Source organism: Cupriavidus sp. SHE (assembly GCF_000812445.1).
Classification (GTDB): Bacteria; Pseudomonadota; Gammaproteobacteria; order Burkholderiales; family Burkholderiaceae; genus Cupriavidus; species Cupriavidus metallidurans.
Genome location: NZ_JWMB01000050.1, coordinates 1 through 57,378, shown reverse-complemented (window position 1 = coordinate 57,378; position 57,378 = coordinate 1). Strand labels below are relative to the sequence as shown.

The following is a 57,378-nucleotide window of genomic DNA, read 5'->3' as shown; positions in this document are numbered from 1 at the left end:
GCCTGCCTGGGCACGCTCGATCCGGCCAGGGTCGCCAAGGTGTCGCCCGATGGCGGCTGGGTGTCGGGCGACAAGCCGTCAAAGACGTTGACGCTTCATCGCTGCGTCTACGACAACAACCCGAACGCGCACGGCGTCGTGCATACGCATTCCACGCATCTGGTGGCGCTGACGCTGGCCGGTGTCTGGCACCCGGACGACGTGCTGCCCCCGATCACGCCGTATTACGTGATGAAGGTCGGCCATATCCCGCTGATTCCGTATCACCGCCCCGGCGACCCGGCCGTAGCCGCGCGCGTGGCCCAGCTGGCTAATGAGGTGCGCGGTGTGCTGCTGGCACGGCTGGGGCCGGTGGTGTGGGAGGACAGTGTGTCACGCGCGGCCTATGCGCTCGAAGAGCTCGAAGAAACGGCGAAGCTCTGGATGATGCTCGGCGAAAAACCTGCCCCGCTGGACGAGGCCGCGCTGACGGAACTGCTCGATACGTTCAAGGCGAGGTGGTGACACACGACTGATTTGTTTTTTCCCCTTTCCCGCACAGTGGGCGAGGGGCCGGGGAGAGAGCCAGCACATCCCCAGGGCAACTCCGCAAAACAAAGCCCCTGCCCTCTCCCAAACCCTCTCCCGCCATGTGGGAGAGGCAGCAAACCGGCTGCACTTTCCATACACGTGGAGACTTCCAATGACCGCTTCCAACCCCGCGGTGGGGACCCCTGTTGCCGACGCCCGGCTGGACGCCGACGGCACCATCGAAAAACGCGCCTACAACAAGGTGTTCTGGCGCATCATGCCGTTCCTGATGCTCTGCTACGTGATCGCGTATCTCGACCGCGTCAACGTCGGCTTTGCCAAGTTGCAGATGGCGCAGGACCTGCAGTTCTCGGAAACCGTGTTCGGCCTTGGCGCCGGCCTGTTCTTTATCGGCTATTTCCTGTTCGAGGTGCCCAGCAACCTGCTGATGCACCGCATCGGCGCGCGCATCTGGATCGCGCGGATCATGATCACCTGGGGCATCATCTCGGCCGCCTTCGTGTTCGTGCAGACGCCAACGCAGTTCTACGTCATGCGCTTCCTGCTGGGCTTGGCCGAAGCGGGCTTCTATCCGGGCGTGATCCTGTACCTGACGTACTGGTATCCCTCGCACCGCCGCGCCAAGATGATCGCGCTGTTCATGTCGGGCATTCCAGTGGCCGGCATGTTCGGCAACCCGCTGTCGGGCTGGATCATGGATGCGTTCCACAACACCCATGGCTGGACCGGCTGGCAATGGATGTTCTTCATCGAGGCCCTGCCCGCCTTCGCGATCGGCATCGCGACGATTTTCGTGCTGCGCGATGGCATCGACCGCGCCCCGTGGCTCAGCCCCGATGAAAAGCACGTGCTCAAACGCAACATCGAGGACGACGAGCGCGCCGCGTCGGCCGCGGCCGCCACAGGCGGCCAGCGCAACCTGCATTCGCTGGGCGCCGTGTTCAGCGACAGCCGTGTGTGGTGGATGTGCCTGATCTACTTCTGCTTCGTGACCGGCCAGTACGCGCTGACGTTCTGGATGCCGACGCTGGTCAAGGCCAGCGGCGTGACAGGCAACTTCAACATCGGCCTGCTGTCCGCCATCCCGTTCCTCTGCGCCATCGTCGTCATGAACATCCTGGGCCACAGCGCCGACGCGCGCCGCGAGCGCCGCTGGCACCTGATCGTGCCGGCACTGATGGGTGCCACGGGCTTTGCGATTGCGGCGTCGTTCACCCACAATACGACCGTGGCCATCGCAGCGCTGTCGCTGGCCGCCGCTGGCGTGCTGACTTGCGCCCCGCTGTTCTGGTCGCTGCCGACCGCGTTCCTGAGCGGCATCGCCGCCGCCTCGGGTATCGCCGTGGTGAACTCTGTGGGCAATCTGGCAGGCTTCGTATCGCCGTATATGGTCGGCGCGCTCAAGGACATGACGCAAAGCACGCAATTGCCGATGTACGTGCTGTCGGCGATCCTGGTCGTGGGCGCCCTGCTGGTCTGGCTGACCCCGGCGAAGCTCGTCAACCGCTGATATCGAATCTGAAGCTCAAGGAGACCTGACATGCCGCGCTTCGCCGCGAACCTTTCGATGATGTACACGGAGCACGACTTTCTGGACCGCTTTGCCGCCGCGGCAAAGGACGGGTTCCAGGCCGTCGAGTACCTGTTCCCGTACGACCATCCGGCCGCCGAGATCCGCAAGCGGCTCGACGACCACGGCCTGACCCAGGCCCTGTTCAACGCGCCGCCCGGTGACTGGGGCGCCGGCGAGCGTGGGATTGCCGCCCTGCCCGGCCGCGAGACCGAGTTCCGCACGGCGTTCGCGAAGGCCCTCGAATACGCTGCCGTGCTCGGCAACGACCGCGTGCACGTGATGGCAGGCATCGTGCCGGCCGACGCCGACGCCGACCACGCCCGCTGCCGCGCCGTCTATATCGAGAACCTGGCCTATGCCGCTGCCTCGGCCGCGTCGCACGGCATCACGGTGCTGATCGAGCCGATCAACACCCGCGACATGCCGGGCTATTTCCTGAACCGCCAGGACGAAGGCCAGACCATTTGCCGCCAGGTGGGCGCGGCCAATCTCAAGGTCCAGTTCGACTGCTATCACTGCCAGATCGTCGAGGGTGATATCGCGAAGAAGCTCGAACGCGACTTCGCGGGGATTGGCCATATCCAGATCGCCGGCGTACCCGAACGCCACGAACCCGATATCGGCGAACTGAACTACCCGTACCTCTTCGACGTCATCGACCGGCTCGGATACACGGGCTGGATCGGCTGCGAATACCGCCCGCGCGCCGGCACTTCGGAAGGTCTGGGCTGGATCAAGCCCTGGCTGAAGCGCTGATTCGGGCCTGTCACGGCCGCTCCCGCTCCGTACCGACCACGCCAATGACGAACACTCCGCAACCATGAACGTACTGATTACCGGCGGCGCCGGCTTCCTGGGCCTGCAACTGGCCCGTCTGCTGCTCAAACGCGGCACGCTGAACCTGGATGGCAAGGCCGTCACGATCGACCGGCTCACGCTGCTCGACGTGGTGGCGCCGCAGATCGACGATGCCCGCGTGCGCGCGGTGACGGGCGACCTGTCCGATCCCGCCGTGCTGGCGCAGGCCATCGACCGCGATACCGGCGCAATCTTCCATCTGGCCGCGGTAGTCAGCGGTCAGGCCGAGGCCGATTTCGACCTGGGAATGCGCGTGAACCTTGACGCCTCGCGCGCGCTGCTGGAGACGTGCCGCCAGTTGGCGCATGCGCCGCGCGTGGTGTTCACCAGTTCGGTCGCCGTCTATGGCGGCAAGTTGCCCCCGGTGGTGCAGGACGACACCGCGCTGAATCCGCAATCATCGTACGGCGTGCAGAAGGCCATCGGCGAATTGCTGCTGTCCGACTACAGCCGACGCGGTTTTGTCGATGGCCGCGTGCTGCGGCTGCCGACGATCAGCGTGCGACCCGGCAAGCCGAACGCCGCGGCGTCGTCGTTCGCCAGCGGCATCATCCGCGAACCGTTGTCGGGCGTGGCGGCAAATTGCCCCGTGGCACCGGAAACGCCGCTGTGGCTGCTCTCGCCGCGCGGCGCGATCCAGGCGCTGGTCAACGGCATCGAACTCGATGGCGCACGCTTCGGCAATCGTCGGGTGGTGAATCTGCCGGGACTGTCGGTCACGGCGGCACAGATGGTGGAAGCACTGCGGCGCGTGGCCGGTGACGCGGTGGCCGATCGCGTGACGTGGGAACGCGAAGAGCGCATCGAGAAGATCGTCGGCACGTGGCCGGCGGCGTGGGATGTGTCGCGCGCGCGCGAACTGGGTTTCGAGAGCGACGCGAGCTTTGACGACGTGATTCGGGCTTATGCGGAGGATGCGGCGGTCAAGCTCTGATCCGGTGAGGTCGCGGTTGACAGGATTGACAGGCTTGCCCTCTGCCGCGCGCGGCAGAGGGCAAGCACATCAAACATCATCCCAACTCACGCAGCAGGCTTCACAGTCTCCCACGCTTCGATCCGCTCCCGCACCGATGCCGGGATTGGCGCCGATTTCTGCGTCTTCGGATCGGCGCAGACATAGACCACCTCCCCGGTGATCAGATGCTCGTCGCCGCGATACATTTCCACGCGGAACACCATGCTCGACCGGCCCAGCCGCGCCATGCGGCCGCGAATATCGAGCATCTCGTCAAACCGTGCCGATGCGTGGTACTCCAGCGTGGACTTGACCACAAAGATGTCCACGCCGTGGGCGCGCAACAAGTCCTCCGGATAGCGCACGCCAATCGCGCGCCAGTACTCGGTCGAACAGATATCGCAGTAAGTCAGATAGTGGGCATTGAAGACGATCGATTGCGGATCGACCTCGGCCCAGCGCACGCGCAACGGCATGCTGAGATGAAAATCCTCTTTGGCCATGGGGGGCGAAGCTCCAGATGAACGGGCGCCCCGTGGGACGCCCGTGTTCTACGTACCTTACTGACCCTTGCCCAGGCCCAGTTTCTCGATGATCGCGCGTTCGCGCTTGACCGTATCGGCGGCAAACGCCTGATACTGGCTGCTGCTCATGTAGTTCGGCTCCATATCGAACTTGGCCAGCGATTCGCGGTAGTTCGGCATCTCCATGGCCTTCTTGAACGCGTCATGCAGCTTCTTCACGATCGCCGGGTCCGTGCCCTTGGGGACGACCAGACCGAACGGCGAAGCCTGGACGATGCCCATGCCCAGTTCCTTCAGCGTCGGAACGTTCGGGAAGCGCGGCGAGCGCTTCTCGCCCCAGGTGGACAGCAGGCGCAGCTTGCCGGATTCCACGTACTGGGCCCAGGCCGGGGTATCCGCCACCGACATTACGTGGCCACCCAGCAGCGCCTGCATCGATTCCGAGTTGCCCTTGTACGGAATATGCGAGAACTGCACGCCCTGGCGCATGGCCAGGTCTTCCATGGTCAGGTGGAGCGTGGTCATCGTGCCCGGCGAACCGTAGGTCAGCTTGCCCGGATTGGCCTTGGCGTAGGCGATGTAGTCCTGCATCGTCTTGATCGGCGAATCGGCCGGCACAACCAGGCCAAACGAGTAGCCCGCCAGGTTGATCACGTAGGTCAGATCCTTGACCGGATCCCAGTTGATCTTGGTGGTGTACGGCAGACGGAACACCGGCATGGACACCTGGGCCAGCGTGTAGCCATCGGGCTGGGTCGACTGCATCATCTGCGCGGGCAGCACGCCGCCGGCGCCGGGCTTGTTCTCGACGATCACGGGCTGGCCCAGGATCTTCGATGCATTCTCGGCCAGCACACGGAACGGGATGTCCGTCGAGCCGCCGGCGGTATAACCAACGACCAGACGGATCGGACGTTGCGGGAACTTGTCCGCCTGGGCGTGAGCCGGCATGGCGGCAAAGCCGGCCGCGAGAGTGGCGGCGAGCAGGCTGGCGCGAGCGATAAATTGGCGGCGTTGCATGTGTTGAGTCTCCTTCTGCTACAAGAATGCGCGATTGCGACTTGGTTTGAATCGTGAATCGGGGCTTCCCGCCCGTTTTTCTATGAACGGGTCAGATACTCGAAAGAGCCCAATGGCGCGAGGCCGGGGCCCTATATCCCGAACGCCCTTCGCAGAGCGGCCGTGGCATCCGCATGGGCGCCTGCCACCGCGCCGATAAAACGTCCGAGCTTGAAAAAATCGTGAATCATGGTGGGGTAGTCGGTCAGGCTGGCCACCACCCCCGCTGCTTTCAGCTTCGCGGCATAGGCCACGCCCTCGTCATGGAGCGGATCGTAGCCGGCCACCGCAATCCAGGCCGGGCAGCAGTCCCGCACGTCGGCACCTTCGCCGCCCCCGTCCAGCGGAGCAAACCGCCAGTCGTCACGGCTGGCGTCGAAATCCAGGTACTGCGAAAAGAACCACTGGATCATCTCGGCGGTCAGCAGATAACCCTCGGCCAGCGCACGATGCGATGGCGTATCCTGCCGCGCGCAGGTGCCCGGATAGATCAGCATCTGCAGCACCGGCGCCAATCCGTGGTCCCTGGCTTCTACTGCGCAAGCCGCCGCCAGCGTTCCACCAGCACTGTCGCCGCCCAGCGCGATACGCGTGGCGTCGGCGCCAATGCGCGCGGCTTCCTCGAACACCCAGTGCAGGACGTCGAAAGCATCGTTGGCGGCCACCGGAAATTTCCACTCCGGGCCCAGCCGGTAATCGACCGACAGCACCAGGCACTCCGCGCCATTGCAGAACATCCGGCACAGCGAATCATGGGAGTTGACGCTGCCCACCGTGAAACCACCGCCATGGAAGTACACCAGAAGCGGCAGCGGATCGGCCCAGCTTGCCTCGCGCGGTGAGTAAAGCCGCACCGGAATGGCATGGCCGTCGCGCGCGGTCACCTGAAAATCCTCCACGCCGTGCACTGGCGCGGGCGACAGGTCCAGAATCGGCGCGCTCTTCTCGTACGCGATCTTGGCGTCAACCGGGTCCATCGTATGGATGGCCGGCCGCTTTGCTCGCGCGATCAGGTCGAGCAACTGGGCGACCTGAGAATCCAACGGCTGCGCGGGCATGTACGGGTGTTCTATTTCTGAACGGTCGTTCGATTTCCATATCATGCCAGTGATTCCGTAGAGCAGCATTACGTATTCAAGCGTTTATCCTCGCACAGACACACCTTTTGCGCGATGATCGGCCACACAGCGAAACGCCGTTTCGCGGCGTATGCTTGAGAACGGGCGCCATGTCATGGCCGCCCCAAACCCGGAGACCAGGAGACACCATGACAGGGGAACACTTGCAGGTCGTGCACGGCGATATTACCCGTATGGAAGTGGATGCCATCGTCAACGCGGCCAATAGCGGCCTGCTGGGCGGTGGTGGCGTCGATGGCGCGATTCATGGCGCGGGTGGCCCGGCCATCATGGACGCGTGCCGCGCGATCCGTGATGCGCAAGGCGGCTGCCCGACCGGGGAAGCCGTGATCACCACCGGAGGCCGGCTGCCAGCACCCTATGTCATCCACGCCGTGGGGCCGGTCTGGCATGGTGGCGGCAAGGAAGAGGAGACGCAGCTGGCGAGCGCCTACCGCAACAGCATCCGTCTGGCGGGCGAGCACAATCTGCGCACGGTGGCATTTCCGAACATCAGTACCGGCATTTATGGCTTCCCGCGTGAGCGGGCCGTGGACATCGCCATTGCCGCGGTGCGCGAGGCACTGCCGAAGTCCCCGTCGATCGAGCAGGTCACCTTCGTCTGCTTCGATGACGAGAACTATCGGCTCTATCGGGAGCGCTTGAGCTAAGCCCGGCGACAGGACCGGGAAGCTACGGGACTAGGGCAACGCACTGCGGATCAGCAGGTTCACGCGCTCCGGCTGTTCGTGGATGATCCAGTGCGTGCCCTCCGGAATGCGCTCGAGCCGCATGTCCGGCACGAATTCCTCCAGCCCGTCGACCAGCGATTTCGGCAGCGCCCGGTCGCTCTCGCCCCAGATAACCAGCGTGGGCACCCGCACGATGTACGCAGATGGATCGAGGCGCGAGATGTCGGGCGCCGGTTCTCCCGGCAAGGGCGGGTGCATCGGCGATGCCCGGTAGTAATTGACACCGCCAGTCAGCGAATGCGAGCCGCCATCGCCCGGTTGTGACCACGCCGCGTGATACTTCGCGCGAGTCTCACCCACGAACCACGCCGGCACCGTGGAGGCATCGCCGGTCAGCATCTTTTCCAGCAATGCGAAGTCGTTGGCGGCCATGGCCTGTTCTGAACCCGGCTTGCGCAGCCAGTTCATATAGGCCGAGGCCTGCTGCTGTGCCGGGTCACTCGCCAACGCCCGCGCGAACACATAGGGATGCGGCGAGTTGATGATCACGAGCCGCTCGACCACTTCCGGGAACTGCGCCGCCAGGTTCCAGCAGAGCGCGCCGCCCCAGTCATGCGCGACGATGACGCACCGCTCATAGCCCAGCACGCGGATGAACTGCACCAGATCCTCGACCAGATGCTTGGGCTTGTACGCTGCCACATCGGCAGGCTTGCTGGACAGATTGAACCCGCGCAGGTCCGGCGCAACCGCAAAATGCGTCTGGCCGAACTCTGCGAGCTGGTTTTCCCACTCGTACCAGAACTCCGGAAAACCGTGCACGAACAGGATCAGCGGCCTGCCCTGCTCGCCCGCACTCGCGTAATGCAAGCGCGTGCCGTTGGGCAGGTTCGCAAACTGCCGGTGGTGGATCACGGCGGGTGCAGTCATCATGGTCTCCCTGGCGGTCTCGGCCATATCGGTTGTCCGGTTCGTCCTGTTCGTGTTCGTGTACGCAAGTTCCTGGCCAGCTCAGCCGCGCAGCGCGGCGATCAGGCCCGCCCGCACTTCGCTCTTGTCACCGAACGGATCGCCCGGATTGCGCTGGTTGACGATCTCCTCCATGCGCCGCTGGACGGAATCCAGCGATTGCGGGTGGGAGTAGATATAGAAGCCATCCTCGCGGATCGCATCGAACGTCATCTGCGCCACGTCGGCCGCACTGACCTTGCCCGAACTGACCGCCTTGTCGGACAGCGCCTGCGACACCAGCTGCGAGCGCGTGGGCGGTTGATCGTTGGCCATATTGGCCGGCCGGTTACGCTGCGACTGGCTGATGCCGGTGGGCACGTAGAACGGGCACAGCACCGAGCAATGCACCTGGTCCGTGACCAGGCTCAGATCCTGGTAGAGCGTCTCGGACAACGCGACCACCGCATGCTTGGAGACGTTGTACACGCCCATGGCCGGCGGATTCAGCAGGCCCGCCATCGACGCGGTATTGACGATATGCCCCTGATAGCCAGGGTCCTTGCGGGCCGCCTCCAGCATCAGCGGCGTGAAGATCCGCACGCCATTGACCACGCCGTAGAGATTCACGCCGAGCACCCAGTCCCAGTCCTTCTGCGTGTTTTCCCAGATCAGGCCGCCCGCGCCCACACCGGCGTTGTTGAACAGCAGGTTGACCTCGCCAAACGCCGTCATCGCGGCATCGGCCAGCGCCTGGACTTCCTCGGCCTTCGACACGTCCGTGCGCAACCCGATTACCTGGGCGCCCTGCGACTTGAATTCGGCCACGGTGCTGTCCAGCGAGTCCTCCTGGACGTCCGCCAGCACCAGCTTCATGCCCAGCGACGCACCGATTCGCGCGAACTCCTTGCCGAATCCTGAAGCACCGCCGGTAATCACTGCCACCTTGCTTTCGAACTGCTTCATGAAACGTCTCCCTCTACTTGTCGTTCGTAGTGTTCGTAGTTCTTGTCTGGATGGGCTGTGCCTATGCCTATGCCGCTTGTACCTGGTAATGCTGCCGCGGGAAATGCACGTTGACGGCGCCCGCGCGCGGGTCTTGCCTGCGGATCGTGACCACATCGGCGGAAAGCGTCATGAGCACTCCGGCCACAGGATCCTTCGCGTAGTCAGTTGGCGTAACGGTCACCGCATCACCGGCGGCGAATCCGCTATCCGGCTGGATCGTCGTGTCATGCGCCAACGGATCATTGTGAAGTGCCTCGGCCAGCGCATCCTCGCCCGGTATCACGCGCACCTTGCCGTGTCCGTAGGACTGCATGCGCGCATACCACTCCTTGACCAGCGGATAGGCATCGAGGATCGCGGCCAGTGCCGTGGCGCGGCGGATGAACCAGATGTTGTGGTACAGCGAGAAATCTGCCACTGACAGCATCGGGCCAGCCACATGGAGCACGCCGGCCGCGAACTGTTCCTGCAGCCGCGCGAAGGTCTCGTGCAGCATCGCGTCGGCTTCAGGCAGTGGCATACGTAGCGCATTGGTATCGCCACGCATGGCCTTTCGATCGGCGACGAAGGCCTTGATCTGGTCCGGCGTCAGATGCGCGAGCATGGCCTGCATGCCAGCAGGCTGCATGGTGTAGGTGACCGACGCCGTAAACAACGCGCTGTCGAACCAGGCACCCATGACGCGGGACGCCGCCGCCTGGTCGGGCGGATACAGCGGCGGCAGCGGCGCCATCCGGTCCAGAACCTCGCAGATCAGCGCCGTATCGCAATAGATGTCGGCGCCGATCTGCATGACCGGCGTGCGCCGGTACCCGCCGGTCAGCGCGACCAGATCTGGTTTTGGCAGGATCGGTGGAATTTCCACCGCGCACCAGGACAGATCCTTCGCGCCGAGCAGCAGGCGGATCTTTTCCGAGAAAGGCGACGTGGCGTACTGATGAAGAATGATGTCGGGCATCCGCGCCTCCCGTTGGAATCAGTCGAGCAGGTCCGGCTGCTCCTTCACGATGCGCGCATAGAGCGGCTGGAACTGGAACCACCCCGCCTGCGACGTACCGACGATCGAGTACGCCTGACGTGCGGCGGCGTCGCTGATCGCCTTCGGCACGTCACCGGTACGCGCAGCCGCGGCCTCCGCCAGCAACTGCACCTGGCACGACCGCTCCATCGTGATGAACCACCACGCGGCTTCGTCGACGGTCTTGCCGACGGTCAGGAGGCCGTGGTTCTGGAGGATCGCTGCCTTGTTGTCGCCTAGCGCGTTGGCAATACGCTGACCTTCGTCGAGCTCCACCACCACGCCACCGAAATCGTCATACAGCGCGTGGTCGTTGTAGAAGGCGCAGACGTCCTGAGTCAGCGGATCGAGCTTGCGCCCGAGCGTCGACCACGCACGGCCAAAGGTACTGTGCGAGTGCGCGGCGGCCACGGCATCCGAGCGGGTCTGATGCACGCGCGAGTGGATCGCGAATGCGGCGGCGTTGACCGGATAGTCGCCCTCCACCACGTTGCCGTGGTGGTCGCAGCGGATCAGGTTCGACACCTTGACCTGGCTGAAATGCACGCCGAACGGATTGACCCAGAAGGTATCGCCAAACTCAGGATCGCGCGCGGTGATATGGCCGGCCACGCCTTCGTCGAAACCGAACTTGGAGAACAACCGGAATGCTGCCGCCAGCCGCTGCTTGCGATGCAGGCGCTCCTCGGCCGGTGTGGCGAACTGGGGCGGGCGCGGCAGGTTGCGATAGCGGGCCTTGACCTCTTCCGAGAGACCGGCGCCGATCTCATCCTTGGCTTGCGGGGCATTCATGGTTGTCTCCTGTGCTTTCTTTGTCTATTTGCGGGGGTGTACTGCGTCGAAGGCGGCCTTATGCCAGCTTCACGAGCTGCTTGCCGAAGTTCTTGCCCTTGAGCAGCCCGATGAATGCCTCGGGAGCGCTGGCCAGACCTTCGGCAATGCTCTCGCGGAACTTGATCTTGCCCTGCGCGACGTGGGTACCCAGTTCCCGCAGTGCCTGCGGCCAGAGTTCCATATGCTCGGACACGATAAAGCCCTCGATCTTCGCGCGCGCCACCAGAATCGCGCGCGGATTGCGAATCGGCATGTCCTGGCCGTCGTAGCCAGCGATCAGACCGCAAACCGCGATGCGCGCGAACGGGTTCAGGCGGGACAGCACGACGTCGAGGATGTCTCCACCAACGTTCTCGAAGTAGCCGTCGATGCCCTTCGGCGTGACCGCCTTGACCATCGCGTACAGTTCCTTCGCGTCCTTGGCGGCCTTGTAGTCCACGCAGGCATCGAAGCCAAGCTCGTTGACCACGTAGTCGCACTTTTCCTTGCCGCCGGCCACGCCTACCACGTAGCAGCCGACCAGCTTGGCAAGCTGCCCCACCACGCTACCCACCGCGCCAGACGCCGCGCTGACAACGACCGTCTCGCCGGCCTTCGGCGCGATGATCTTGTTCAGGCCATACCAGGCCGTCACGCCCGGCATCCCCACCGAACCCAGATAGGCGGACAGCGGAATGTGCGTGGTGTCGACCTTCTGCATCATGCCGCCGTCGCTCACGCCAAGCTCCTGCCAGCCAAACATGCCGATGACCTTGTCACCGACGCTCCACTTGGGATTCTTGCTGGCGATGACTTCGCCGACGGTACCGCCGATCATCACTTCATTGAGCGGCTGCGGGTCGGCGTACGACTTGCTATCGCTCATGCGCCCGCGCATGTACGGGTCGAGCGACAGGAAATGATTGCGCACCAGCACCTGGCCATCGGCCAGTTCGGGCACCGGCAATTCCTCGATGCGGAAATTGTCGGGGGTGACCGCTGCTTCCGGGCGCGAAGCCAGGACGATACGCTTGTACGTTTGCTTCGACATGATCGGTTCCTTCGCTCGTTTGAGGTTAGAGAGGTATTGCGCTGGCGCGACGGGATCAGCCGTCCGCGCCCGAATCGGCCGCGCCGGATTCCCGCTTGGGTGGCACGCGCTTGATGTACTTGAATGTCCCGGATGCCTTGGCGACGATCTTGCCTTCCGCGTCGACAATCTCGCCCTCGCAGAACACCATGGTCGAGGTGCGATGCACGGCCAGGCCGCGCGCGAACACCTTGCCGCGCCCGGGGGCCATGAAGCTCGTCTTCATTTCGATCGTGACCACGCCACGGCCTTCGGCATCCAACGAACGTCCGGCGATGGCCATCGCCACGTCGAGCAGGGTCATGGTCACACCACCGTGGGCCATGTCCCAGCTGTTCTGGTGGCGCTTCTGCAGGTCGAGTTCGATCTCGCTGCGGCCGTTCTCCATGAAATTGCAGAGTACGCCGAGATCAGCGAGGAATGGGATGGTGAGTTGGCGTTGCGTCATATCCTTGGGGGCAGTGAAAAACAGATTGCGCAATTATGCTCTTTGTCTGCTTCCCTTTCCCGCATGCTGGAAAGGGAAGCAGCCGCGCGTGATCAGACTGCGCTGACGCCCCCATCTACCGCCAGGATCTGGCCGGTGATGTGCTTGCCGGCATCCGAGGCAAACAACAGTGCCGCGCCCTTCAGATCGTCGCCATCGCCCAGGCGATGCAGCGGAACCCCTTCGCACATTTTGTCCACGCCCATGCGGTCCAGCGACCCCTGCGTCATCTTCGACGGGAAGAAGCCCGGAGCCAGCGCGTTGACGGTGATGTTGTGCTCGCCCCACTCGCCTGCCAGCGTGCGCGTGAAGTTGACCACGGCGCCCTTCGACGTGTTGTAGGCAATGGTCTCCATCGAACCCGGCGGGTTCCCGGCCAGGCCCGCGATCGACGCGACGTTGATGATCCTGCCACTGCGACGCGGAATCATCGACAGCTTGCCAATCCGCTGCGTCAGCAGGAACAGGCCGCGGATGTTCAGGTTCATCACCTTGTCCCAGGCCTCGACCGGATGATCCTCGGCCGGCGCGCCCCAGGTAGCCCCGGCGTTGTTGACGAGGATATCGACGTGTCCGAGCTTCGCCAGCGCCTCGTCGGCCAGCCGGGCAATTTCGGCATCGCGCGAGCCATCCGCGGCGATCCATTCCGCCGCAATACCACGCGACTTCAGGTGTTCCTGCGCGGCCTGCAGTTCATCGGCCTTGCGGGCCGACAGCACCACGCGGGCGCCCTGTTCACCAAGTGCTTCGGCAATCTGCAGCCCCAGGCCGCGCGATCCGCCAGTTATCAGCGCTGTACGGCCCTTGAGGTCGAACAATTGCTGGATGGTCCTCATGTTGTCTCCCGTTTTATCCTTCTTCGCCGCTATAAAAACGAAGCAAAGCGGCTCTGGCTAGACGCCAGAATTGCCTCTTAGCGGCTTGCGTTCAGAACCAGGCGTCCTGCATGTCGAGCGTCGTACGATCGAGCGATGCAAGCAGGTCGAGTTGCGGGTACACCTTCGGCAACTCGAAGTTGAAGAAGAACGCTGCCGCAGCCAGCTTGCCGCGATAGAAATCGGCATCCTCGCCCTTGGCGTTCGACAGCGCAGCATGCGCTACCAGCACCTGCTCAAGCCAGATCCACGCCATGACGACATGGCCAAATGCCTCCAGGTATACCGATGCGTTAGCCAGCGTGACATTCGAATCTCCGGCTGCCCACAGCGTGCGCGTGACCTCGGCCAGGCGCGCGGTGCCAGCGCCAAGCGCGCGGGCCTGCTCGCCCAGCGTCTTGTCACCCGTGGCCTGCGCCCGCCGGCAAGTGTCCTGCACGCGCTTGCCGAGCAACTGGAATGCGGCGCCGTCCTGCATCACCACCTTGCGGCCCAGCAGGTCCAGACCCTGAATACCGTGCGTGCCTTCGTGGATCGGATTGAGGCGATTGTCGCGATAGAACTGTTCGACGTTGTACTCACGCGTGTAGCCGTACCCGCCATGCACCTGGATGGCCAGGCTATTGGCTTCCAGGCACCACTGCGACGGCCAGCTTTTGGCGATCGGCGTGAGGATATCCAGCAGCAGCGACAGTTCGCGTTGCCGCTCGCCCTCGCCGGCCGCCTTGGCGGCATGCTCGTCGTCGACCAGCCGCGCGCAGTACAGGTTCAGCGCCAGACCGCCTTCGACGTAGCTCTTTTGCGCCAGCAGCATCCGACGGACGTCGGCATGTTCGACCAGCTTGACCTGCGGGCTCGCCGGATCCTTGCCCTGCGGGCCCACCGGGCGGCCCTGCGGACGATTGCGCGCGTAGTCCAGCGCGTGGAGGTAACCGGTATAGCCAAGTGCCACGGCGCCGAGGCCGACGCCAATGCGCGCCTCGTTCATCATGTGGAACATGCAGGCCAGGCCCTTGTGCGCTTCGCCGACCAGATAGCCGATCGCGCCGGCCTTGCCATTCGGGCGGTACTTCATGCCTTCGCCGAAGTTCAGCAGGCAGTTGGTGGTGCCACGGTAGCCCATCTTGTGGTTCAGGCCCGCCAGCACGACGTCGTTATGCTCGCCCAGCGAGCCATCCTCATTGACGAGGTACTTCGGCACGATGAACAACGAGATACCCTTCACACCCGGGATCAGCTTGCCATCCGGGCCCGGGATCTTGGCCAGCACGAGGTGGACGATATTGTCCGAGAGCTCGTGCTCGCCCGCCGAGATCCACATCTTGTTGCCGCGCAGCCGGTACTGCTGGCCCAACGGCGATTCGCCTTCGTAGTCGGCGCGGGTGGTGATGTCCGAGAGCGACGAGCCCGCCTGCGGTTCCGACAGGCACATCGTGCCAAAGAAGCGACCTTCCAGTTCGGGGCGTACGAACGTATCGATCTGTGCCGGGGTGCCGTGCGTGAGCAGCAGGTTCGAGTTACCGATCGTCAGGAACGGGTACGAGCTCGTGCCAACGTTGGCGGCCTTGAAGTAGGCGAACGCGGCCTTCTCCAGCGTGACGGGCAACTGCATGCCGCCGTACTCATAGTCCTGGCCGGCGGCCATCAGGCCCGCTTCGCAGAAGGCCTTCAGCGCGGTCTTGACTTCGGGAATGATCGTGACCGTCTCGCCATCGAAATGCGGCTCCTGGGCATCGCTTTTCTTGTTGTGCGGGGCGAACAGATCGGTGGCGATTTTCTCGCACGTATCCAGCGCGGCGTCGAACGTCTCGCGCGAGTGATCGGAAAATCGGGGAATCTGTGTCAGTTCCTCGGCCTTGAGCCATTCGTACAGAACGAAGTTGAGGTCACGACGGGAAAGAATCAGCGACATGGAATAGGAAGCTCCGGGCTGAAACGAAAGGCGGCTTGGCCTTCAGTATGCGGTGAGGGAAAAGCGCCCCTCTCCCGCCAAGCGGCAGAGGGGTTGGGGGAGCAGGCGCTGCGGCGCGGCTTGAGACGGATTGCCGCCTGAACCGAAAAGCCCGCTCCCCCGCCCCTCTCCCATTGCATGAGAGAGGGGGAATACAGTGTGCGCCCGAGATGCCTTACAGCACTTCGAACAGGCCGGCGGCACCCTGACCACCGCCGATGCACATCGTCACCACGACGTACTTGACGCCACGGCGCTTGCCTTCGATCAGCGCATGGCCGACCAGACGCGCGCCCGACACACCGTACGGGTGACCCACGGCGATCGCGCCGCCGTTGACGTTCAGGCGATCCATCGGGATGCCCAGCTTGTCGGCGCAGTACAGCACCTGCACGGCGAACGCTTCGTTCAGTTCCCACAGACCGATGTCGTCAACCTTCAGGCCAGCCTTCTTCAGCAGCTTCGGCACCGCGAACACCGGGCCGATACCCATTTCGTCAGGCTCGCAACCCGCCACGGCAAAACCGCGGAAGACGCCCAGCGGCTGCAGACCCTTGGCGGCGGCCACGCGTGCGTTCATCACGACGGCTGCCGAGGCGCCATCCGAGAACTGCGAGGCATTGCCGGCGGTGATCACGCCACCCGGCATGGCCGTGCGGATCTTCGACACGGCTTCCAGCGTGGTGTCGGCACGGATACCTTCGTCGGCGTCGATCGTGACTTCCTTCGTCATCAGCTGGCCGGTGGCCTTGTCGGCCACGCCTGCCAGCACCGTCATCGGCACGATTTCGTCCTTGAACTTGCCGGCTTCCAGGGCAGCGGCGGCACGCAGTTGGCTCTGCACGCCGTACTCGTCCTGGCGATCCTTACCGATGTTGTAGCGCTTGGCCACGTTCTCGGCGGTCTGCAGCATGCTCCAGTAGATCTCCGGCTTGTTCTTGTTCAGCCAGCTTTCCTGAATCATGTGGCGGTTCATGTCCTGCTGAACGCACGAGATCGACTCCACGCCGCCAGCGACGAAGATGTCGCCCTCATCGGCGATCACGCGCTGCGCGGCCATGGCGATGGTCTGCAGGCCGGACGAGCAGAAACGGTTCACGGTGGCGCCTGGCACGGTCACCGGGCAACCAGCGCGCAGGGCGATCTGGCGCGCGATGTTGGCGCCGGTGGCCCCCTCGGGGTTGGCACAACCCATCAGCACGTCTTCCACTTCACCGGCTTCGATCTTCGCGCGGGCGATGGCGTGCTGTACGGCATGACCGCCCAGGGTCGCGCCGTGGGTCATGTTGAAAGCGCCCTTCCAGCTCTTGGCCAGCCCGGTGCGGGCGGTGGATACGATGACTGCCTCGTTCATGTGTTGCTCCTCGGTATCTTGGTGTCTCTTGCAAACTTGCGAGAAATATTCGGTGTATTCGGCTTTCGTTGCGTGACGCTTCAGGATTCAGGGAGCCAGGGATTGTGCGTACCGGCACCAGACCGCAGTGCGTCGGCAGTCGCGCGACGAACACCGGCCGCAGCCAGTTCTCGCCATGCCCGGTCGAGCGATCCGTTCAGATCGATCGCGCGGCAGGCATCTTCCACGACCACCGCCTCGAAGCCCGCTGCGCGCGCGTCGAGCGCGGTCCAGGCCACGCAGTAATCCGTTGCCAACCCGACGCAGACCACCCGGCGAACGCCCTGCTCGCGCAGATAGCCAGCCAGTCCGGTCTTCGTCGTGCGGTCCGCCTCCATGAACGCGCTGTAGCTGTCCACGTTGGCGTGGTGACCCTTGCGGATCACCATCCGCGCGTGCGGGATGCGCAGGTCTGCATGCAGCGCGGCGCCGGGCGTGCCCTGCACGCAGTGATCGGGCCACAGCACTTGCTCGCCATACGGCAACATCATGGTCTGGAACGGCGCGGTACCGACATGGCTCGTGGCGAAGGACACATGACCGGCGGGATGCCAGTCCTGCGTCAGCACCACGTGCTCGAATGCCGGCGCCAACCGGTTGATGATCGGCACGACTTCATCGCCGCGCGGCACGGCCAGCGCGCCCCCCGGCATGAAGTCGTTCTGCACATCGATCACCAGCAGGCAATCCTGCGCGCCGTAGGCCATGATTCGCGTTATCCCTTTGCGTTCACGCGGTCGCGATCAGCCGTTGAAGCCCTTGCCCTCGTCTGCCAGCTTCTGCAGCAGCGGTGCCACCACCCACGCTTCGCCGTGGTAACCCTTGGCATAGCGCTTCATGGACTGGGCCACGTTGTACAGGCCGACCTGGTCCGCGTACAGCATCGGGCCACCACGGAACAGCGGGAAGCCGTAGCCGGTCAGGTAGACCATGTCGATGTCCGACGCCTTCGAGGCAATGCCTTCCTCCAGGATCTTGGCGCCTTCGTTCACCAGTGCAAACACCAGACGTTCGACGATTTCCTCATCCGAGATCTTGCGGCGCGTGATGCCGAGCTCCTTCGAGTGCTCGACGATCATGTCGTTGACCTGCTTGTTCGGGTACGGCTTGCGATCACCAGCCTTGTAGTCGTACCAGCCTGCGCCGGTCTTCTGACCGAAGCGGCCCATCTCGCAGAGCTTGTCGGCGGTCTTCGAGTACTGGATGTCCGGCTTGTCCACGGCGCGGCGCTTGCGGATCGCCCAGCCGATGTCGTTGCCAGCCAGATCGCCCATGCGGAACGGGCCCATGGCGAAACCGAACTTCTCGATGGCCTTGTCCACCTGCTCGGGCAGCGCGCCTTCGTCCAGCAGGTAGCCGGCCTGGCGGCTGTACTGCTCGATCATGCGGTTGCCGATGAAGCCGTCGCAGACGCCCGATACCACGGCCGTCTTCTTGATCTTCTTGCCGATCTGCATGACGGTGGCCAGCACGTCCTTGCCGGTCTTCTCGCCGCGCACCACTTCCAGCAGCTTCATCACGTTGGCCGGGCTGAAGAAGTGCATGCCAACCACGTCCTGCGGACGACGGGTGAACGAGGCAATCTTGTTGACGTCCAGCGTGGAGGTATTGGAGGCCAGGATCGCGCCGTCCTTCATCACTTCGTCCAGCTTCTTGAAGACGGTTTCCTTGACGCCCATTTCTTCGAACACGGCCTCGATCACGAGGTCTGCGTTCTTGATGTCGTCATAGGACATCGTGGTGGTCAGCAGGCCCATGCGCTGCTCGACCTTCTCTTGCGTCAGCTTGCCCTTCTTGGCGCTGTTCTCGTAGTTGCGGCGGATCGTGGCCACGCCGCGCTCCAGCGCTTCCTGCTTCATTTCCAGCATCGTCACGGGGATGCCGGCGTTCAGGAAGTTCATCGTGATGCCGCCACCCATCGTGCCGGCGCCGATCACTGCAACGCGTTCGATCTTGCGCACCGGGGTGCCTTCGGGCACATCGGGGATCTTGCTGGCAGCGCGCTCGCCAAAGAAGGCGTGACGCAGCGCGCGCGATTCCGGCGTGCCGACGAGGTACATGAAGCCATCACGCTCGTCCTTCAGGCCAGCCTCGAACGGCTTCAGCGAAGCCGCCACGGCATCCACACACTTCAGCGGGGCCGGGAAATTCTTGGCCACGGCAGCCACGGTATTGCGGGCGAAGGCCAGGAAGCCTTCGGCGTTCTCGTGGCGCACCTTCAGGTCGCGCACCTTCGGGTACGGTCCCGGCGCGGCAGCCACGCTCTGGGCGAACTTGACGGCGGCAGGCAGCACGTCGCCATCGACGATCTCGTCGAACAGCTTCGAACCGGCGAACTTCTCCGACGGAATCGCGGTGCCGGACACGATCATGTTCAGCGCGTGCTCCAGGCCGATCAGGCGCGGCAGGCGTTGCGTGCCACCAGCGCCCGGCAGCAGGCCGAGCTTGACTTCCGGCAGCGCGATCTGGGCGCCCTTGGCGGCCACGCGATAGTTACAGCCCAGTGCCAGTTCCAGGCCGCCACCCATGGCGACCGAGTGAATTGCCGCCACGATCGGCTTGGTCGAGGCTTCCAGGGCGCGGATCACCGAGTGCAGCGTCGGCTCCTGCGTGGCCTTGGGCGTGTTGAATTCGCGGATGTCGGCGCCGCCCGAGAAAGCCTTGCCGGCGCCGGTAATGACCACTGCCTTGACGGCCGCGTCATCCAGCGCACGGGTCAAGCCTTCGACGATGCCAAGGCGGGTGCTGTGACCGAGGCCGTTGACGGGGGGATTGTCGAGTGTGATGACGGCTACGCCGTCCTGAACCTGATACTGCGCTGTCATACGCGTTCCTTTGGTGTCTGGATTTTGTCTCGGGATTCGAATTCTCGAATGAAGGGGTACCGCCAGGACCGCGGGTTGATGGTGTTATGCCCCGCAATCCCTTGCCACACAAGCCATCCGGCTCGAAAGCGGATCAAGCATACACAAAATAGCACGGTCGTTCAATTTCATTTTTCGACCGCGCAAACCGCGTTATGCGCGGCCTTCATGCCGGCTTTGTCCGGCGTTCATGGTGATCCTGCGCGCGGCCCAAATCCCTCAGGGGGAACCCGTAGAGACATCTCTCCCCTATGCCTGCCACGCCACTTCCGAGACGAATTCGACACCCTGCACTACTTTATTTGATACACGCCTCGAATCCATCGAAAAAGGCACGGTAGACTCGCGCCTTTCGTTTTTCCGGGGTGATCCGGCCGGTCCACAAGACCTAGTCCAACCACGCCCCTCCGACGATCCAGCGACCCTGATGTCCCATCCACATCCCCATCAACACCCGGTCGTCGAGCACGACGACCTGCACCGCAAGCTCAAGGCGCGCCACCTGACGATGATCGCCCTGGGTGGCGCCATCGGCACCGGACTGTTTGTCGCCTCGGGCGCATCCATCGCACAGTCCGGCCCCGGCGGTGCCCTGCTGGCCTACTGCCTGATCGGCCTGATGGTGTACTGCCTGATGACCAGCCTTGGCGAGCTCGCGGTGCACATGCCCGTGGCAGGGTCATTCGTGACTTACAGCGCCCTCTACGTCGACGAGGGCTTTGGCTTCGCACTTGGCTGGAACTACTGGTTCAGCCTCGCTGTGACAATTGCCGTCGAACTGACGGCAGCCCAGTTGGTCATGCAGTACTGGTTCCCGGAGGTACCGGGCATCTACTGGAGCGCAGGCTTTCTGTCACTGATGTTCGCGCTCAATGCGTTCTCGGTGAAGGGCTTCGGCGAGGCCGAGTACTGGTTCGCCATGATCAAGGTTGTAACCGTCGTCGTTTTCCTGTGCGTGGGCGTGCTGATGATCCTCGGCATCCTCAAGGGTGGGCCACAATCGGGCTGGCACAACTTCACGACCGGCGAAGCCCCATTCGTCGGTGGCCTCCCCGGGCTGTTCGCGGTGGCGATGATCGCCGGCTTTTCATTTCAGGGAACCGAGACGGTCGGCGTGGCGGCTGGTGAAGCCGCGGACCCCGGACGCACGATTCCGCGCGCGATCCGACAGACGTTCTGGCGCATCCTGCTGTTCTATGTCGTTGCCATCCTGATCATTGGCGTGCTCATTCCGTATACCGACCCGAACCTGCTTCGCAATGACGTGACCGACGTTGGCGTCAGCCCGTTTGCACTGGTATTCCAGCACGCCGGGCTGGCTTTCGCCGCGGCGCTGATGAACGCCGTGGTGCTGACCGCGCTGCTCTCGGCGGGGACATCGAGCATGTATGTTTCGACTCGGATTCTCTATGGCTTGGCGGTCAGCCAGCGCGCCCCAAGGGCTCTAGCCAAGCTCACCCCGAACGGCGTGCCATTCAACGCGCTGCTGGTGACCACGGGCATCGGCGCGCTGTGCTTCTTCAGTTCACTGTTCGGCGACAAGGCCGTGTACCTGTGGCTGCTCAACACCTCGGCAATGACCGGATTCTTCGCGTGGCTCGGTATCGCCGTCAGCCACTATCGTTTCCGCAAGGGTCTGCTGTATCAGGGCTACAAGGTCAGCGATCTCGCCTACCGCTCTCCGCTCTATCCATTCGGCCCAATCTTCGCTGGCGTCCTGTGTCTCGTCATCGTGGGCGGCCAGAACTATCAGGCATTCACTGACATCCCTGGCCGTTGGCAAGAAATCGTCTCGACCTACATCGGTGTGCCAGTCTTCCTGGCGCTCTGGCTCGGCTACCGCATCGTACGCGGCTCGCGCATGATCGACTACGAAGACATGCCGTTTGAACTGGTAAAGAAGGAGTGATCGCCGACGCTTGCTGGCGTCACGGCACCGAAAGCGCTAGCGCCCGCATTGCGGGCGCTATTGCCAGAGGATCAAGATCACTCACTGGCTTCGCTTCAGCAGCTCATACATCGCCCCACCCATGGTTCCTATGGATACCAGCGTCAGAACGGTGAGAAAGCGATCCATGACCTTCGTGAAGAACACCTTGTCTTCATGCATCCTGCTGAGAAATCTAATCATAGGTACTCCTGTCGAGTTGGAAACTACGAGGGCAAGTGCGGCCTGATTAGGGCCACATAGCCCACAAAATGGACACCCCCGCTCATGCAGGTGAGCCAGATCCAGGAACGTGGGATCCTTTGTGCTTGCGAATGCGCGAGAACGTCACGCTGATGCGCATCCATGGTGGCAAACAGCACAAGCACGGATGCCGCAACGATCACCACCACGTGGATCGCCATGACAAACCAGATGTACTGCCGAAGAGCATTCGGCACACCGGGCACCTCGAGCGCGGTGGCCAGAAGGTGGCAGGCGCTCGCGCTCATCGGGATCACGGCCCAAAGCAATTGACCCCCTTTGATGGCGTGCCAGACGATGCCCCGGCAATGCGCACGAAAGAAGCTCGGGACGCGAGCCAAAGGCAGCAGTGCTAACGGTGCGCCCAACGGCAGCGCGACGTTGAACACAAACCAGCCGAATAGCTCGATGACCCCGTTCATATGAACCTTGAAGTGTGAGAATGGCGTGCCAGGCACGCGACCAGTGCGCCGACGCGCGTCGACGACACGGGCAATCCTAGGCATCGTGGCAACGAGGGCCAAGTGCCGGAGTCTCAAAATGATGGTGGGGTGGATTGCGATTGCGCGGGGTCAATCGCGCGGCGTCAGATCAACTCAGGGGGATGTGAACCCCAGCGCAGTCTGACGCGCATGGCAAAGCGCCTTTCTCACCCGGGTGAGAAAGGCGCTTTGAACCTACAGCAGTGGATTGAACAACAGCCGGGCCGGCCATCGAGGCGCGCCGCCGATATGTATCTGGCTTGGGATCTGAATCCCGGCCCAGCACCTACACCTCCAGCCACTCCTTCCGTATCTGCGCATTCGCCTTCAGTTCAACGGGGGTCCCCTCGAAGACGATATGGCCGTGGCCCATCACATAGACGCGCTGTGAAATGTCGAGCGCGATCGCCAGCTTTTGCTCGATCAGCAGCACCGAGATACCGCGCTCCTTGAGCGTCTTCAGGAAATCTCCCACCAGCGTGACGATCATTGGCGCGAGGCCCTCGGTCGGTTCGTCGATCAGGACCAGGTCCGGGTCGCCCATCAGCGTGCGGCACAGCGTCAGCATCTGCTGCTCGCCGCCAGACAGCACGCCGGCCGGCGTATTCTCTCGCTCCTTGAGCCTTGGGAACATCTGATACATATCCGCGACAGACCAGCGTGGCTTGGCCTGTCGGGGATTACGCTTCTCGCCGAGGGTCAGATTCTGCCGCACGGTCAGCGTCGGGAAGATGTCGCGATTCTCCGGCACGTAGCCGATCCCCGCATGCGCGATCTCGAACGTGCGGCGCCCGAGCATTTCCTCACCCCGGAACTTGACCGAGCCCTCCGCCTTCACCATGCCAAGTATTGCCTTGGCCATGGTCGACCGCCCCACACCATTGCGGCCGAGCAATGCGACGATTTCGCCCTGGTCCACATGCGCATCCACGCCGTGGAGGATATGGCTCTTGCCGTAGTAGGCGTGCAGCCCGGTGACATCCAGCATCCGCGTGCTCATCCGTGCGCTCCCTCGGTGGCCGGTTCATCCAGCGTGGTACCCAGATAGGCCTCCTTGACCTTGCGATTGTTCCGAATCGCCTCGGGTGTATCGGTGGCGATGACCTCGCCGTAGACCAGCACGGAGATCCTGTCCGCCAGGCCAAACACGACGCTCATGTCGTGCTCCACCATCACCAGCGTCTTGCCGACGGTGACCTTCCGGATCAGTTCCACGGCATGGTCAGACTCGGAACGGCTCATACCAGCCGTGGGCTCATCAAGCAGGATGACCTCGGCTCCGCCGGCGATCGTGATGCCGATTTCCAGCGCGCGCTGCTCCGCATACGTCAACAAGCCGGCCTGCGTATTGCGCCGATGCTCCATGCCGATCAGTTCGAGCACTTCCTCGGCACGCTCACGCGCGTCGCGCAATTCGGACAGGCGATGCCAGAACGAGTACTTATAGCCGAGCGACCAGAGCACCGCGCAACGCAGGTTCTCGAACACGGACAGCCGATGAAAGATGTTCGTGATCTGGAAGCTGCGCGAGAGCCCCATCCGGTTGATTTCGAACGGCCGCAGTCCGGCAATGCTCTGCCCGTTCAGCTTCACGCTGCCCGAGGTCGGCGCGAAACGGCCGGAGATCAGGTTGAACGTGGTGGACTTGCCCGCCCCGTTTGGCCCGATCAGCGCATGGCGCTCACCTTTGCCAATGGAAAGCGTGACGCCCCGGATAATCTCGGTCTGGCCGAATCGCTTGCGGACGTCGGAAAGTTCAAGTGCGGGCGTCGTCATGCGTGTCCTCCGGTTTGCGTCTGGATCGCATCGAGCTGTGCGCGAACCTGCCCCGCCGCCCAGCGCCACGCCGCATACCCCATTGCCCACAGCGCCGCAGCAACAATCCATGGCGCGAACGTGCCTGCATCGAAGCCGATGCCCACCAGCGACATTTCCGTGCCATTGGCGCTATCGACCTGCACCTTGTACACCATCTCGACCGTCAGGATCAGCGCTGCCAGCAGCACCGCACCGGCCACTGCAGCCCGCCCGTAGTACGGCAGCATCCGGCCGAACTGTTTCTTTGCGACCAGCGGCATCTGCATCATTAGCAGGCTGGCGATGCCGCCCGGCACGAACATCACCATCATCACGAAGAACAGGCCCAGGTAGAGCAGCCATGCCTTGGTCAGATCGGACAGTGCGACGGCGAACAGCGTGAACACGATGGCGCCAATCACCGGGCCGAAGAACACTCCCGCCCCGCCGATGAACGCCGCAAGCAACACGCCGCCCGAGCGCACGGCGCTGACGTTCTCCGCCGAGACAATCTCGAAGTTGATCGCTGACAGCGCGCCTGCGATGCCGGCGAAGAACGCCGACAGGATCAGCACCAAATAGCGCACCCGCTGCGTGTTGTAGCCGATGAACTCCACGCGCTCGGGGTTATCGCGCACGGCGTTGGCGATACGGCCCAGCGGCGTATGGGTCCACGCATACATCGCCACCATCGACAGCAGGCACCATGCGGCGATCAGGTAATACACCTGACGGCCGTGGCCATATGTGATGCCGAGGAACGGCTCGCCGACCACCCGGTTGGTCGAGATACCGCCCTCGCCACCGAAGAAGTCCGGGAACATCAGCGAACTGGCAAAGACCATCTCGCCAATCCCCATCGTGATCATGGCGAATGTGGTACCCGACTTCTTCGTGGTCACGTAGCCGAAGATCACGCCGAAGAACGCGCCGGCCAGCCCACCCACCAGCGGCAGCATCGACACCGGCAGCCAGACCTTGCCCGCGCCGATCATGTTCAGCACGTGCACCGCGATAAACGCGCCAAGCCCGGAATACACGGCGTGCCCGAACGACAACATGCCCGTCTGCCCAAGCAGCATGTTGTACGAAAGCGCGAAGATGATCATGATGCCCATCTGCGACAGCAGCGTCACCGCGAAGCCACCGCTGAAGATCAGTGGCATCACCAGCATCAGCACCACGGTCACGCTCCAAATCAGCCAGCGCAACAGGTTCATCGGGCGGTAGCGCATGGTCCGCCCCGTGACCACCGGATCGGAAGATTGTTGCATCGTCGTCGACTCCATCGCTCAGCTCTCCCGGGTACCCATCAGCCCGCGCGGGCGGAAGATCAGCATCACCACCATCAGCACGTAAGGCAGCACCGGCGCCACCTGGGCGACCGTGAGTTTCCAGAGCGAACTGAGCGGCGTGGCATCGGTGACTGTCATGCCAAGGCTGCCGAGCAGCCCGGCCATCGAGGCGTCGATCGTCACGGCGAAGGTCTGCAGCACCCCGATCAGGAGCGAAGCGATGAAAGCCCCCACGAGTGACCCCATGCCGCCAACCACGGCCACGACAAACACGATCGACCCGACCGCGGCCGCCATCGACGGCTCGGTCACGAACGCATTGCCGCCGATGACCCCAGCCAGACCGGCCAGTGCGGCACCGCCGCCGAAGACCATCATAAAGACGCGCGGCACGTTGTGGCCAAGGGCCTCGACCATCTCGGGATGGGTCAACGCCGCCTGGATCACCAGGCCGATGCGGGTACGTGTGAGCACCAGGTAGATCGCCACCAGCATCCCCAATGACACAAGCATCATGAACGCTCGGTACTTCGGGAACGACGAAGTGAAGACGGTGAAGAGCGGGCCATCCAGCACCTCGGGAATCCGGTACGGCACAGCGGCCAGGCCCCAGACGAGCTTGACGCCTTCCTCGATCAGATAGGCCAGCCCGAAGGTGAACAATAGTTCGGCGACGTGACCGAACTTATGGACGGTACGCAGGCCGAAGCGCTCCACCAGTGCCCCAGCGCCAGCCACCAGCAACGGCGCAAAAATCAGCGCGGGCCAGAAGCCCACCTTGGTGGCAATGGTGTAGGCGAAGTACGCGCCCAGCATGTAGAAACTGGCATGCGCAAAGTTCAGCACACCCATCATGCTGAAGATCAGCGTCAGCCCCGATGACAGCATGAACAGCAACAGCCCGTAGCTGACACCATTCAACAGCGAGATGACAAAAAATTCCACGGCAACTCCTCGGCACCGGAGCATGGCCCGACAAAATCCGCATTGTCCAGGGTTCCCGCGCGAACGGGAACCCTGATCTGCCCTTCCTTTTCTTTGTCTTCCCGACTTAGTTCGGCCGTTTCATCTGGCAGGAAGTCGGCTGCGCGGCCACGAACTGGTCGAGCTGCGCGTTGGTCTTCCAGCCATAGCCGGTGTTTTCCTGGTCAAACTTGATGTCCTTGCCGTTGACCTTGGTCCAGGTGGCCACCACCAGCGGTTGCTGGGCCTGATGGTCGGTGTTACGCATTTCCACCGTCCCGTTCATGCTCTCGACCTTCATCCCCTCCATCGCCTTGGCCACCTTGACCGGGTCCGTGGAACCAGTGTCCTTCATGGCCTTGGCAAGGAAGGCAACGCCAGAGTAGGCCGCCATCACATAGAAGTCGTCGTTGTACTTCTTCTTGAAGCCTTCGACGATGTCGCCACCCTTGAAGGTGGGATTGTTCGGGTTGTAGTAGCCGACGTACTTGACGTGCTCGGCGCCGGAGGCGCCCATCGCCGTCGGCACCCCGGTGGTGGCCGCGTAGTACGTGTAGTAGTTGACCGGCAGGCCGGCATCCTTGCCCGCCTTGATCAGCAGCGCAAGGTCGCTACCCCAGTTGCCGGTGATCACAGTATCGGCGCCCGACGCTTTGATCTTGGCCGCATACGGCGCGAAGTCCTTGACCTGCGCAAGCGGGTGCAGATCCTCGCCGACGATCTGGATGTCAGGACGCTTGCGCTTCAGGTATTCCTTTGCCGCGCGCGCCACTTGGTGGCCAAACGAGTAGTTCTGGTTGATCAGGTAGACCTTCTTGACGTTCGGGTCCTTGGCCAGGTACGTCGTCAGCGCCTCCATCTTCATGTCGGAGTTCGCGTCGAGCCGGAAATGCCAGTAATTGCACTTGCTGTTGGTCATGTCCGGGTCCACCGCGGCGTAGTTCAGGTAGACGATTTCCTTGCCCGGATTGCGCTCGTTGTGCTTGGCCACCGCGTCTTCCAGCGCCAGCCCCACGGCGGAGCCGTTGCCCTGGACGATATAGCGGATGTTCTGGTCCACAGCCTGCTTGAGGATGGTCAGGCTTTCCTGCGGCGACAGCTTGTTGTCAAACCCCACCACCTCAAACTTGTGCGCGCCCGCCCAGTTCTTCTGGTTAGCCACGTCGGCCACGTACTGCCAGCTCTTGAGCTGGTTCTGGCCCACGGGGGCCATCAAACCCGAAAGCGGATCGATAAACGCGATCTTCACCGTATCGGCTGCAGCCACTCCCGATACCAGCGCGGAACCCAGTGCCACAACTGCCGCCACCCCGGTTACCAGCGGACGCAACTTGGTCATACCTGTCTCCTTCACTTGTTGTCATTGGCGATGAGTGGCCGGCCACACCCTCCTCGCGTGGCCGGTCACCGGCGCGCGGACTCCTTTCCCTGAGCCCGCGCAAATGCCTGCTGCTACCTGATCAGATGAATATCCCGCTGCGGTCGACCTCGATCGGCCTCAGGCGGTGGGCAGCTTGTAGTCCTTGAGTTGCTCCCGCAACTTGAGCTTCTGCATCTTGCCGGTAGCCGTGAGCGGAATCTCGTTGACGAACAGCACATCGTCGGGAATCCACCATTTGGCGACCTTGCCCTCGAAGAACCCGAGCAGTTCCTCGCGCGTGATCTCCATGTTCGGGCGCTTGACCACCACTAGCAGCGGTCGCTCGTCCCATTTCGGGTGATACGCGGAGATGCAGGCGGCCATGTGCACGGCCGGATGCGCGGCAGCGACGTTCTCGACATCGATCGACGAGATCCATTCGCCGCCGGACTTGATCACGTCCTTGCTGCGGTCCGTGATCTGCATGTAGCCCTCTTCGTCGATCGTGGCCACGTCCCCGGTGGGGAACCAGCCATCCACGAGCGGGCTGTTGTCGTTGCGGAAGTAATGGTCGATGACCCACGGGCCGCGCACGTAGAGGTCGCCGAAGGCCTTGCCGTCCCACGGCAGTTCCTTGCCGTCACCGTCGACGATCTTCATGTCGACGCCATAGATCACGCGGCCCTGCTTCTCCACGATCTTGTGACGCGCCTCCTCAGGCAGGTCCAAATGGCGCGCCAGCAGCTTGCAGGACGTGCCCAGCGGCGACATCTCGGTCATGCCCCATGCGTGGATGACTTCCACGTCCAGCGCTTCGAGCGCGCGGATCATTGCGGGCGGCGCCGCCGATCCGCCAATCACGGTGCGGCGGAACGTCGAGAACTTCAGCTTGTTGGCCTGGACGTATTGCAGCAGGCCCAGCCAGACCGTCGGCACGCCGGCGGAGAAAGTCACGCCCTCCTGCTCGAACAACTCGAACAGCGAAGCACCGTCAAGCTTCGGCCCGGGCAGCACCAGCTTTGCGCCGACCAGCGGCACCGAGTACGGCAGGCCCCAGGCATTGACGTGGAACATCGGCACCACCGGCAGAATCACGTCGCGCGCGGAGCATCCGAGCGCGTCGGGCAGTGCCGAGGCGTACGAGTGCAACACCGTCGAGCGATGCGAATACAGCGCGCCCTTCGGGTTGCCCGTGGTACCGGACGTGTAGCAAAGGCTGGACGCCTGGTTTTCGTCGAACTGCGGCCACTCGTAGTTGCCGTCCTGGGCGTCGATCAGGTCTTCGTAGCAGATCAGGTCGACCTTCGACTCGGCCGGCATGTGGGCGCGGTCGGACATCATCACCCAGCCCTTCACGTTCGGGCAATGCGGTGCCACGCCCTCTACCAGCGGCAGGAACGTGCTGTCAAAGAACACGTATTTGTCGTCGGCATGATTGACGATGTAAGCGATCTGTTCTGGGAACAGGCGCGGGTTGATCGTATGACAGACGGCGCCCATGCCGGACACGCCGTAGTAAATCTCGAGGTGGCGATAGCCGTTCCAGGCCAGCGTGCCAACGCGTTCGCCCTGCTGCACGCCCAGCGCGCCAAGCGCCTGTGCCAGCTTGCGCGCGCGCAGTTCGCAATCGCGGTAGGTATAGCGATGCAGGTCGCCTTCGGTTCGTCGCGAGACGATTTCGGTGCTGCCGTAGTAGCGCGCAGCGTGCCGGATGATGGAGGAAATGAGCAACGGTGCGCTCATCATTTGTCCCATCAAAGCCATGAAACTGTCTCCAGTCTTGAATGATCAGTCTGAAAAACGAACAATCGTGCTAATTTTTGGCCGATTGCTCCCATACTCCGCGAAAACAGAAACCGGTGACACTTATGTGTGATGGATCGCGCGAGCGCCGCGCTCGATGGCAGCGCTCCGGCCCCTGTCATGCATAGGATTGATGTCCGCTATTTGCATCGCTATTTGCGTGGTCTGCGATACAGCGGAGACCCTTGGGCTACAGGGGGAAACCGGTGCAAGTACAATACTGCGAGGCCAGATGTGTCTCAATATGTCGTTTTCCCCTAGCACCATGCACTTGATGCATGTGCACTCATACTGGGCATTCGGCAGCGCCATCATTGAGCGGTCTGATCGATGCGGAGCCCTGCCATTTTTGGCTGCCCCTGATGCCCAACGAACCCACTGACGTCTTGCCCCCGACCTCCTTCAACGTACCTTTTGGCACGCGCCCCGGCATTGCCGCGCTCGGCGAGCGCTTCTTCACGCGACTCAGCCCGACGCCACTGCCTTCGCCTTACCTTGTCAGTGTCGCGCCAGCCGCTGCGGCGCTGCTGGGCTGGAACGAGACGAACCTGCAGGATGCGGTCAAGGACCCGGCCTTCATCGACAGCTTCGTCGGCAACGCGGTACCGGACTGGGCGGACCCGCTGGCCACCGTTTACTCCGGACACCAGTTTGGCGTCTGGGCCGGGCAGCTCGGCGATGGCCGCGCGATCCGGCTGGCCGAAGCGCAAACGCCAGGCGGCCCGTGGGAGATCCAACTGAAGGGGGGTGGACTTACCCCCTACTCTCGTATGGCAGACGGCCGCGCGGTCCTGCGGTCCTCGATTCGCGAATACCTGTGCTCCGAGGCCATGTACGCGCTGGGCGTGCCGACCACTCGGGCGTTGTCGATCATCGGCTCCGACGCGCCGGTACGTCGCGAAACCATCGAGACCTCTGCCGTGGTCACGCGGCTGGCGCCAAGCTTTATCCGTTTCGGGCATTTCGAGCACTTTGCCGCGCGTGAAGACCATGCGTCGCTCCGTCAACTGGCCGATTTCGTCATCGACAACTTCTACCCAGCCTGCCGGGACGCCGCGAATCCGTACCAGGCCCTGCTGCGCGAAGTGTCCCTGCTAACGGCCGACATGGTCGCCCACTGGCAAGCAGTGGGCTTCTGCCACGGGGTGATGAACACCGACAACATGTCGATCCTGGGCCTGACGATCGACTACGGCCCATTTGGATTCCTCGACGCATTCGACGCCAATCACATCTGTAACCACTCCGACCAGCAGGGCCGCTACGCTTACAGCCAGCAGCCACAGATCGCCTTCTGGAACCTGCACTGCCTGGCACAGGCGCTGCTGCCGCTCTGGCGCGACGCCAACGCGGCAGACCCCGAGGTCGAGAAGGCAGCCGCGGTGGAAGCCGCGCGTGAGGCGCTCGACCCGTTCCGTGACCGCTACGCCGAGGCATTCTTCCGTCACTATCGCGCCAAGCTCGGCCTGCGCGCCGAACAGGAGCAAGATGAGACGCTGATGACCAATCTGTTCCGCGTGCTTCACGAGAATCGCGTGGACTACACATTGTTCTGGCGCAATCTTTCGCGCGTTTCCTCGCTGGATAACTCGCACGACGCACCGGTACGCGACCTGTTCCTCGATCGCGCGGCCTGGGATGCGTGGGCAGCTGAGTACCGCGCCAGGCTCCAGAGCGAGCAGTCGGACGATGCGGCACGCACGACCGCCATGCTGGCCACGAATCCGAAGTACGTCCTGCGCAACCATTTGGCCGAGACGGCAATCCGCGCCGCGCGCGACAAGGATTTCTCCGAAGTGGACCGCCTGCTGGCCGTATTGTCGAAGCCATTTGACGAACAGCCCGAAGCCGAGCCATATGCAAAGCTGCCGCCCGACTGGGCCTCCGGCCTTGAAGTCAGCTGCTCGTCGTAATCCAGAGCAAACGCCCCCAAGAATGCCGCACTACCAGGAAGCACGATCATGACCACGACCAAGACCGACGCCGAATGGCGCTCCCAGCTGTCCGACATCGAGTACCGCGTCACGCGCGAGGCCGCCACCGAACGCCCGTTCACCGGCCAGTACTGGGACCACTGGAACCAGGGCATCTACCATTGTGTGGGCTGCGGCACGCCGCTGTTCGAGTCGGCCACCAAATTCGACGCCGGCTGCGGCTGGCCGAGCTATTTCCGCCCGATCAACGGCGAAGTGATCGCCGAACACACCGACCATAGCCACGGCATGACGCGGGTGGAAGTCCGCTGCAAGGAATGCGGCAGCCATCTGGGCCACGTCTTCGAGGACGGCCCCGCTCCTACCGGACTTCGGTATTGCATCAACTCGGCTGCGCTAAAATTCGATGATCGCGATCCGGAAGATCGTGGGTGACGACACCCGCACTCCGGTCGCATGACCGATCTGCCAGGCGGCGGATCGCCCGCGGGCCAGCCTGATCGCCGATCCGCCAACCTTATTGCATCCGCATGAAATTTCTCTTCGACCTGTTCCCGGTCATCCTTTTCTTCGTCGCCTTCAAGCTGTTCGGCATCTATCCGGCGACGGCCGTGGCGATCGGCGCGACGGTGGTCCAGATTGCCTGGGTTCACTTCCGTCACGGCAAGGCCGAGCCCATGCAATGGGTCAGCCTGGCGATCATCGCCGTATTCGGTGGCGCCACGATCCTGCTGCACAACGAAACCTTCATCAAGTGGAAGCCGACGGTGCTTTACTGGCTGTTCGCCGTCACCCTGATCGGCTCGGTCATCGGATGGCGCAAGAACCTGATCCGCGCCATGATGGAAAAGCAGGTGGCGCTGCCCGAACCGATGTGGGGCCGCCTCAACGTCGCCTGGGCGGGCTTTTTCGCCGTGATGGGCGTGCTCAACCTGTATGTGGCGTACCAGTTTTCGACCGACACCTGGGTCAACTTCAAGCTGTTCGGCAGCATGGGCCTGATGCTGGTGTTCATCGTGGCGCAGAGCATCTGGCTGTCGCGCCATATCCAGGAAACCCCGTCCGAATAAGCCACCGCGCCGCGGACTCATCGATTCAGAACAGAACAGAAGGAAATCCGGATGGCAGCTGATCCCGCCACCATCAAAGCACTGCTCCAGGCAGCGCTTGATCCCAGCCGCCTGACCGTGCGCGACGACAGCGCCGCCCATGCCGGCCATGCAGGCGCTGCCTCTGGCGGCGGGCACTATGACGTGCTCATCGTCAGCGAGCGGTTCGGGGGTCACACTCGCGTAGTCCGGCATCGTATGGTGTATGATGCGCTGCGCGAACTGTTCCCCTCGCAAATCCACGCGTTGGCTGTCAACGCGTACACCGACCAAGAATATCAATCACGCGAAGCAACCCGCGACGCTACTCGCAACTCTCAGACCTGACCCCATGAAGACCTCCGTCCTCTCGTTCAGCCTGGCGGCTGTGCTTGCTGCTGGCAGCCTGCCCGCATTCGCCCAGAACGCTGCCGTTGTGAATGGCAAGCCGATTTCGTCGGCCAAGGTGGACAAGCTGATCGCCAGCACTGGCCAGCCGGAAACTCCCGAGCTGCGCGACCGTGCGCGCAACATGCTGATCGACCGCGAACTGCTGCTCCAGGAAGCCAACAAGCGCGGCATCACCCAGCGTGACGACGTGCAGGAGCAACTGGAACAGGCCCGCCTGAACGTGCTGGCCGGCGCGGTGTTCGAGGACTACGTGCGCACCCACGGCGCCAGCGATGAAGAGCTGCGCAAGCAATACGAGAAGATCAAGGCGCAGTTCGGCAACGGCAAGGAATACCACGTCCGTCACATCCTCGTGGAGAAGGAAGCCGACGCCAAAGCACTGATCGCCAAGATCAAGGCCGGCGCCAAGTTCGAAGATGTGGCCAAGGCCCAGTCGAAGGACACCGGTTCCGCCGCGAACGGTGGCGACCTGGATTGGGCCAACAGCAGCAGCTACGTGCCCGAGTTCTCGGCTGCGATGACCAACCTGAAGAAGGGCCAGATGACCGATACGCCGGTCAAGACCCAGTTTGGCTGGCACATCATCGAACTGGTGGACACGCGCGACGCCAAGATCCCGTCGTTCGAAGAAGTGAAGCCGCAGCTTCAGCAGATGATGATGGGCGATCAGGGCTGGCAGCGCGAGCAGTTCCAGGCGATGATGAAGTCCCTCAAGGACAAGGCGAAGATTCAGTAATCTGTTGCCAATCCGCTAAGAAACCGGCGCTAATGCGCCGGTTTTTTCATTTGGAGCACTCTGGGCAGCCTTGCACGGCACGTGTTTGATCTTGATACGGGTGGCGGGTTTCCACTTGGCACCAGCCCCGGTAAGATCAGAATCCATGCGTTCCGGCGCAGGCTTCATGACTTCCATGGATATCAAGCAATGGGCGTGACCAGCGGCTATTGGCAAATGTGGCACATCTTCTCCAGCGGCATGGTCTATTGCGCGTTGGGAATGCCCAATATCGAATGCACCGGCGGTCGATGGCGTAGCCTGCTCCCTCATCTCCCCGTGCGTGACCGCTATGCGCAAGCGAAACTACTTCAAGCCACGGTCGCCTTCATGGAAATCCGTGGAGAAGTCAAAATCCCCCCGGGGTCCGATCGCTTGCGCCTCCTCTATTCCCGGTATCTGCCTTGGAGCGCCCGCCTGCAGACGCAGGAGTCCGCGCCTACGCCATCCGCCTCATCGCCATCGCCTGCGGACCAGCCCAATACGGCTGTAGCTTGAACTCGAATCTCACCATCTGAGCGTCTGCCCGCAATGCAGACCGCGGCACCAAAAGAAAAAGGCGCCCGATAGTCGGGCGCCTTTGGCATGGGCTGGATAAGAACTTAGCCCACCCACTTCCGTGCGTTACGGAACATACGCATCCACGGGCTGCCACCATCGGCGATCTGCTTCCACGCGTCCGGCGCCCAGCTCATCGTCGCGGTACGGAACACCCGCTCCGGGTGCGGCATCAGCACAGTAAAGCGGCCATCGACCGTCGTAACCGACGTGATGCCCTCCGGCGAACCATTCGGGTTCAGCGGATACGTCTGCGTCGCAGCACCACGGTTGTCGACGAAACGCAGGGCCACGTTTGCCTTGGCAATGTCGCCTTGCTGCGAGAAATCGGCAAAACCTTCGCCGTGCGCCACGACGATCGGAATGCGGCTGCCTTCCATGCCGGCGAAGAAGATCGACGGCGACTGCTGCACTTCGACGGTCACAAAGCGAGCTTCGTACTGTTCCGACTGGTTACGCGTGAACTTCGGCCAAGCGCCGGCACCCGGAATGATCGGGGCCAGGTTGCTCATCATCTGGCAGCCGTTGCACACGCCCAGCGCGAAGGTGTCCTGGCGGTTGAAGAACGCCGCGAACTGTTCGGCCATCTGACCATTGAACAGGATAGTCTTGGCCCAGCCTTCGCCCGCACCCAGCACGTCACCGTAGCTGAAGCCACCGCAGGCCACGAAGCCCTTGAAATCAGCCAGGTTGGCACGGCCGGCAATCAGGTCGCTCATATGGACATCGTGCGTGTCGAAGCCCGCAAGATCCATGCTGTACGCCATCTCGATCTGCGAGTTGACACCCTGCTCGCGCAGGATGGCCACGCGCGGACGCGCGCCCGAAGCGATGAACGGCGCGGCGATGTTCTCGGCCGGGTCGAACGTCAGCACGGGGCTGATGCCAGGGTCGCCGGCATCGAGCACGCGCTCGTACTCGCTATCGGCACAGGCGGGGTTGTCGCGCAGACGCGCGATACGCCAGCTCACCTCGGTCCACGTACGTTGCAGATCGGCACGCGCGGCGCCGAACACCTTCTTGGCATCGCGATAGATCTCGACCTGGTCGTTCGTGTTCGGCTTGCCGATCACGTGGCTGCATGCCGACAGGCCCGCCTCGCGCAGCACCGCGAACACGGCGTCGCGCTCTTCCAGGCGCACCTGGACCACGGCACCGAGCTCCTCGGAGAACAGTGCGCGCAGCGTCTGGTCATTGCGACGTTCCGCGACCTGCTGCGCCCAGTTCTTGGCGTCGCCGTAATCCTGCTCGCCATTCGGATCGAGCGTGAGCATGTCGACGTTCAGCGACACACCGCAGTGGCCCGCGAACGCCATCTCCGCCACGGCAGCCATGAAACCGCCGTCCGAACGATCGTGATAGGCCAGCAGCTTGCCTTCACGGTTCAGGCGCTGGATCACGTTGAAGAAGTTCTTGAGGTCTTCCGCGTTGTCGACGTCGGGGGCGCTATCGCCCACCTGCTGCGTCACCTGGGCCAGAATGCTGCCGCCCATGCGGTTTTTGGCACGCCCGAGATCGATCGCGATCAGCACGCTCTCACCCAGGTCCGTGCGAAGCTGCGGCGTCAGCGTGCGGTTCACGTCGTCCACCGCCGCGAATGCGGAGATGATCAGCGATACCGGCGCTACCACTTCCTTGTCGCCATCGGCATCGGACCACTTGGTGCGCATCGACAGCGAATCCTTGCCAACCGGGATGCTGATGCCCAGCGCCGGGCACAGTTCCATGCCAACGGCGTGCACCGTGTCGTAAAGCTTGGCGTCTTCGCCAGCAACGCCACAGGCAGCCATCCAGTTGGCCGAGAGCTTCACCTTGCCCAGGTCCTTGACCGGTGCCGCCGCCAGGTTGGTCAGCGCTTCGCCGATCGCCATACGGCCCGAGGCCGGCGCGTTGATCACGGCCAGCGGCGTGCGCTCGCCCATCGTCATCGCCTCGCCAGCGGTGCCTTTGTAGTCGAGCGTGGTCACGGCCACGTCGGCCACCGGCACCTGCCACGGTCCCACCATCTGGTCGCGGGCGTTCATCCCGCCCACGGTTCGGTCACCGATCGAGATCAGGAACGACTTGTTCGCCACGGTCGGGTGGCGCAGCACGTCACGCACGGCTTGTTCCAGCGAGATGCCGGTCACATCGACGGGCGGGAGCTCCCGCTCCACGCGCGTGACGTCGCGATGCATGCGCGGCGGCTTGCCCAGCAGCACGTCCATCGGCATGTTGACCGGGAAGTGTTCCTTCAGTGCGGCATCCACATGGGAGTCGACAAGCTGGAGTTGCTTCTCCTCTGTTGCGATACCCACCACGGCGAACGGCGAACGCTCACGCTCGCACATCGCCTGGAAAAGCGGCAGACTGTTCGGCGCGATCGCCAGCACATAGCGCTCTTGAGACTCGTTGCACCAGATCTCGGCAGGCGACAGGCCCGACTCTTCCAGGTGCACCTGACGCAGGTCGAAACGCGCGCCACGGTCAGCGCCGTCGACGAGTTCGGGGAACGCGTTCGAAATGCCACCCGCGCCAACGTCGTGGATCGACAGGATCGGGTTCTCGTCGCCAAGCTGCCAGCAGGCGTTGATGACTTCCTGCGCGCGACGCTCCATTTCCGGGTTGCCACGCTGCACCGAATCGAAATCGAGATCGGCGGTGTTCGTACCGGTCGCCATCGAACTGGCCGCGCCACCACCCATGCCGATACGCATACCAGGGCCGCCCAACTGGATCAGCAACGTGCCAGCCGGCAGCGGGTCCTTGTGCGTGTGCGAGCCGTCGATGTTGCCAATACCGCCGGCGATCATGATCGGCTTGTGATAGCCGCGCACGGTGCCGCCAACGTTCTGTTCGTAGACGCGGAAGTAGCCGCCCAGGTTGGCGCGGCCAAATTCGTTGTTGAACGCCGCGCCGCCGAGGGGCCCGTCGATCATGATCTGCAGCGGGGATGCGATGCGGTCCGGCTTGCCGGTCACAACCGGCTTGTCGTCCGGATTACGGTGGGACACCGGCTGGGCTGCGTCACGCGCGTTTTCCCATGACTCGACGGCATCGGGCAGCATCAGGTTCGACACCGTGAAGCCGGTCAGGCCGGCCTTGGGCTTGGCGCCACGACCAGTTGCGCCTTCGTCGCGGATTTCACCGCCAGCACCGGTCGACGCGCCAGGGAACGGCGAGATCGCGGTCGGGTGGTTGTGCGTTTCCACCTTCATCAGCGTGTGGGTCAGCGCCTCGTGGCGGCCGTACTTCTGGTCCGCGCCACGCGGGAACCAGCGCTCGGCTACGTCGCCTTCCATGACCGCGGAGTTGTCCGAGTACGCCACGATCGACCCCTGCGGGTTCAACTGGTGCGTATTGCGGATCATCGCGAACAGCGACTTGTCCTGGGACACGCCATCGATGGTCCACGTGGCGTTGAAGATCTTGTGGCGGCAGTGCTCGCTGTTGGCCTGCGCGAACATCATCAACTCGACGTCCGTCGGGTTGCGTTCGAGCTTGCCATAGGCGTCCAGCAGGTAATCGATCTCGTCCTCGGACAGCGCCAGGCCCATTGCAGTGTTGGCGTCCACCAGCGCGCTGCGGCCCGCCGAGATGTCGATGAACTGCAGCGGCTTGGCCGGCAGCTCCTGGAACAGCGCGGCGGCCTCTTCACGGCTGCCGATCACCGTTTCGGTCATGCGGTCGAACAGATGCGCGGCCACAGCGGCGCGCGTGCCGGCATCCAGCGTCTTGCGGCCGCGCAGCAGCCCCTTCTTGCAGATGACCGTGATTTCGATGCCGCGCTCGATACGGTGAATGTGGGTCAGGCCGCAGTTGTGGGCGATATCGGTGGCCTTGCTGGCCCACGGCGAGATCGTGCCGAAGCGCGGGATCACCACGAAGCGGTCGCCCTCGGTCTGAGCGGTGAATGGCGCGCCGTAGGTCAGCATCGCGCCGATGCGGGTCTGATCCTCTGCGGACAGTGGTGTGTCCGAATCGACGAAGTGCACGAACTGGCCGTGCACCGATTCAATATCGGCGTCGATCTGTTGGAGAGCGGCAAGCAGACGTTGCTGACGGAAGGCAGAAAGCGCCAAAGCGCCGGGGAAGCACGAGAAATGCGCCATGATCGTAACGGTCGGGAGGCGTAGGAGGGTCGGGGCAGGCGGCCGCCGACACTGCTGAATGGAATGCCGGCTGGCGGGAATCCGCTATTGTACCTTGTCGGCGACCGCTTTTTGCATTGCGCAATCGGGTGCCGACGGACATTCCGGGAGAAAGCTGCCAAGGACGGCCTGACCGACGTCATTATCGGCAGGCCAGGCCTCACTATAGAGCACAATACGTCACATTATTAAAGCGAGGTAGCGGAGCGCGCCGCCTGCTCGTAGAGACCGGTCAGCACACGCAGCAGGCGTGCCAGTTCGCCGATCTCCAGGTTTTCCTCGCTACCCTCCGTGAAATTGCTCGTCAGGCACTGCTCGCGGATCTCGCGGTACCGGGCGCAGGCGTCGGCACCGGCCTGCGTGGTGGCGTAAGTGGCCTCCTTGCCAACCCGCTCCCCGGCCACCAGTCCCAGCCCCACGAGCTTCTTGAGCGCGTATGTCACCAGGTGGGTGTCTTCGACGTTGAGCACGAAGCAGATGTCCGCCAGCCGCTTGGCGCGTCCGCGATGATTGACGTGGTGCAGTACCAGCACGTCCAGGAACGTCAGGTCGCGCACGCCAGCGGCACCCATGCAGCGCACCACCCACCGGCTGTAGGCGTTGTAAGCGGTATTCAGGCCGAACTCGAATTCCGACAATTCCGGGCTACGCACCGAAACCAAATGCGACGACGACACAATGTTGACGCCGGCGGCGCGCGCCAGTGGCGCGGCCGGTGAGGGGCTCGCCACTGGCTCAGCGTTGGCGGGGCTGTCCGAAACGGGCTTGCGTGCCATGAAAAGCAGTCTCCTGGGGTGCGATTTTGGATCATTGGGCGCCCGGATTTGGGCGATTTACGCGACAGTTTATCGGCAAATCGAGGAGAAATCCGCCGCCATCGTGCGCTGCCGGGCTGTCACCCCGCGGACGCGAAGATTTGCAGAACCGATCTAAAATTTTTCGACGGCCAGTCTCGGACGGTTTTGAATCCGGCACGATACGACTTCCCGTCGCGCAAAAGCCATCGCGTTCCAGATCGGGCACCGGCCATGGTCACGTATTGACGAACAATCAACATGCACTCCGCCCCCGATACCGGACAACTGGTCCCGTCCGACAGGTTCCTGAGCCGGCTTTGGCTCGCGCTCATCAAGCGCCCTCGCCGCTTCATTCTGATTGCGTTCAGCGCCGCCATTCTCCTGATATTGCTGCTCATCCTCCGAGGCATGATGCTGTCGCGCGACACGGAGATCGAGTCGGTCAGGCAAATGCAGGCGGTTCGTGCCGTGAGCATCAACGCGCTGCTCCAACTGGAGGCGGAGCGCCTGACGAACATCCGGAACTACGCCGAGCACCTGATGCAGATCCAGGATGAATTGCCAGCCCTCTTCGCCCACGACATCCAGACTGCCTTCGAGCACCGCAATGACGATGTCTGGGCGCTGCGGACACGTGACGCGGCGCCCGTCTATGGCGTCAGCGCGGCGCGGCTCACTGGGCTGGATGGCTTCTCGCGCGACGATGCCAAGCTGATCCCGAGCATGGCGGTCGCAATCGCACTCAGCCATATGTTCAGTGCGGGACACAACGAACCCGGGCTCCGGGAACGCATTGCCTATGTGTCCGGCAGCGGCATCATCGTGGCCTACCCGGCCATTAGCGAACAGGACGTCAATCCCACCCTGCGGAGCCTCGCCTCCGCCGGGTACTTTCGCAATAACCTCCCCTTGGCCAATCCGACGCGAAAGCAGCAATGGAGCATCGCGCGGTCTATGGACGACATTGGCGAATCGTCACTATTCCTGAGCGCTCCTGTCTATGCCGGCAACGAGTTCAAGGCCGTTCTGATCCTGGAGATTCCGCGGCACAGTCTTGACGAATCCCTCAACGTTGCCCCCCATCACGACGTCAACAACTACCTGCTGGACCAAAACGGCGCGCTCGTGGGCGCCAGTATGCGAAACGTGCACCGGGGCGAAACGCTCGCCTCCGTGCTCATCGACAAATGGCCAGCGGACAAGCTCGCGGTGGCATTCAGGAGCGATGCCGGCATCCTGAGCAACGAGCATGGCAGTCGTCTCATTTATCGCAAGCTCGGAAACAGCGGCCTGATAATGGTCGACGAGGTCTCCACCCGTGAACTGCTACAGGCAAGCGTCGCCCGCCTGAGCGGCGCCATTGGCGCCGGCGCTGTCGCCCTGGGCCTTCTGCTTTGCTTCACGCTGGCAATTGTCCACACATTGTTCGGGCACTACATTGCCCGGGGCGAAGCCCTCCGGACCCTCGCCGAAACCGATGCCCTGACCGGGTTGGCGAACCGTCGCGTGTTCGCATCCCGATTCGCAGACGCCTACGCATGGTGCAAGCGGGACGCCGTTCCGGTCTCGCTGATCATGCTCGACATCGACCGTTTCAAGAAGATCAACGACCGCTGGGGCCACGCCAGCGGAGACGTCGTACTGCGCACCCTGGCGGACGCGCTGCGCGCGAATGTCCGGAAGATCGATCTGCCGGCGCGACTGGGCGGCGAGGAGTTTGCCGTCCTGTTGCCGCGCACGGGTATCGCGGATGCCGCCAACCTGGCCGAGAAGCTTCGCCTGGCCCTGCAGGCATTGGTCTGCGAACCGGTCGACAGCGACGACACGGCATCCATCCGTTTCACCGCGTCCTTCGGCGTGGCGCAGATCGCGCCAGGCGAACCGGGCAGCCTCGACTCGCTGCTGATGGTGGCGGACCAACGGCTCTATGCCGCGAAGGCCGGCGGCCGGAACAAGGTCGTCTGGGATGAGCCGCAGCCGGAGGAGATGGCTAACGAGAAGCCCGCCAAGGGGACCTGATCTCGTCTGCCTGATCGCCCGGGCGATTCGACCCTGGCATCGAATGGTTTTTTTGCCGCGCGTCCGGATATAGCGTCCGTCCCTATGTCCCGCCGATGCGCTTCTTGCTACCCTTGTCGGATTCTTGAGCTTCTTGATTCACACAGGCAATGCGTGAATGTGATTTTGCTCCGCGGCGCCTGTCACTCTCGTCTCGCCCACGCAAACCGTCATGCTGCCTGACATCGCCTCCCTGAACGCCGCCGTCCGCGCCGGCACCACCAGCCGCGCCGACCTGCTTGCCGAAGCCGCCACCAAGGCCTCCAGCGCCGCCGGCCACGCGGTCTATCTCCATACCACGTTCGATGCCGCCATCGAGGTGGCCCGCGCGGCCGATGCCGCTGACCGCGCCGGCAAACCGCTCCACCCACTGGCGGGCCTGCCGGTATCGGTCAAGGATCTCTACGACATCGCGGGCGAGGTCACGCGCGCCGCATCTGCCGCCCGCCAGGACGCCGCACCCGCAACGGCCGATGCCACCGTGGTGGCCCGGCTCCGCACGGCCGGCGCCGCGCTGGTCGGGCGCACCAACATGACCGAGTTCGCCTTTTCTGGCGTCGGCATCAATCCCCATTTCGGCACGCCGGTCAACCCATGCGACAGCTCGGTTGCACGGATTCCGGGCGGATCGTCGTCCGGGGCGGCGGTCTCGGTCGCGATCGGCACGGCGGTGGCCGGCCTCGGCAGCGACACGGGCGGCTCGATCCGCATTCCCGCCGCGCTATGCGGCATCGTCGGCTTCAAACCCACATCGCGCCGCGTGCCACTGACGGGCGCGTTCCCGCTGTCCTACACGCTCGATACCGCGTGTGCGATGGCGCGCACGCTGACCGATTGCATCGCCGTGGATAGCGTCATCGCCGACGTCCCGGTCATTCCGCAAATGAAGGCCGCCACGGCGATCCACCTGGCGATTCCGCGCCAGCTGGTTCTCGACGATCTGGACGAGCCAGTCTCGAAAGCCTTCGACCGTGCCATCGGCCGGCTTTCCGCGGCAGGCGTGCGCATCGAACACGTGGACATGCCCGAACTAACCGAGCTGGCCAGCCTGAATGCCGCTGGCGGCTTTTCGGCGCCCGAGTCCTACGCGCACCATCGCGCGCTGCTCGCCACCCACCGCGATCTGTACGACCCGCGCGTGGTGACCCGCATCGAACGGGGCGCAGCGATGAGCGCGGCGGACTACATCGCGCTGCACCGCGCCCGCCTCGACTGGATTGCCCGCATGGAAGCTCGCATGGCGCCGTTCGATGCGGTGGTCTGCCCCACGGTGCCGATGGTGCCGCCGCCGATCGCCCCGCTTGTGGAAGATGACACCCTGTTCTTCCGCACCAACGGGCTGCTCTTGCGCAATACGTCCGCGTTCAATTTTCTCGACGGCTGTTCGGTGTCGCTGCCCTGCCATGCGCCCGATGAACTGCCCGTCGGCCTGATGCTGTCGCATGGACCGATGCGCGATGCGCAGCTGCTGGGCACGGCGCTTGCATTGGAATCGCTCGTGCATCCCTCACGGCGCGGAGGCTGAGCCGCCGCCGCACCGCCACACGCATTACCGCATTACCGCCGAGATCACCAACAACCCGGGAATCGGCGCAGGTAGTTCCAGGAGGATAGTCAAACCCGCGTAGTCGGGCAGGCGCCCGCGCGCAACATCAGGGAGAGATGGAAATGCGAGTCAAGGTATTGGCAGTTGCGGTGACGATGGCAGTGACAGGCGTTCTGCTGACCGCCACGGCGGCACGGGCGGATACGAAGTGGGACCTGCCCACGGGCTATCCGGCCACCAACCTGCACACGGAAAACCTGCAGCAGATGGCCAACGACGTGGACAAGGCCACCGGCGGCAAGCTCAAGATCGTGCTGCATCCCAACGGCTCGCTGCTCAAGGCCAATGAGATCAAGCGTGGCGTGCAGACCGGCCAGGTGCAGATGGGTGAAATCCTGATGTCGACGCTGGCCAACGAAAACCCGGTCTTCGGCGTCGACGCGGTGCCTTTCCTGGCCACGAGCTATGGCGATTCCTACAAGCTCTGGCAAGCCTCGCGAACCGTCACTGACAAGATACTCGACCGCCAGGGCATGAAACTGCTCTACGCGGTGGCCTGGCCGCCCCAGGGCATCTACGCGAACAAGCCCCTGAACAGTGCGGCGGACATGAAGGGCCTGAAATGGCGCGCCTACAACCCCGCAACGTCGAAGATCGCCGAGCTGGTCAGCGCCCAGCCGGTGACGATCCAGGCCGCTGACCTGGCGCAGGCGCTTGCCACGGGCACGGTCAACTCGTTCATGTCGTCTGGCGCAACGGGCGTCGATACCAAGGTATGGGAGTCGGTGAAGTACTTCTATACCGTCGATGCGTGGCTGCCGAAGAACATGCTCGTCGTCAGCAAGAAGGCCTTCAACGGGCTCGACAAGCCCACCCAGGACGCTCTGCTCAAGGCCGTGGCCGATGCCGAGAAGCGCGGCTGGCAGGTCTCCGAACAGAAGACGCGCGAATATCTGGCGACGCTCTCCAAGAACGGCATGACCGTGGCGCCGCCTTCGCCGCAGCTCAAGTCCGACATGCAAAAGGTAGGCGAAGTCATGGTTGCCGACTGGGCGAAGAGCGCCGGCGACGATGGCAAGGCCATTCTCGACGCCTACAAGAAGTAGATCCGAGCCATTCGCGAAAGCAGGCCCGCCGCAATCCATCGTGGCGCCCGCCTGCTTTCGCCCGTGCATTGCAGCAGGCGCGCGCCGCTGATCGCGCGCCCTCCCATCGCCGTTCCCGCGTCACAGGTAGCCCGTCATCACCATGGAAGCCCCCATCCTCCGCAAGCGTTGGCTCGACCATCTGCTTGACGTTTGCGCCGCGCTCGGCGCGCTCTGCATCCTCGCCGTCTGCATCGTGATGATCGCGATGTCGATCTCGCGCGAGACCTCGATCACGCTCAAGGGCGGCGACGACATCGTCGCGTGGCTGTGCGCCGCTTCGGCCTTCCTCATCCTCGGTCAGACGTTTCAGCACGGTGGCATCGTGCGCGTGGAGATGCTGCTGGAAGCCGTCGGCACCAAACGCCGCTGGCTGCTGGAAGTCATCTCGCTAACCATCTGCCTGATCTTCGCCGGCTATGCGGCGTGGGCGCTCGGCTCATTTGCCTGGCAGAGCTGGGATATCGGCGATGTGTCCCAGGGGCAGATCGTGATTCCGCTCTGGATTCCGCAAAGTTTCGCGGTAATCGGCGCGCTCGGTTTCCTGCTGGCCGTCGGCGACGAATGGCTGCGTGTGATACGCCGGCAGAAACCGCGCTACCAGCTCGCGCAGGAAGCCAAGCTGGCCGCTGGCGACTTTGGGGAGACCGTCTGATGAGCACCGTTCTCGTTGCCCTGATCCTGCTGCTGGTGATGATCGTCTTCCTGGCGATCGGCGCGTGGATTCCCGTGGCGATCGCCGTGACTTCGTGGGTCGGCCTGGTGATTTTCTCCGACCACGACGCGCTGGTGAACCTGGCCAACTCCTGGTGGTCGTCCAGTGCGTCCTACACGCTGGCATCGCTGCCCCTGTTCGTGTGGATGGGAGAAATCCTGTTCCGCACCAAGCTCTCCGAGCAGATGTTCAATGGCCTCTCCCCGTGGCTCAACTGGCTGCCGGGCCGTCTCATGCACGTCAATATTCTCGGCTGCGGCATCTTCGGTTCGGTGTCGGGGTCGTCGGCGGCCACCTGCGCCACGATCGCCAAGTCGGCACTGCCCGAACTGACCCGACGCGGCTACGACGAGCGCATCACACTCGGCTCGCTGTCGACGGCGGGCACGCTGGGCATTCTGATCCCGCCATCGATCACGATGGTCGTGTATGCGGTGTCCGCCGACGTCTCCATCATCCGCGTATTCCTCGCCGGGTTCCTGCCGGGCCTGTTGCTGATGATCCTGTTTTCGGGATACATCGTGGTCTGGGCGCTGATGAATCCTGAGAAGACCCCGGCAGCCGAGACGTTCGGCTGGTCGGCCCGGCTGGCGTCGATCCGGCAGCTCATGCCCTGCATCATCCTGATCGCGTTCATCACGTGGATCATGATGGCCGGGTACTCCACGGCTACCGAGGCGGCCGCGTATGGCGTGGTGGCGTCGCTCGCGCTGGCCTGGGCGGGCGGCTCGCTGACGCGCAAGGCATTCTGGGAAAGCCTGATGTCGGCCACCCGGCTGACCGCGATGATCATGTTCGTGCTCGGGGCGACGTCATTCCTGTCGGTCACGATGAGTTTCACCGGCATTCCGCGCGCGCTGGCCGAATGGGTGGCGGCGCTGCAACTGTCGCCGTGGGCGCTGATCGCGGTCCTGACCATCATCTATATCCTGCTCGGCACGGCGCTCGACGGCATCTCGATGATCGCGCTGACCACGGCCACCGTCCTGCCGATGGTGCAGGCCGCCGGCTTTGATCTGGTATGGTTTGGCATCTTCATCGTGTTGCTGGTGGAAATCGCCGAGGTCACACCACCCGTCGGATTCAACCTGTTCGTGCTCCAGAGCATGACTGGCAAGGACAGCAACTACATCGCCAGGGTGTCGTTGCCGTTCTTCATGATGATGGTGCTGGCGATCGGCATCATCACCGTGTGGCCCAGCGTGGTGACATGGCTGCCAGACGTGGTCATGGCGAAGGAGCTCAAATAGCGGCACTTCATCCTGAAGGGGGCAAAGCTAGCGGATGCACGTGATCATCATCGGCGCCGGCGCAATCGGCGTCTGCTCGGCCTGGTACCTGCGCCAGGCCGGCTTCGAAGTCACTGTACTGGAGCGACGCGGCGCCCCCGCGCAGGAAGCCAGCTTTGGCAATGCGGGTGTGATCGCCCCCGGCTACGTCACGCCCTGGGCGGCGCCCGGGATGCCCGGCAAGATCGTGCGCTCACTGTTCCAGCACGCCTCGCCGGTCGTGTTCCGCCCAAGCGCCGATCCCGCGATGTGGCGCTGGATCGTGCGCTGGCTGCGCGAATGCAACCCCGAAAGCTATCGCACCAACAAGCTGCGGATGCAGCGTGTGGCCTTCTACAGCCGCGCCTGTCTGCACGAGCTTCGCTCGGCACTCGAGATCGAGTACGAGCAATCACGTGGCTACCTGCAACTATTTCGCACACAGCGCGACCTTGATCTCGCATCGCCCGCATTGGCGCTGCTGCGCGAGAACAACGTCCCGCATCAGCTCATCGACGCCGCCGGCTGCCGGCGCATCGAACCTGGCCTGACCGACGACACGCCACTGGCAGGCGGCCTGCACCTTCCAGAGGATGAATCCGGCAATTGCCCGATCTTCGTGCGCAAACTGCACCAGCACGCGGAAGCCGCGGGTGTCCGGTTTCGTTTCCAAACCGAAGTCGCCCGGCTAGGTAGAACGGACGGCCGCCTCACAGTCGAACTTGCCGCGCTCCGTGGCCGTGCCCGGGAAGTGCTCGATGCGGACCGCGTGCTGCTTGCCGCCGGCGTCGGCAGCGAGACGCTGCTGCGCCCGCTGGGGCTGCGCCTGCCGCTCTACCCGGTCAAGGGTTACTCGGCCACGGTCATGGTGACGGACGAACTACAGGCGCCGCTAGGCGCCCTGATGGACGAATCGTTCAAGGTGGCCATCACGCGCATGGGCAATCGACTGCGCGTGGCGGGCACCGCGGAGCTTGGATCACGCAAGCTCGATCTGCGGCCGGCCGCGTTGCAAACCCTGATCAAGGTCGCGCGCGACTGGTTTCCGGTAGCCGGGCACTACAACGCCGCCACGCTCTGGGCTGGGGCGCGACCGATGCTGCCTGACGGCCCGCCCCTGATCGGCGCCACCCGCGTGCCGGGCCTGTTTCTGAACCTCGGCCATGGCTCGACGGGCTGGGCGATGAGCTGCGGATCGGGCAAAATTGCCGCGGACCAGATTGCAGCGAGCGCCGGCCAAGGCGACGGGCCAGCCATCGACATGGATGGGCTGACACCCGAACGTTACCGGCTGGGCCCCGCCTGATACCGATATGAGCACGACTGTCTCGCCTTCGACATCCCCGGACCCCGACGCGACGCCGGAACGCATCGCGCTGGATCCCGCCGGCACGGACGTTACGCCGCTTTACGACCTGACGACAATCCGCCGCGTGGAGCACGCCGGGCTGGCCGCGACCCCGCCTTTCACGTTGATGTCCCGCGCGGGAGCGGCGGCAGCGGATTGGCTGCACGCATGGGTGCCGAATGGCCGCATCCTCTGCCTGGCCGGCCCTGGCAATAATGGTGGCGACGCGCTGGTCGCCGCCATGCGCCTGCATCAGCGCGGGCGGCTCGTGGAAGCATGGCTGATCGGCGAAGCCGACCTGCTGCCCGCCGATGCGGCACGCGCCTGGCTCGAGGCCCGCGCCGCCGGCGTGCCGCTCCTGGCGCTGCCCAACGATGCCGCTACCGGGATTCCTCCCTGGCCGAACGGATGCGCGGCAATCGTCGATGGATTGCTGGGGATCGGACTCAACCGCGCGGCCGACGGCAATATGGCGCGTTGGATTGACCATCTCAATAACTCGCACCTGCCGGCATTCTCGCTCGATATCCCAAGCGGACTGTTCGCCGACACCGGCGCCGGCAACCCGGCGGTCCGGGCACAACGCACGCTGACGTTCCTGGCTGCCAAGCCGGGCCTGCTGACCCTGGATGGCCGCGATTGCGCCGGCGAGGTCGATATCGCACCACTCGGGCTCGACTATCCGCCAGCCGAACATCCCGTGGCGGTGGTCAATCAGCCGCCGGGTTTTTCCCATTCGCTGCCGCGACGCGAGCACGCAGATAACAAAGGTAGCTTCGGCAGCCTGGCTGTGATCGGTGGCAGCCATGGGATGACCGGGGCCCCTTTGCTTGGCGCGCGCGCCGCCCTGTATCTGGGCGCCGGGCGTGTCCATGTGGGATTCCTCGCGCAACCGGCGCCCACCATCGACCCGGTCCATCCGGAATTGATGCTGCACGCCGTGACGGAGCTTTCGCCCGGCGCGATGTCCGCCTACGTGGTCGGCCCCGGGATGGGCACGGGCGCCTCCGCGCGCAAGCAACTGGCGCAATTGATCGATATCTGCGCCAATGCGACGACAGCCGCACCGCTGGTGCTCGATGCGGATGCGCTCAACCTGCTGGCTACCGATGGCACGCTGGCCCAGCAGCTTATCGAAAGCGGCGCGGCACACGTGATGACGCCCCACCCGCTTGAGGCTGCGCGACTGCTGGGCAGCACCGTGGCCGTTATCCAGCGCAACCGGCTGGCGGCCGCAACCGCACTGGCCACACGGTGGCAGGCCACGATCGTGCTCAAGGGCTCCGGAACCGTGATCGCATCCCCAGACGGCGCGCCGCCCGCGATCAATCCGACCGGCAATGCCGCGCTCTCCACCGCGGGCACCGGTGATGTCCTGGCCGGAATGATCGGCGCCCTGATCGCCCAGGGAATGCCGATCGTCGCGGCCGCGCGCGCGGCGGTCTGGATTCACGGCCGTGCCGCCGACAGGCTAGTAGCGTCGGGCACGGGCCCGGCTGGCATGACTGCCAGCGAGCTCTATCTGCCCGCCCGGGACATCTTCAACGCGTTGCTGCACGGCAGTGGAGCGTGACGTCCCGCCAATGCCACCAACAATGCCGCGCGGATCACGCCAGACGCCGTCGAGGTGATCTCAGGTGATGCGCGCGGCGCGGCACGCGTCGGACAATTGCCGATAGGGGGCGTAGGCACCCTCTGCTAAGGTAACGACATCCCGACGTCGGAAACCGTCAATCCGGCAAGCCTCGTTACTTTTTGCTGCCACTTCCGGAATTTGCGATCACATTCTGACGATATACTTGCTGGCGCCTGCCTCGTGCGGGCGTTCGTGCCCGATTTCCCCCAAGAACGAATGCCGACTGACCTCCAAGCCTGGAACGCCCTTCGCCAACACCATAACGTCGTCCGCGAGACGCCGATGCAGCAGTGGTTCGCCGAAGCCGGGGCTGCCCAACGGGTCGATACCTTCTCGCTGGAAGCCTCCGGCCTGTATCTGGATTACTCGAAGAACCGCATCACCGGCGAAACCCTTGCGCTGCTGATGAAGCTTGCCGAGGAAGCCGGCGTGCCGGCGCGCCGCGATGCCATGTTCGCTGGCGAACATATCAACGCCACCGAAGATCGTGCCGCGTTGCACGTCGCGCTACGCGCCCTGCCCGACGCGCCGTTCAAGGTCGACGGGGCATCGGTCATGCCCGCCATCCACGATGTACTCCGCCGGATGCGCGAGTTTGCCGGTCGCGTGCGCAGTGGCGTTTGGACCGGCTCCACGGGCCAGGGGATCACCGACATTGTCAACATCGGCATCGGCGGCTCTGACCTGGGCCCGCGCATGGTATGCCGCGCCCTGGCGCATCTGGCCGACCCGCGCGGACCGCGTGTGCACTTCGTTTCGAATGTGGATGGCACCGAGCTTGCCGAAACGCTCCAGCGCCTGGATCCGGCACGCACGCTGGCGATCGTCTGTTCGAAGACGTTCACCACGCTCGAAACCATGGCCAACGCCTGCAGCATGCGGGACTGGTTCCTGCGCCACGGCGTGGCCGAAAATCAGCTCGCGCGGCACTTCGTCGCCGTGTCGACCAATCGCGACGCGGTGGTCGAGTTCGGCATCGACCCGAACAACATGTTCGAGTTCTGGGACTGGATCGGTGGCCGGTTCTCGCTGTGGTCGTCGGTCGGCCTGTCGATTGCGCTGGCCGTCGGCTTCGACGCCTTCGAGGACCTGCTGCTCGGGGCCCGCGCGATGGACGATCATTTCCGCACTGCACCGCTCGCCCAAAACATGCCGGTGGTGATGGCGATGCTGGGCATCTGGTATCGCAATTTCCACGACATGCCGACGAGCTGCATGGCGCCCTATTCGACCTCGCTCGAACTGTTTCCGGCGTTCCTCCAGCAACTCGAGATGGAGAGCAACGGCAAGTCGGTCCAGCTCGATGGCCGTCCGGTGGACGCGGATACCGCGCCAGTGGTCTGGGGCACGGCTGGCACCAACGGCCAGCACGCCTACTTCCAGATGATCCACCAGGGCTCGCAGATCGTGCCGGTCGATTTCGTCGCGCCGCTGGTGCCGCCGCGCGAACTGCCGGGCCATCACGTCAAGCTGCTGGCCAACTGCTTTGCGCAGGCCGAGGCATTGATGCGCGGGCGCAGTGCGGAAGAACTCCAAGCGGCTGGCGTCGACGCAGCACGCATTCCGCATATGGTGTTCGAGGGCAACCGCCCCAGCAACATGCTGCTGATGGAAAACCTGACGCCGCACGTGCTGGGCGCGCTGATCGCGCTCTATGAGCACCGCACCTTCGTGCAGGGCATCGTCTGGAACATCAATTCGTTTGATCAGTGGGGCGTGGAGCTCGGCAAGATCCTGGCGCGCCCGATCGAGGCCGAACTCAGTGGCAATGCCACGGAAGCCCACGATGCATCGACCGCCGCGCTGATCGCGCGGGCACGCCGCTCACTGGCGCGCAGTTAACCCCGTCGACACCGTTCAGACGCCCACATCCATGAACTCATCGCTGGCTACACGGCCAGCCTCGATCGTCAGGATGCGGCCGCATCGCGCCGCCACCGAACGGTCGTGCGTGACCAGCACGAGCGTCGACCCGGCATCGCGATTGAGCTCGAACATCAGCGCGATGACCGCCTCGCCCGTGGCGGTGTCCAGACTGCCGGTCGGCTCGTCCGCAAACAGAATATCGGGCCGCGCAACGAAGGCGCGCGCCAACGCCACACGCTGCTGCTCGCCGCCGGAAAGCGTGCGTGGATAATGGGACAGCCGCTGGCCGAGCCCAACTCGCTCCAGCATGTCGACGGCCCGCTCGCGCACGCGATTGGTCTCGCCACGCAACTCGAGCGGAAGCATTACGTTCTCCAGCGCGGTCAGATGGCCGACCAGCTGGAACGACTGAAACACGAAGCCAACGTGACGCCCGCGCAGCGCGGCACGCTGGTCTTCATCGAGCCGGAACAGATCCTGACCATGGAGCCGGACCGATCCCGTGCTCGGCAGATCGAGCCCGGCAAGCAGGCCAAGTAGCGTGGACTTGCCCGACCCAGACGCCCCGACAATGGCCAACGTTTCACCCGCCGTGACGGAAAACGTTACGTCGTGCAAAATCGTCAGCGAACCGGTCGTATCGGCTACGGTCTTTCCTAATGACTCGACGGCAAGAATGGACGTGGACATGCGAGAGAGGATGACAAACAGTAGGCGCCGGCAATGGCTGGCGGCATTGGGTATCACACTGGCAACGGCCGTCATGACGGCAGTGCCGGCGCACGCGCAATCTGGCAACAAGCCCGCGCTGCTGGTACTGGGCGACAGTCTGTCGGCGGAGTACGGCATTGCACGTGGCACTGGCTGGGTCAGCCTGCTGCAGGACCGCCTGAGCAAGGAGCGGTTCGATTATAGCGTCGTCAACGCGAGCATCAGTGGCGAGACCACAATCGGCGGCAAGACGCGCCTGCCTGACCTGCTCAAGCGACACAAGCCGGCGGTGGTAATCGTCGAGCTGGGTGCCAACGACGCCCTGCGCGGCTTCCCGTTGCAGACCACCGAGGCCAATCTGAGAACGATCGTCAGCGATGCCCAGCGAGCTGGTGCCACCGTGCTGCTCGTGGGAATGCGAATCCCGCCGAACTATGGTCAGGATTACACCGAGCGATTCTTCGCACTCTACAGCAAGCTGGCCAAGGAAAAACGGGCCGCGCTGGTGCCCTTCCTGCTGGACAACGTGATCTCGCGTCCCGAATGGTTCCAGACCGATCGGATTCATCCGACCTCCGCCGCGCAGCCCACGTTGCTGGACAATGTCTGGTCGCAATTGAAGCCGTTGTTGAAGAAGGCGGCGTAGACACCGGACCTTCGGCCGAGCTGGCCGTGCCGGCGTTGCCGGACGGCGCCACAGCATCCCGAGCTGATCGGCAAGACCAGATGCAAAAAAGCCCCTGCAGGCTCGCAACCGCAGGGGCTTCTTTACATCGCAGGCGACGTCGCGTCAGTGTGCAGCAGGTGCGCTCGCTGCCGCGTCGTCCGTCTTGGCCGGATGCAGAATCTTCACCTTCGCACCGGCTTTGAGCACGTCATAGAACGCTGCCAGTTCCGTCTGGCCGGCCATCTGGCCCAGTTGCTGTGCGTCAGCCTCACGCTGGTTTGCGTTGGCCTGCGGCGGCGTGCCAACCTTGGCGATACGGTAGATCGCGTACCCATCCGCGCCGAGGTCCACACCCACGAGCGAAGGCAGCTTCGAGGCATCGGCACGCATGATCGTATCGACAGCCTTCGGCGAGACGCCATCAGCCTTGGCACGCGACACGGTCACCATCGGGCCGAAGCCATCGGCGCTGCCGCTCTTCTTCAAGGCTTCAAGACGGGCTTCGCCATCCTTGCGTGCCAGTTCCGCCGCCTGCTGTGCGACGTAGGCCTGACGCACCAGCGCCTCTACCTCTTCGAACTTGCGCGCAGCGGCCGGGCGATAGTCGACGATGCGCGCCGACACCAGCGTAGTCGGGCCGACTTGCACGGCTTCCGTATTGCGCTTGTTCTTGATGGCGTCATCGCTGAACAGCGCCTTGAGCACCTTCTCGTTATTGAGCGGGTTGTCCTTGCCCAACGCCGGGTTCGGCGTACGCGTGACATTGTCCGCAGTCTGGATCGTCAGCTTGAACTTGTCGGCGGCGGGCTTGAGGCTCTCGGACTGCTCGTACACCATGTTGCCGAACGCATCGGCCTGCTCGGTATACGCCTTCGCGGCAAGCTGCTTCTTGAGTTCGATCTCGAGTTCGGGACGCACTGCCTCGAGCGGCTCGGTCGCTGCCGGCTTGATACCCGTCAGCTTGATGATGTGATAGCCGTAATCGGTTTCCACAACATCGCTGATCTGGCCATCCTTGAGCGCAAACATCGCGTCTTCAAACGGCTTGACCAGGGCACCACGACCCATGAAGCCGAGGTCGCCGCCCTTCTCAGCCGAACCAGGATCCTGCGAGTTCTTCTTCGCAACATCGGCGAACGTGTCCGGATGCTTGCGCAGATCCTCAAGCAGCTTCTCGGCCTTCTCCTTGGCGGCCTTGCGGTCTGCCTCCTTGCCATCCTTCGGCGCGGCGATCAGGATGTGGCTGGCGCGGCGTTGCTCGTCAGTACGGAAACGCTGGATGTTGCTGTCGTAATACGACTTCAACTGATCGGGGGTGATCGTCTGGCTGGCAGCCAGGGCATCACCCGACAGCACCAGATACTCGACCTTGGCCTGCTCGGGCATCGTGTAGGCTGCCAGATGGGACTCGTAGTAAGCCTTCAGCGCAGCGGCGTCCGGCGTCACCTTGGCCGTGAAATCGGCCGGCTTGATGACGATGGCCTGCACATCACGCTGCTGGTCGCGAATCGCGATCAGACGATCGAGCAGCGACTTCGGCACGAAAGCTGTCGTACCGATGGCGCCACCCAGTTGCTGCGTGGAAAGTTCGAAACGCATCCGTGCGTCGAGCTGCTCGGGCGTCATGCCTTGCGCCGCCAGCAGCTGCACGTAGGCCTTCTCGTCGAACTTGCCGTCCGCCGTGCGAAGCTGGGCGATGGCGGGAATGCTCTGGATCGCAGCAGCGATCTGCGCATCGGAAACCGTCAGGTGCTTCTTCTGAGTGGCTTCCGAAATAACACGCTGCTGGATCAACTGGTCCAGCACGGCCTGCCGCGCGGCAGGGCCTTCGAACATGCGCGGATCGTAGTTGTTGCCCAGCATCTGGCGCATCCGTTCGCTCTGGTCGCGCACCACATTGTCGACTTCCTGCACGGTGATGGCCCGGCCATCGACCTTGGCAGCATCGTGCGAGCTGTCCATGAAGCGCGAATAGCTCTCCACGCCGAAGAATACGAACGACGGGAAGACAAGCACCAGCAGCAGAAGGAGCATCAGGCGCCGGTTGTTGCGTACGAAATCAAGCATGCTGATCCGGTTAAAGGGGTGGCTCGAAAGTCAAACCTTGCGATTCTATCAAAAGCGAGGGGTTGTACTGCTTGAATGTGCGTCGAGAGATGATGCGAAACCGCAATCTGTCGATCTTGCTGGAGTGGTCGCGCCAGCGAAGCGGAAGCCGCACAGGTGACTCGCCCCACTCCGGTGCCTGAGGCCCGCCTGCAAGCCAGAATTGCGGGCACAAAAAAGCCCGCTGACGCGGGCTAATTTTGTTGGCGGAGTGGACGTCCCTCATCGCAGCTTCCGAGACCGTCCAGATTTGTCCAATTTTTCCCTTTTTATTCAATCACTTGCACAGATTTGGCATCCAAAGTAATCTAGCCTTATTCGACACTTTCCAGCTCCTGCTGATGGGCTGGCTGATGGGCTGGGAACGATGCTAACCGACAAGCAAGCAAGGGCGCTGAAGCCCAAAGACAAACCAGTTTTCGATGGAAAAGTGACTGGGCTCATACTGGCGCCGACAACTTCGGGCTGCAAATGGACCTTCCGCTATACCAGTCCCGTCACGGGCAAGAGACGCGATGCTGGCCTGGGAACGTACCCCGAAACTTCGATCGCAGAGGCTCGGGAGAAGGCGTTTGCCATGCGAAAGCTCATTGACAACGGAACGGATCCCATCGATCAGCGTGAGCGGGAACGCCAAGCCGCGGCCGCGGCAGCGGCCGCTCTGACTTTCGAGGCTGCTGCCCGTAAGGTCCACGAAGAGCTAAAGCCGGGATGGAAGAACGAAAAACACGCTGCGCAGTGGATCAACACGATGGAAACATACGTGTTCCCGAAGCTTGGAAAGCGAAAACTCGAAGCAATCACTCCAGGCGACTGTGCGGACGCCCTGCGACCTATCTGGCTTTTGAAGAAGGAAACTGCCAGCCGGACGCGTCAACGCATGCACCTGGTCATGCAGTGGGCATGGGCCCATGGACTCGTCACGGCAAATCCGGTCTCCGTCGTCGATCATATTTTGCCCAAACAGTCTGGCAAGCCCGAGCACCAGCCGGCCATGCCATGGCGCGACGTCCCGACATTTGTTAAGGCCCATCTGAGCGATCTCAAACCCGCGGACAGCACCCGGGCGGCCCTACTGTTCCTGATCCTGACCGCAAGTCGCAGCGGCGAGATACGCGGCGCGACCTGGAACGAATTTGACTTGACCGCTCGCGTCTGGACGATTCCAGCGGATCGCATGAAGGCAAATCAATCACATCGCGTTCCGCTATCAGCCAAGGCGTTCGAGATCATCGAGAATCTCAAAGAACAAGGGCTGCACAAAACATATGTCTTCCCGTCACCGCGCGAGAAGATGCTTAGCGATATGACGATGACCGCCCTACTCCGGCGGGTCAAAGCCGAAAGCGATACGCCTGGTCGCTACGCAACTGCACACGGTTTCCGGTCAAGTTTCCGCGATTGGGCAAGCGAGCACGGGTATGCACGCGACCTAGCCGAACGAGCGCTCGCCCATACCGTAGCCAACAAGGTGGAAGCAGCCTACCACCGCACCGACTTGCTCGAGCAGCGGCGTCCAATGATGGAGAAATGGGCGGACCACGTCCTGACTCGCGAAGAAGAAGTGAATGACCGCAAGGACCTGGCCTCACATCCCGAGGGTACGGCCGCAGCAATGGAGCAAGTGGAGATGCAGTCCTAACTCTCTTTGCTTGATGCCGATCTTTCCCGGCACTTGTGCACTTGTATACGTACACAGAGAGAGGCGCGTGAGAACTACAGTGGGATTCCCCAGAAAACAACACTGTGCAAATATACAGTATTGTTTTCCCAAGTCTATGACAGGTATGTCACCTGGCACGAGCAGAATGTTCTCTGCCGCTCATCTCGAGCTTTGGCTCGAGATGGGTGTCTGCGAGTAGCTTTGGATCGTCCGCGAAGATGCATTTGCATCACTTTTTTGAGATTCTTCGCGTTAATCCTGGCAGAATGCAGCCGATCTTTACGAGCATGGAGGTACTGCAGGATCTCGCCCGAACTTTGTCCCTTCAGGCTTCGGCAATCAGGAACCTGGTGCGATTTTTCCCGAGCCAGCTTGGCGCGCGTCCCCTGCCCGACCAAGTTGCACCAGTCTTGGGGTTCATGTATTTCGGCGGGAGGCTGGACTTCTCCTTGGCAACGGCAGATTTTTTGCTGCCAGCGGGCCGACCACGACGTCGCTTGCCGACAATATCGTCCACCGTCAGCCCATACTCCGACATAAGTTGCTGGATTCGATCGACCGCAGCGCCACGCTCGACTTCCCGCATCTCCTCGAGCTTGGACTCCAGTACCGCTTTTTCTGCCAATAGTTCTTTGTACGTCGCCATTACAGTCTCCTTTAGCAAAGCAGTCAGCTTGACTGGCGAGCCATACTACACGACAAAAGAAAGCCGCAACGCCGAATTTATCACCCGCTCTTTGGGGAGTAAGGGGACGTTCCCACAAGCCGCATCACAAGTGCAGCCTCTCTAGTACGACCACCAATCGAATTCGATGCGGGCGACCATCCTGCACACTTGCGAGTGAAATTTTTGTATGGCCGCTTGATAGGCTATCGCATCGAATTCCCCAGATTCTTTGAACACGTGGCCATTCGTGTCGGTCGGATAGCGAAAGCGTTGATCGTGCGAGCGCTGATAGGATTCGAGCGAACCTGGGAAAAGACCACCTGACACGTCCTCAAAGACTTGGGGGGAGAACGGCGCATCGATCTGGTATTTGTCCAACGGGTAGAGACTCCGATAGCGAGCATGAAGGACGTCCAGACGATGAGTTTTGGGTGGCGGCTTTCCAGTTTTCGATGAAATTGCCCCTTTCAGGAAAAGCTCATAGGCATGGCGGCACAGATGCAGGATAACGAGGGTACTTTCGTGCCGAGGCTGGAACCCATCGTAAGCGGTCTTTTAAGGGCGCCCCTTGCGGCCGCCGGCGGTATCCGCTAGACGGTTGAGGGCTTGAGCCTCCAGGGCAGCAGAGCCTCGTAGTCGTC

General features: G+C 63.2%; 50 protein-coding genes (1 of these 50 only partly in view). 21 read left to right on the top strand and 29 right to left on the bottom strand.

Features of this window, described 5'->3' with window-relative positions:
• The 4 genes from RN01_RS24170 to denD all read left to right on the top strand — a co-directional run.
• On the top strand, positions 1-504 hold the 3' portion of the coding sequence (locus RN01_RS24170; protein ID WP_017515737.1) for an aldolase. It extends 135 nt beyond the left edge of the window; 504 of the gene's 639 nt are visible here — the last part of the coding sequence; its start codon lies off the left edge, out of view; its stop codon occupies positions 502-504.
• A 178-nt stretch (positions 505-682) separates the two neighbouring features.
• Positions 683-2,041: an MFS transporter gene (locus RN01_RS24165; protein ID WP_024569878.1), complete on the top strand. Its 1,359-nt coding sequence runs from the start codon at positions 683-685 to the stop codon at positions 2,039-2,041.
• 30 nt (positions 2,042-2,071) lie between these two features.
• Positions 2,072-2,860, top strand: a complete 789-nt coding sequence (otnI, locus tag RN01_RS24160) for a 2-oxo-tetronate isomerase (RefSeq protein WP_017512491.1) — start codon at positions 2,072-2,074, stop codon at positions 2,858-2,860.
• 64 nt (positions 2,861-2,924) lie between these two features.
• Entirely contained in the window at positions 2,925-3,896 is a 972-nt protein-coding gene (gene denD, locus RN01_RS24155) for a D-erythronate dehydrogenase (protein WP_039016778.1), read from the top strand.
• An 86-nt stretch (positions 3,897-3,982) separates the two neighbouring features.
• On the opposite strand, the gene RN01_RS24150 is transcribed toward denD, so the two are convergent.
• From RN01_RS24150 to RN01_RS24140, 3 genes are all read right to left on the bottom strand, one after another.
• Entirely contained in the window at positions 3,983-4,420 is a 438-nt protein-coding gene (locus RN01_RS24150; protein WP_017512492.1) for a YbgC/FadM family acyl-CoA thioesterase, read from the bottom strand.
• Between the two features lie 57 nt (positions 4,421-4,477).
• Positions 4,478-5,461, bottom strand: a complete 984-nt coding sequence (locus tag RN01_RS24145; protein WP_011516572.1) for a tripartite tricarboxylate transporter substrate binding protein — start codon at positions 5,459-5,461, stop codon at positions 4,478-4,480.
• 131 nt (positions 5,462-5,592) lie between these two features.
• Positions 5,593-6,603 (bottom strand): alpha/beta hydrolase, encoded by a 1,011-nt coding sequence (locus RN01_RS24140; protein WP_051068971.1) that lies wholly within the window; start codon positions 6,601-6,603, stop codon positions 5,593-5,595.
• A gap of 164 nt (positions 6,604-6,767) precedes the next feature.
• Between RN01_RS24140 and RN01_RS24135 the strand changes: the two genes are divergently transcribed.
• Positions 6,768-7,289: an O-acetyl-ADP-ribose deacetylase gene (locus tag RN01_RS24135; protein WP_017512494.1), complete on the top strand. Its 522-nt coding sequence runs from the start codon at positions 6,768-6,770 to the stop codon at positions 7,287-7,289.
• 30 nt (positions 7,290-7,319) lie between these two features.
• Here RN01_RS24135 and RN01_RS24130 read toward each other — a convergent pair whose 3' ends face one another.
• From RN01_RS24130 to RN01_RS24080, 11 genes are all read right to left on the bottom strand, one after another.
• A complete protein-coding gene (locus RN01_RS24130) occupies positions 7,320-8,240 on the bottom strand; it encodes an alpha/beta fold hydrolase (RefSeq protein ID WP_017512495.1) in 921 nt (306 codons plus the stop codon).
• 81 nt (positions 8,241-8,321) lie between these two features.
• Positions 8,322-9,224 carry an SDR family oxidoreductase gene (locus tag RN01_RS24125; RefSeq protein ID WP_008650224.1) on the bottom strand — a complete coding sequence of 301 codons (903 nt, stop codon included), beginning with the start codon at positions 9,222-9,224 and terminating at the stop codon, positions 8,322-8,324.
• A gap of 67 nt (positions 9,225-9,291) precedes the next feature.
• A complete protein-coding gene (locus RN01_RS24120; protein WP_017512496.1) occupies positions 9,292-10,224 on the bottom strand; it encodes a glutathione S-transferase family protein in 933 nt (310 codons plus the stop codon).
• An 18-nt stretch (positions 10,225-10,242) separates the two neighbouring features.
• Complete coding sequence (locus RN01_RS24115; RefSeq protein WP_008650227.1) at positions 10,243-11,076, bottom strand: class II aldolase/adducin family protein; 834 nt, start codon at positions 11,074-11,076, stop codon at positions 10,243-10,245.
• A 58-nt stretch (positions 11,077-11,134) separates the two neighbouring features.
• Positions 11,135-12,148, bottom strand: coding sequence for an NADP-dependent oxidoreductase (locus RN01_RS24110; protein WP_017512497.1), 1,014 nt, complete (start codon positions 12,146-12,148; stop codon positions 11,135-11,137).
• A gap of 55 nt (positions 12,149-12,203) precedes the next feature.
• Complete coding sequence (locus RN01_RS24105; RefSeq protein WP_024569840.1) at positions 12,204-12,635, bottom strand: PaaI family thioesterase; 432 nt, start codon at positions 12,633-12,635, stop codon at positions 12,204-12,206.
• Between the two features lie 92 nt (positions 12,636-12,727).
• Entirely contained in the window at positions 12,728-13,510 is a 783-nt protein-coding gene (locus RN01_RS24100; protein ID WP_024569841.1) for an SDR family oxidoreductase, read from the bottom strand.
• 91 nt (positions 13,511-13,601) lie between these two features.
• Positions 13,602-15,461 carry an acyl-CoA dehydrogenase gene (locus tag RN01_RS24095; RefSeq protein WP_024569842.1) on the bottom strand — a complete coding sequence of 620 codons (1,860 nt, stop codon included), beginning with the start codon at positions 15,459-15,461 and terminating at the stop codon, positions 13,602-13,604.
• Between the two features lie 214 nt (positions 15,462-15,675).
• On the bottom strand, positions 15,676-16,854 hold the full coding sequence (locus RN01_RS24090; RefSeq protein ID WP_008650233.1) for an acetyl-CoA C-acyltransferase: 1,179 nt from the start codon (positions 16,852-16,854) through the stop codon (positions 15,676-15,678).
• 80 nt (positions 16,855-16,934) lie between these two features.
• Positions 16,935-17,600 (bottom strand): bifunctional nicotinamidase/pyrazinamidase, encoded by a 666-nt coding sequence (pncA, locus tag RN01_RS24085; protein ID WP_017513995.1) that lies wholly within the window; start codon positions 17,598-17,600, stop codon positions 16,935-16,937.
• Positions 17,601-17,636: 36 nt separating this feature from the next.
• The gene (locus RN01_RS24080; protein ID WP_008650235.1) at positions 17,637-19,718 is read right to left on the bottom strand and encodes a 3-hydroxyacyl-CoA dehydrogenase NAD-binding domain-containing protein; all 2,082 of its coding nucleotides are present in this window, start codon (positions 19,716-19,718) and stop codon (positions 17,637-17,639) included.
• Between the two features lie 466 nt (positions 19,719-20,184).
• Here RN01_RS24080 and RN01_RS24075 point away from each other — a divergent pair, with 466 nt between their 5' ends.
• Positions 20,185-21,666 carry an amino acid permease gene (locus RN01_RS24075; protein ID WP_024569843.1) on the top strand — a complete coding sequence of 494 codons (1,482 nt, stop codon included), beginning with the start codon at positions 20,185-20,187 and terminating at the stop codon, positions 21,664-21,666.
• Positions 21,667-21,747: 81 nt separating this feature from the next.
• Here the strand turns inward: RN01_RS24075 and RN01_RS34385 are convergent, their stop codons facing one another.
• From RN01_RS34385 to RN01_RS24040, 8 genes are all read right to left on the bottom strand, one after another.
• A complete protein-coding gene (locus RN01_RS34385) occupies positions 21,748-21,888 on the bottom strand; it encodes a hypothetical protein (RefSeq protein WP_017513996.1) in 141 nt (46 codons plus the stop codon).
• Between the two features lie 23 nt (positions 21,889-21,911).
• Entirely contained in the window at positions 21,912-22,370 is a 459-nt protein-coding gene (locus tag RN01_RS24070; protein WP_024569844.1) for a hypothetical protein, read from the bottom strand.
• Positions 22,371-22,716: 346 nt separating this feature from the next.
• Entirely contained in the window at positions 22,717-23,430 is a 714-nt protein-coding gene (locus tag RN01_RS24065) for an ABC transporter ATP-binding protein (protein ID WP_017515579.1), read from the bottom strand.
• Positions 23,427-24,206, bottom strand: coding sequence for an ABC transporter ATP-binding protein (locus tag RN01_RS24060; protein WP_017515580.1), 780 nt, complete (start codon positions 24,204-24,206; stop codon positions 23,427-23,429). Before RN01_RS24060 ends, RN01_RS24065 begins: the two co-directional genes overlap by 4 nt.
• Entirely contained in the window at positions 24,203-25,516 is a 1,314-nt protein-coding gene (locus RN01_RS24055) for a branched-chain amino acid ABC transporter permease (protein ID WP_024569845.1), read from the bottom strand. Before RN01_RS24055 ends, RN01_RS24060 begins: the two co-directional genes overlap by 4 nt.
• Before the next feature lie 3 nt (positions 25,517-25,519).
• Complete coding sequence (locus RN01_RS24050; protein ID WP_017514775.1) at positions 25,520-26,467, bottom strand: branched-chain amino acid ABC transporter permease; 948 nt, start codon at positions 26,465-26,467, stop codon at positions 25,520-25,522.
• Positions 26,468-26,573: 106 nt separating this feature from the next.
• Positions 26,574-27,824 carry a branched-chain amino acid ABC transporter substrate-binding protein gene (locus RN01_RS24045; protein WP_011516589.1) on the bottom strand — a complete coding sequence of 417 codons (1,251 nt, stop codon included), beginning with the start codon at positions 27,822-27,824 and terminating at the stop codon, positions 26,574-26,576.
• Between the two features lie 159 nt (positions 27,825-27,983).
• The gene (locus tag RN01_RS24040) at positions 27,984-29,609 is read right to left on the bottom strand and encodes a 3-(methylthio)propionyl-CoA ligase (protein ID WP_024569846.1); all 1,626 of its coding nucleotides are present in this window, start codon (positions 29,607-29,609) and stop codon (positions 27,984-27,986) included.
• A 401-nt stretch (positions 29,610-30,010) separates the two neighbouring features.
• Between RN01_RS24040 and RN01_RS24035 the strand changes: the two genes are divergently transcribed.
• From RN01_RS24035 to RN01_RS24015, 5 genes are all read left to right on the top strand, one after another.
• The gene (locus RN01_RS24035; RefSeq protein ID WP_029700208.1) at positions 30,011-31,561 is read left to right on the top strand and encodes a YdiU family protein; all 1,551 of its coding nucleotides are present in this window, start codon (positions 30,011-30,013) and stop codon (positions 31,559-31,561) included.
• A gap of 48 nt (positions 31,562-31,609) precedes the next feature.
• Positions 31,610-32,017: a peptide-methionine (R)-S-oxide reductase MsrB gene (gene msrB, locus RN01_RS24030; RefSeq protein WP_008650248.1), complete on the top strand. Its 408-nt coding sequence runs from the start codon at positions 31,610-31,612 to the stop codon at positions 32,015-32,017.
• Between the two features lie 95 nt (positions 32,018-32,112).
• On the top strand, positions 32,113-32,652 hold the full coding sequence (locus RN01_RS24025) for a septation protein A (RefSeq protein ID WP_017513477.1): 540 nt from the start codon (positions 32,113-32,115) through the stop codon (positions 32,650-32,652).
• Between the two features lie 51 nt (positions 32,653-32,703).
• The gene (locus RN01_RS24020; protein WP_017513476.1) at positions 32,704-33,018 is read left to right on the top strand and encodes a BolA family transcriptional regulator; all 315 of its coding nucleotides are present in this window, start codon (positions 32,704-32,706) and stop codon (positions 33,016-33,018) included.
• A 4-nt stretch (positions 33,019-33,022) separates the two neighbouring features.
• Positions 33,023-33,817 (top strand): peptidylprolyl isomerase, encoded by a 795-nt coding sequence (locus RN01_RS24015; RefSeq protein WP_008650253.1) that lies wholly within the window; start codon positions 33,023-33,025, stop codon positions 33,815-33,817.
• Positions 33,818-33,832: 15 nt separating this feature from the next.
• Here the strand turns inward: RN01_RS24015 and RN01_RS34060 are convergent, their stop codons facing one another.
• The 3 genes from RN01_RS34060 to RN01_RS24005 all read right to left on the bottom strand — a co-directional run bounded on the left by RN01_RS34060 (position 33,833) and on the right by RN01_RS24005 (position 39,320).
• Positions 33,833-33,994, bottom strand: a complete 162-nt coding sequence (locus RN01_RS34060; RefSeq protein ID WP_156149786.1) for a hypothetical protein — start codon at positions 33,992-33,994, stop codon at positions 33,833-33,835.
• Between the two features lie 464 nt (positions 33,995-34,458).
• The gene (purL, locus tag RN01_RS24010; protein WP_024569848.1) at positions 34,459-38,505 is read right to left on the bottom strand and encodes a phosphoribosylformylglycinamidine synthase; all 4,047 of its coding nucleotides are present in this window, start codon (positions 38,503-38,505) and stop codon (positions 34,459-34,461) included.
• Between the two features lie 227 nt (positions 38,506-38,732).
• The gene (locus RN01_RS24005) at positions 38,733-39,320 is read right to left on the bottom strand and encodes a winged helix DNA-binding protein (RefSeq protein WP_011516596.1); all 588 of its coding nucleotides are present in this window, start codon (positions 39,318-39,320) and stop codon (positions 38,733-38,735) included.
• Positions 39,321-39,599: 279 nt separating this feature from the next.
• Between RN01_RS24005 and RN01_RS24000 the strand changes: the two genes are divergently transcribed.
• The 8 genes from RN01_RS24000 (at position 39,600) to pgi (ending at position 50,899) form a co-directional block, all read left to right on the top strand.
• A complete protein-coding gene (locus RN01_RS24000; protein ID WP_017513331.1) occupies positions 39,600-41,360 on the top strand; it encodes a cellulose biosynthesis regulator YedQ in 1,761 nt (586 codons plus the stop codon).
• A 211-nt stretch (positions 41,361-41,571) separates the two neighbouring features.
• A complete protein-coding gene (locus tag RN01_RS23995) occupies positions 41,572-42,924 on the top strand; it encodes an amidase (protein ID WP_017513332.1) in 1,353 nt (450 codons plus the stop codon).
• 143 nt (positions 42,925-43,067) lie between these two features.
• Complete coding sequence (locus RN01_RS23990; protein ID WP_011516600.1) at positions 43,068-44,051, top strand: TRAP transporter substrate-binding protein; 984 nt, start codon at positions 43,068-43,070, stop codon at positions 44,049-44,051.
• Positions 44,052-44,193: 142 nt separating this feature from the next.
• Positions 44,194-44,745, top strand: a complete 552-nt coding sequence (locus RN01_RS23985) for a TRAP transporter small permease subunit (protein ID WP_017513333.1) — start codon at positions 44,194-44,196, stop codon at positions 44,743-44,745.
• Positions 44,745-46,055 (top strand): TRAP transporter large permease, encoded by a 1,311-nt coding sequence (locus RN01_RS23980; protein WP_008651678.1) that lies wholly within the window; start codon positions 44,745-44,747, stop codon positions 46,053-46,055. Before RN01_RS23985 ends, RN01_RS23980 begins: the two co-directional genes overlap by 1 nt.
• 34 nt (positions 46,056-46,089) lie before the next feature.
• Positions 46,090-47,379, top strand: coding sequence for a D-amino acid dehydrogenase (locus tag RN01_RS23975; RefSeq protein WP_024569849.1), 1,290 nt, complete (start codon positions 46,090-46,092; stop codon positions 47,377-47,379).
• A gap of 7 nt (positions 47,380-47,386) precedes the next feature.
• The gene (locus tag RN01_RS23970; protein WP_024569850.1) at positions 47,387-48,994 is read left to right on the top strand and encodes a bifunctional ADP-dependent NAD(P)H-hydrate dehydratase/NAD(P)H-hydrate epimerase; all 1,608 of its coding nucleotides are present in this window, start codon (positions 47,387-47,389) and stop codon (positions 48,992-48,994) included.
• Positions 48,995-49,273: 279 nt separating this feature from the next.
• Complete coding sequence (gene pgi, locus RN01_RS23965) at positions 49,274-50,899, top strand: glucose-6-phosphate isomerase (protein WP_024569851.1); 1,626 nt, start codon at positions 49,274-49,276, stop codon at positions 50,897-50,899.
• A gap of 15 nt (positions 50,900-50,914) precedes the next feature.
• Here the strand turns inward: pgi and RN01_RS23960 are convergent, their stop codons facing one another.
• A complete protein-coding gene (locus tag RN01_RS23960; protein ID WP_024569852.1) occupies positions 50,915-51,613 on the bottom strand; it encodes an ABC transporter ATP-binding protein in 699 nt (232 codons plus the stop codon).
• Between RN01_RS23960 and RN01_RS23955 the strand changes: the two genes are divergently transcribed.
• On the top strand, positions 51,600-52,280 hold the full coding sequence (locus RN01_RS23955) for an arylesterase (RefSeq protein ID WP_011516607.1): 681 nt from the start codon (positions 51,600-51,602) through the stop codon (positions 52,278-52,280). The two genes, RN01_RS23960 and RN01_RS23955, sit on opposite strands and share 14 nt — an antisense overlap.
• Positions 52,281-52,424: 144 nt before the next feature.
• Here RN01_RS23955 and RN01_RS23950 read toward each other — a convergent pair whose 3' ends face one another.
• On the bottom strand, positions 52,425-54,368 hold the full coding sequence (locus tag RN01_RS23950) for a SurA N-terminal domain-containing protein (RefSeq protein WP_017513992.1): 1,944 nt from the start codon (positions 54,366-54,368) through the stop codon (positions 52,425-52,427).
• Between the two features lie 406 nt (positions 54,369-54,774).
• Here RN01_RS23950 and RN01_RS23945 point away from each other — a divergent pair, with 406 nt between their 5' ends.
• Positions 54,775-56,049 (top strand): tyrosine-type recombinase/integrase, encoded by a 1,275-nt coding sequence (locus RN01_RS23945; RefSeq protein WP_017513993.1) that lies wholly within the window; start codon positions 54,775-54,777, stop codon positions 56,047-56,049.
• A gap of 346 nt (positions 56,050-56,395) precedes the next feature.
• Here the strand turns inward: RN01_RS23945 and RN01_RS23940 are convergent, their stop codons facing one another.
• Both RN01_RS23940 and RN01_RS23935 read right to left on the bottom strand, forming a co-directional pair.
• Complete coding sequence (locus tag RN01_RS23940; protein WP_017516127.1) at positions 56,396-56,716, bottom strand: H-NS histone family protein; 321 nt, start codon at positions 56,714-56,716, stop codon at positions 56,396-56,398.
• A gap of 141 nt (positions 56,717-56,857) precedes the next feature.
• Entirely contained in the window at positions 56,858-57,115 is a 258-nt protein-coding gene (locus RN01_RS23935) for a hypothetical protein (RefSeq protein WP_024569853.1), read from the bottom strand.
• Positions 57,116-57,378: the final 263 nt, after the last annotated feature.

Excerpts from the sequence above, each read along its gene's own strand:
- RN01_RS24165 (WP_024569878.1), top strand. The coding sequence starts at position 683 with ATGACCGCTTCCAACCCCGCGGTGGGGACCCCTGTTGCCGACGCCCGG.
- otnI (WP_017512491.1), top strand. The coding sequence starts at position 2,072 with ATGCCGCGCTTCGCCGCGAACCTTTCGATGATGTACACGGAGCACGAC.
- denD (WP_039016778.1), top strand. The coding sequence starts at position 2,925 with ATGAACGTACTGATTACCGGCGGCGCCGGCTTCCTGGGCCTGCAACTG.
- RN01_RS24150 (WP_017512492.1), bottom strand. The coding sequence starts at position 4,420 with ATGGCCAAAGAGGATTTTCATCTCAGCATGCCGTTGCGCGTGCGCTGG.
- RN01_RS24145 (WP_011516572.1), bottom strand. The coding sequence starts at position 5,461 with ATGCAACGCCGCCAATTTATCGCTCGCGCCAGCCTGCTCGCCGCCACT.
- RN01_RS24140 (WP_051068971.1), bottom strand. The coding sequence starts at position 6,603 with ATGATATGGAAATCGAACGACCGTTCAGAAATAGAACACCCGTACATG.
- RN01_RS24135 (WP_017512494.1), top strand. The coding sequence starts at position 6,768 with ATGACAGGGGAACACTTGCAGGTCGTGCACGGCGATATTACCCGTATG.
- RN01_RS24130 (WP_017512495.1), bottom strand. The coding sequence starts at position 8,240 with ATGACTGCACCCGCCGTGATCCACCACCGGCAGTTTGCGAACCTGCCC.
- RN01_RS24125 (WP_008650224.1), bottom strand. The coding sequence starts at position 9,224 with ATGAAGCAGTTCGAAAGCAAGGTGGCAGTGATTACCGGCGGTGCTTCA.
- RN01_RS24120 (WP_017512496.1), bottom strand. The coding sequence starts at position 10,224 with ATGCCCGACATCATTCTTCATCAGTACGCCACGTCGCCTTTCTCGGAA.
- RN01_RS24115 (WP_008650227.1), bottom strand. The coding sequence starts at position 11,076 with ATGAATGCCCCGCAAGCCAAGGATGAGATCGGCGCCGGTCTCTCGGAA.
- RN01_RS24110 (WP_017512497.1), bottom strand. The coding sequence starts at position 12,148 with ATGTCGAAGCAAACGTACAAGCGTATCGTCCTGGCTTCGCGCCCGGAA.
- RN01_RS24105 (WP_024569840.1), bottom strand. The coding sequence starts at position 12,635 with ATGACGCAACGCCAACTCACCATCCCATTCCTCGCTGATCTCGGCGTA.
- RN01_RS24100 (WP_024569841.1), bottom strand. The coding sequence starts at position 13,510 with ATGAGGACCATCCAGCAATTGTTCGACCTCAAGGGCCGTACAGCGCTG.
- RN01_RS24095 (WP_024569842.1), bottom strand. The coding sequence starts at position 15,461 with ATGTCGCTGATTCTTTCCCGTCGTGACCTCAACTTCGTTCTGTACGAA.
- RN01_RS24090 (WP_008650233.1), bottom strand. The coding sequence starts at position 16,854 with ATGAACGAGGCAGTCATCGTATCCACCGCCCGCACCGGGCTGGCCAAG.
- pncA (WP_017513995.1), bottom strand. The coding sequence starts at position 17,600 with ATGGCCTACGGCGCGCAGGATTGCCTGCTGGTGATCGATGTGCAGAAC.
- RN01_RS24080 (WP_008650235.1), bottom strand. The coding sequence starts at position 19,718 with ATGACAGCGCAGTATCAGGTTCAGGACGGCGTAGCCGTCATCACACTC.
- RN01_RS24075 (WP_024569843.1), top strand. The coding sequence starts at position 20,185 with ATGTCCCATCCACATCCCCATCAACACCCGGTCGTCGAGCACGACGAC.
- RN01_RS34385 (WP_017513996.1), bottom strand. The coding sequence starts at position 21,888 with ATGATTAGATTTCTCAGCAGGATGCATGAAGACAAGGTGTTCTTCACG.
- RN01_RS24070 (WP_024569844.1), bottom strand. The coding sequence starts at position 22,370 with ATGAACGGGGTCATCGAGCTATTCGGCTGGTTTGTGTTCAACGTCGCG.
- RN01_RS24065 (WP_017515579.1), bottom strand. The coding sequence starts at position 23,430 with ATGAGCACGCGGATGCTGGATGTCACCGGGCTGCACGCCTACTACGGC.
- RN01_RS24060 (WP_017515580.1), bottom strand. The coding sequence starts at position 24,206 with ATGACGACGCCCGCACTTGAACTTTCCGACGTCCGCAAGCGATTCGGC.
- RN01_RS24055 (WP_024569845.1), bottom strand. The coding sequence starts at position 25,516 with ATGGAGTCGACGACGATGCAACAATCTTCCGATCCGGTGGTCACGGGG.
- RN01_RS24045 (WP_011516589.1), bottom strand. The coding sequence starts at position 27,824 with ATGACCAAGTTGCGTCCGCTGGTAACCGGGGTGGCGGCAGTTGTGGCA.
- RN01_RS24040 (WP_024569846.1), bottom strand. The coding sequence starts at position 29,609 with ATGGCTTTGATGGGACAAATGATGAGCGCACCGTTGCTCATTTCCTCC.
- RN01_RS24035 (WP_029700208.1), top strand. The coding sequence starts at position 30,011 with ATGCCCAACGAACCCACTGACGTCTTGCCCCCGACCTCCTTCAACGTA.
- msrB (WP_008650248.1), top strand. The coding sequence starts at position 31,610 with ATGACCACGACCAAGACCGACGCCGAATGGCGCTCCCAGCTGTCCGAC.
- RN01_RS24025 (WP_017513477.1), top strand. The coding sequence starts at position 32,113 with ATGAAATTTCTCTTCGACCTGTTCCCGGTCATCCTTTTCTTCGTCGCC.
- RN01_RS24020 (WP_017513476.1), top strand. The coding sequence starts at position 32,704 with ATGGCAGCTGATCCCGCCACCATCAAAGCACTGCTCCAGGCAGCGCTT.
- RN01_RS24015 (WP_008650253.1), top strand. The coding sequence starts at position 33,023 with ATGAAGACCTCCGTCCTCTCGTTCAGCCTGGCGGCTGTGCTTGCTGCT.
- RN01_RS34060 (WP_156149786.1), bottom strand. The coding sequence starts at position 33,994 with ATGGAAGTCATGAAGCCTGCGCCGGAACGCATGGATTCTGATCTTACC.
- purL (WP_024569848.1), bottom strand. The coding sequence starts at position 38,505 with ATGGCGCATTTCTCGTGCTTCCCCGGCGCTTTGGCGCTTTCTGCCTTC.
- RN01_RS24005 (WP_011516596.1), bottom strand. The coding sequence starts at position 39,320 with ATGGCACGCAAGCCCGTTTCGGACAGCCCCGCCAACGCTGAGCCAGTG.
- RN01_RS24000 (WP_017513331.1), top strand. The coding sequence starts at position 39,600 with ATGCACTCCGCCCCCGATACCGGACAACTGGTCCCGTCCGACAGGTTC.
- RN01_RS23995 (WP_017513332.1), top strand. The coding sequence starts at position 41,572 with ATGCTGCCTGACATCGCCTCCCTGAACGCCGCCGTCCGCGCCGGCACC.
- RN01_RS23990 (WP_011516600.1), top strand. The coding sequence starts at position 43,068 with ATGCGAGTCAAGGTATTGGCAGTTGCGGTGACGATGGCAGTGACAGGC.
- RN01_RS23985 (WP_017513333.1), top strand. The coding sequence starts at position 44,194 with ATGGAAGCCCCCATCCTCCGCAAGCGTTGGCTCGACCATCTGCTTGAC.
- RN01_RS23980 (WP_008651678.1), top strand. The coding sequence starts at position 44,745 with ATGAGCACCGTTCTCGTTGCCCTGATCCTGCTGCTGGTGATGATCGTC.
- RN01_RS23975 (WP_024569849.1), top strand. The coding sequence starts at position 46,090 with ATGCACGTGATCATCATCGGCGCCGGCGCAATCGGCGTCTGCTCGGCC.
- RN01_RS23970 (WP_024569850.1), top strand. The coding sequence starts at position 47,387 with ATGAGCACGACTGTCTCGCCTTCGACATCCCCGGACCCCGACGCGACG.
- pgi (WP_024569851.1), top strand. The coding sequence starts at position 49,274 with ATGCCGACTGACCTCCAAGCCTGGAACGCCCTTCGCCAACACCATAAC.
- RN01_RS23955 (WP_011516607.1), top strand. The coding sequence starts at position 51,600 with ATGGACGTGGACATGCGAGAGAGGATGACAAACAGTAGGCGCCGGCAA.
- RN01_RS23960 (WP_024569852.1), bottom strand. The coding sequence starts at position 51,613 with ATGTCCACGTCCATTCTTGCCGTCGAGTCATTAGGAAAGACCGTAGCC.
- RN01_RS23950 (WP_017513992.1), bottom strand. The coding sequence starts at position 54,368 with ATGCTTGATTTCGTACGCAACAACCGGCGCCTGATGCTCCTTCTGCTG.
- RN01_RS23945 (WP_017513993.1), top strand. The coding sequence starts at position 54,775 with ATGCTAACCGACAAGCAAGCAAGGGCGCTGAAGCCCAAAGACAAACCA.
- RN01_RS23940 (WP_017516127.1), bottom strand. The coding sequence starts at position 56,716 with ATGGCGACGTACAAAGAACTATTGGCAGAAAAAGCGGTACTGGAGTCC.